This is a genomic window from Streptomyces sp. NPDC051104 (assembly GCF_040682835.1).
GTDB lineage: Bacteria > Actinomycetota > Actinomycetes > Streptomycetales > Streptomycetaceae > Streptomyces > Streptomyces cynarae.
Map to the genome: position 1 here is coordinate 1 of NZ_JBFBBS010000037.1, position 57,671 is coordinate 57,671.

Annotated in this window: 44 protein-coding genes and 2 pseudogenes (1 of these 46 running past the window's edge); 31 read left to right on the forward strand and 15 right to left on the reverse strand. The window is 68.3% G+C overall.

The window, feature by feature from the left end:
* Positions 1-882: 882 nt before the first annotated feature.
* The 3 genes and pseudogenes from AB0N14_RS32120 (at position 883) to AB0N14_RS32130 (ending at position 2,976) form a co-directional block, all read left to right on the forward strand.
* Positions 883-1,209: a hypothetical protein gene (locus AB0N14_RS32120; RefSeq protein WP_366029217.1), complete on the forward strand. Its 327-nt coding sequence runs from the start codon at positions 883-885 to the stop codon at positions 1,207-1,209.
* A 36-nt stretch (positions 1,210-1,245) separates the two neighbouring features.
* Positions 1,246-2,503 (forward strand): annotated as a pseudogene (locus tag AB0N14_RS32125) (IS256 family transposase).
* The gene (locus AB0N14_RS32130; protein WP_366029218.1) at positions 2,500-2,976 is read left to right on the forward strand and encodes a GNAT family N-acetyltransferase; all 477 of its coding nucleotides are present in this window, start codon (positions 2,500-2,502) and stop codon (positions 2,974-2,976) included. Before AB0N14_RS32125 ends, AB0N14_RS32130 begins: the two are co-directional and overlap by 4 nt.
* 41 nt (positions 2,977-3,017) lie before the next feature.
* On the opposite strand, the gene AB0N14_RS32135 is transcribed toward AB0N14_RS32130, so the two are convergent.
* Entirely contained in the window at positions 3,018-3,260 is a 243-nt protein-coding gene (locus tag AB0N14_RS32135; protein ID WP_366029219.1) for a hypothetical protein, read from the reverse strand.
* 215 nt (positions 3,261-3,475) lie between these two features.
* Here AB0N14_RS32135 and AB0N14_RS32140 point away from each other — a divergent pair, with 215 nt between their 5' ends.
* The 3 genes from AB0N14_RS32140 to AB0N14_RS32150 all read left to right on the forward strand — a co-directional run bounded on the left by AB0N14_RS32140 (position 3,476) and on the right by AB0N14_RS32150 (position 5,685).
* Entirely contained in the window at positions 3,476-4,339 is an 864-nt protein-coding gene (locus AB0N14_RS32140; RefSeq protein ID WP_366029220.1) for a restriction endonuclease, read from the forward strand.
* Between the two features lie 192 nt (positions 4,340-4,531).
* Positions 4,532-4,681, forward strand: a complete 150-nt coding sequence (locus tag AB0N14_RS32145) for a hypothetical protein (RefSeq protein ID WP_366029221.1) — start codon at positions 4,532-4,534, stop codon at positions 4,679-4,681.
* Between the two features lie 326 nt (positions 4,682-5,007).
* Positions 5,008-5,685, forward strand: coding sequence for a hypothetical protein (locus tag AB0N14_RS32150; RefSeq protein WP_366029222.1), 678 nt, complete (start codon positions 5,008-5,010; stop codon positions 5,683-5,685).
* Between the two features lie 453 nt (positions 5,686-6,138).
* Here the strand turns inward: AB0N14_RS32150 and AB0N14_RS32155 are convergent, their stop codons facing one another.
* The 3 genes from AB0N14_RS32155 to AB0N14_RS32165 form a co-directional block, all read right to left on the reverse strand.
* The gene (locus AB0N14_RS32155) at positions 6,139-6,612 is read right to left on the reverse strand and encodes a DUF6444 domain-containing protein (protein WP_366029224.1); all 474 of its coding nucleotides are present in this window, start codon (positions 6,610-6,612) and stop codon (positions 6,139-6,141) included.
* A 200-nt stretch (positions 6,613-6,812) separates the two neighbouring features.
* Complete coding sequence (locus AB0N14_RS32160; RefSeq protein WP_366029226.1) at positions 6,813-7,562, reverse strand: maleylpyruvate isomerase family mycothiol-dependent enzyme; 750 nt, start codon at positions 7,560-7,562, stop codon at positions 6,813-6,815.
* The gene (locus AB0N14_RS32165; RefSeq protein ID WP_366029227.1) at positions 7,559-8,599 is read right to left on the reverse strand and encodes an NAD-dependent epimerase/dehydratase family protein; all 1,041 of its coding nucleotides are present in this window, start codon (positions 8,597-8,599) and stop codon (positions 7,559-7,561) included. Before AB0N14_RS32165 ends, AB0N14_RS32160 begins: the two co-directional genes overlap by 4 nt.
* A 791-nt stretch (positions 8,600-9,390) precedes the next feature.
* Here AB0N14_RS32165 and AB0N14_RS32170 point away from each other — a divergent pair.
* Together AB0N14_RS32170 and AB0N14_RS32175 are read left to right on the forward strand one after the other, a co-directional pair.
* Positions 9,391-9,855, forward strand: coding sequence for an AraC family transcriptional regulator (locus AB0N14_RS32170; RefSeq protein WP_366029228.1), 465 nt, complete (start codon positions 9,391-9,393; stop codon positions 9,853-9,855).
* A gap of 432 nt (positions 9,856-10,287) precedes the next feature.
* Positions 10,288-11,181: an LLM class F420-dependent oxidoreductase gene (locus AB0N14_RS32175; protein ID WP_366029229.1), complete on the forward strand. Its 894-nt coding sequence runs from the start codon at positions 10,288-10,290 to the stop codon at positions 11,179-11,181.
* A gap of 252 nt (positions 11,182-11,433) precedes the next feature.
* Here the strand turns inward: AB0N14_RS32175 and AB0N14_RS32180 are convergent, their stop codons facing one another.
* A complete protein-coding gene (locus AB0N14_RS32180) occupies positions 11,434-12,318 on the reverse strand; it encodes a hypothetical protein (protein WP_366029230.1) in 885 nt (294 codons plus the stop codon).
* A 276-nt stretch (positions 12,319-12,594) separates the two neighbouring features.
* Here AB0N14_RS32180 and AB0N14_RS32185 point away from each other — a divergent pair, with 276 nt between their 5' ends.
* The 7 genes from AB0N14_RS32185 to AB0N14_RS32215 all read left to right on the forward strand — a co-directional run bounded on the left by AB0N14_RS32185 (position 12,595) and on the right by AB0N14_RS32215 (position 19,823).
* Entirely contained in the window at positions 12,595-13,893 is a 1,299-nt protein-coding gene (locus AB0N14_RS32185) for an AarF/UbiB family protein (RefSeq protein WP_366029231.1), read from the forward strand.
* 16 nt (positions 13,894-13,909) lie between these two features.
* The gene (locus AB0N14_RS32190; protein ID WP_366029232.1) at positions 13,910-14,536 is read left to right on the forward strand and encodes a peroxidase-related enzyme; all 627 of its coding nucleotides are present in this window, start codon (positions 13,910-13,912) and stop codon (positions 14,534-14,536) included.
* Between the two features lie 13 nt (positions 14,537-14,549).
* Positions 14,550-15,428, forward strand: a complete 879-nt coding sequence (locus AB0N14_RS32195; RefSeq protein ID WP_366029233.1) for an SDR family NAD(P)-dependent oxidoreductase — start codon at positions 14,550-14,552, stop codon at positions 15,426-15,428.
* 158 nt (positions 15,429-15,586) lie between these two features.
* On the forward strand, positions 15,587-16,843 hold the full coding sequence (locus AB0N14_RS32200; RefSeq protein ID WP_366029234.1) for a styrene monooxygenase/indole monooxygenase family protein: 1,257 nt from the start codon (positions 15,587-15,589) through the stop codon (positions 16,841-16,843).
* Between the two features lie 112 nt (positions 16,844-16,955).
* Positions 16,956-17,594, forward strand: a complete 639-nt coding sequence (locus AB0N14_RS32205) for a winged helix-turn-helix transcriptional regulator (RefSeq protein ID WP_366029235.1) — start codon at positions 16,956-16,958, stop codon at positions 17,592-17,594.
* A gap of 193 nt (positions 17,595-17,787) precedes the next feature.
* Positions 17,788-19,236, forward strand: coding sequence for an MFS transporter (locus AB0N14_RS32210; protein ID WP_366029236.1), 1,449 nt, complete (start codon positions 17,788-17,790; stop codon positions 19,234-19,236).
* Positions 19,237-19,406: 170 nt separating this feature from the next.
* Complete coding sequence (locus AB0N14_RS32215) at positions 19,407-19,823, forward strand: SgcJ/EcaC family oxidoreductase (RefSeq protein ID WP_366029237.1); 417 nt, start codon at positions 19,407-19,409, stop codon at positions 19,821-19,823.
* Positions 19,824-19,959: 136 nt separating this feature from the next.
* Here AB0N14_RS32215 and asnB read toward each other — a convergent pair whose 3' ends face one another.
* The 3 genes from asnB to AB0N14_RS32230 are packed head-to-tail and all read right to left on the reverse strand — an operon-like array spanning position 19,960 to position 24,238.
* Complete coding sequence (gene asnB, locus AB0N14_RS32220) at positions 19,960-21,798, reverse strand: asparagine synthase (glutamine-hydrolyzing) (RefSeq protein ID WP_366029238.1); 1,839 nt, start codon at positions 21,796-21,798, stop codon at positions 19,960-19,962.
* A gap of 46 nt (positions 21,799-21,844) precedes the next feature.
* The gene (locus AB0N14_RS32225) at positions 21,845-23,392 is read right to left on the reverse strand and encodes a GMC family oxidoreductase N-terminal domain-containing protein (RefSeq protein WP_366029239.1); all 1,548 of its coding nucleotides are present in this window, start codon (positions 23,390-23,392) and stop codon (positions 21,845-21,847) included.
* Between the two features lie 9 nt (positions 23,393-23,401).
* Positions 23,402-24,238, reverse strand: coding sequence for an SAM-dependent methyltransferase (locus AB0N14_RS32230; protein WP_366029240.1), 837 nt, complete (start codon positions 24,236-24,238; stop codon positions 23,402-23,404).
* 239 nt (positions 24,239-24,477) lie between these two features.
* Between AB0N14_RS32230 and AB0N14_RS32235 the strand changes: the two genes are divergently transcribed.
* A complete protein-coding gene (locus AB0N14_RS32235) occupies positions 24,478-26,022 on the forward strand; it encodes a GMC family oxidoreductase N-terminal domain-containing protein (RefSeq protein WP_366029241.1) in 1,545 nt (514 codons plus the stop codon).
* 65 nt (positions 26,023-26,087) lie between these two features.
* Here AB0N14_RS32235 and AB0N14_RS32240 read toward each other — a convergent pair whose 3' ends face one another.
* The 4 genes from AB0N14_RS32240 to AB0N14_RS32255 all read right to left on the reverse strand — a co-directional run bounded on the left by AB0N14_RS32240 (position 26,088) and on the right by AB0N14_RS32255 (position 30,484).
* Positions 26,088-27,389 (reverse strand): cytochrome P450, encoded by a 1,302-nt coding sequence (locus tag AB0N14_RS32240; protein ID WP_366029242.1) that lies wholly within the window; start codon positions 27,387-27,389, stop codon positions 26,088-26,090.
* Positions 27,390-27,451: 62 nt separating this feature from the next.
* Positions 27,452-28,435 (reverse strand): DUF1702 family protein, encoded by a 984-nt coding sequence (locus AB0N14_RS32245; RefSeq protein ID WP_366029243.1) that lies wholly within the window; start codon positions 28,433-28,435, stop codon positions 27,452-27,454.
* A 105-nt stretch (positions 28,436-28,540) separates the two neighbouring features.
* The gene (locus AB0N14_RS32250) at positions 28,541-29,311 is read right to left on the reverse strand and encodes a helix-turn-helix transcriptional regulator (RefSeq protein WP_366029264.1); all 771 of its coding nucleotides are present in this window, start codon (positions 29,309-29,311) and stop codon (positions 28,541-28,543) included.
* A 522-nt stretch (positions 29,312-29,833) separates the two neighbouring features.
* Positions 29,834-30,484 (reverse strand): TetR/AcrR family transcriptional regulator, encoded by a 651-nt coding sequence (locus tag AB0N14_RS32255; protein ID WP_366029244.1) that lies wholly within the window; start codon positions 30,482-30,484, stop codon positions 29,834-29,836.
* Positions 30,485-30,552: 68 nt separating this feature from the next.
* On the opposite strand from AB0N14_RS32255, the gene AB0N14_RS32260 reads away from it, so the two are divergent.
* A complete protein-coding gene (locus tag AB0N14_RS32260) occupies positions 30,553-31,893 on the forward strand; it encodes a carotenoid oxygenase family protein (RefSeq protein ID WP_366029245.1) in 1,341 nt (446 codons plus the stop codon).
* A gap of 107 nt (positions 31,894-32,000) precedes the next feature.
* Complete coding sequence (locus AB0N14_RS32265) at positions 32,001-33,629, forward strand: MFS transporter (protein WP_366029246.1); 1,629 nt, start codon at positions 32,001-32,003, stop codon at positions 33,627-33,629.
* A gap of 78 nt (positions 33,630-33,707) precedes the next feature.
* Here AB0N14_RS32265 and AB0N14_RS32270 read toward each other — a convergent pair whose 3' ends face one another.
* Entirely contained in the window at positions 33,708-34,670 is a 963-nt protein-coding gene (locus AB0N14_RS32270) for a hypothetical protein (RefSeq protein WP_366029247.1), read from the reverse strand.
* Positions 34,671-34,939: 269 nt separating this feature from the next.
* Here AB0N14_RS32270 and AB0N14_RS32275 point away from each other — a divergent pair, with 269 nt between their 5' ends.
* From AB0N14_RS32275 to AB0N14_RS32300, 6 genes are all read left to right on the forward strand, one after another.
* On the forward strand, positions 34,940-36,799 hold the full coding sequence (locus AB0N14_RS32275) for a tryptophan 7-halogenase (RefSeq protein WP_366029248.1): 1,860 nt from the start codon (positions 34,940-34,942) through the stop codon (positions 36,797-36,799).
* 152 nt (positions 36,800-36,951) lie between these two features.
* Positions 36,952-38,934: an ASPIC/UnbV domain-containing protein gene (locus tag AB0N14_RS32280; protein WP_366029249.1), complete on the forward strand. Its 1,983-nt coding sequence runs from the start codon at positions 36,952-36,954 to the stop codon at positions 38,932-38,934.
* Positions 38,931-39,953 carry an enediyne biosynthesis protein gene (locus AB0N14_RS32285; protein ID WP_366029250.1) on the forward strand — a complete coding sequence of 341 codons (1,023 nt, stop codon included), beginning with the start codon at positions 38,931-38,933 and terminating at the stop codon, positions 39,951-39,953. The genes AB0N14_RS32280 and AB0N14_RS32285 overlap by 4 nt, the downstream gene beginning before the upstream one ends.
* Positions 39,950-45,769, forward strand: a complete 5,820-nt coding sequence (locus AB0N14_RS32290) for a type I polyketide synthase (protein ID WP_366029251.1) — start codon at positions 39,950-39,952, stop codon at positions 45,767-45,769. Before AB0N14_RS32285 ends, AB0N14_RS32290 begins: the two co-directional genes overlap by 4 nt.
* Before the next feature lie 2 nt (positions 45,770-45,771).
* Entirely contained in the window at positions 45,772-46,248 is a 477-nt protein-coding gene (locus AB0N14_RS32295) for an acyl-CoA thioesterase (protein ID WP_366029265.1), read from the forward strand.
* Positions 46,241-46,831 (forward strand): flavin reductase family protein, encoded by a 591-nt coding sequence (locus tag AB0N14_RS32300; protein WP_366029252.1) that lies wholly within the window; start codon positions 46,241-46,243, stop codon positions 46,829-46,831. Before AB0N14_RS32295 ends, AB0N14_RS32300 begins: the two co-directional genes overlap by 8 nt.
* A 46-nt stretch (positions 46,832-46,877) precedes the next feature.
* On the opposite strand, the gene AB0N14_RS32305 is transcribed toward AB0N14_RS32300, so the two are convergent.
* Complete coding sequence (locus AB0N14_RS32305; RefSeq protein ID WP_366029253.1) at positions 46,878-47,888, reverse strand: NADPH:quinone oxidoreductase family protein; 1,011 nt, start codon at positions 47,886-47,888, stop codon at positions 46,878-46,880.
* A 223-nt stretch (positions 47,889-48,111) separates the two neighbouring features.
* Here AB0N14_RS32305 and AB0N14_RS32310 point away from each other — a divergent pair.
* Positions 48,112-49,320 (forward strand): annotated as a pseudogene (locus tag AB0N14_RS32310) (transposase).
* A 487-nt stretch (positions 49,321-49,807) separates the two neighbouring features.
* On the opposite strand, the gene AB0N14_RS32315 reads toward AB0N14_RS32310, so the two are convergent.
* Complete coding sequence (locus tag AB0N14_RS32315) at positions 49,808-51,145, reverse strand: cation:proton antiporter (RefSeq protein ID WP_366029254.1); 1,338 nt, start codon at positions 51,143-51,145, stop codon at positions 49,808-49,810.
* 817 nt (positions 51,146-51,962) lie between these two features.
* Here AB0N14_RS32315 and AB0N14_RS32320 point away from each other — a divergent pair.
* From AB0N14_RS32320 to AB0N14_RS32345, 6 genes are all read left to right on the forward strand, one after another.
* Positions 51,963-52,685, forward strand: coding sequence for an SDR family NAD(P)-dependent oxidoreductase (locus AB0N14_RS32320; RefSeq protein WP_366029255.1), 723 nt, complete (start codon positions 51,963-51,965; stop codon positions 52,683-52,685).
* Positions 52,686-53,466: 781 nt separating this feature from the next.
* A complete protein-coding gene (locus tag AB0N14_RS32325) occupies positions 53,467-55,041 on the forward strand; it encodes a PQQ-binding-like beta-propeller repeat protein (RefSeq protein WP_366029256.1) in 1,575 nt (524 codons plus the stop codon).
* Positions 55,042-55,520: 479 nt separating this feature from the next.
* Positions 55,521-56,147 carry a helix-turn-helix domain-containing protein gene (locus AB0N14_RS32330; RefSeq protein WP_366029257.1) on the forward strand — a complete coding sequence of 209 codons (627 nt, stop codon included), beginning with the start codon at positions 55,521-55,523 and terminating at the stop codon, positions 56,145-56,147.
* Positions 56,148-56,554: 407 nt separating this feature from the next.
* Positions 56,555-56,857 (forward strand): hypothetical protein, encoded by a 303-nt coding sequence (locus AB0N14_RS32335; RefSeq protein ID WP_366029258.1) that lies wholly within the window; start codon positions 56,555-56,557, stop codon positions 56,855-56,857.
* A 558-nt stretch (positions 56,858-57,415) separates the two neighbouring features.
* Positions 57,416-57,649 (forward strand): tyrosine-type recombinase/integrase, encoded by a 234-nt coding sequence (locus AB0N14_RS32340; RefSeq protein WP_366029266.1) that lies wholly within the window; start codon positions 57,416-57,418, stop codon positions 57,647-57,649.
* Positions 57,646-57,671, forward strand: the 5' portion of a protein-coding gene (locus AB0N14_RS32345) for a hypothetical protein (protein WP_366029259.1). 229 nt of this gene lie beyond the right edge of the window; 26 of the gene's 255 nt are visible here — the first part of the coding sequence; its start codon is at positions 57,646-57,648; the stop codon falls past the right edge of the window. The genes AB0N14_RS32340 and AB0N14_RS32345 overlap by 4 nt, the downstream gene beginning before the upstream one ends.

Sequence of the window (57,671 nt, forward strand, 5' to 3'; positions counted from 1 at the left end):
ACCCAGGCATACGCGGCACACCCCGAACGCTTCGCCCGCCGCCCCCAACCGCCCACGCTGCCCTCCGCCGTGTGGATCAACGAACCCCGGCCCGAGACAGAAGCTCAGAAACAGAACTCATAACCTCAAACTGTCTCATTTGACTTGACAGCTTCCGACGTGGGACGCGGCGATCGGGAGGATGGGCCAGAGCCGAGTGCCCGTCGAGGCGCATGGCGAGATCCCGTCACAATGTGTCGCTTACGCCTCTGACCGCCGTGCCTGCTGGCTCGTAGCGTCGGACCGGGAGCCGGCGACCGCCGGCTCCCGGCGGTGGGAGCCAGCTCGAATGACTCCCACCGCCGCGGTGTTCGGCTCGGAGTCACGCCTGCTCGGGGTGGTCGGTGCCGGTCTTCTCGCGCATCTTGTGCACGGCCTGCCGTGACATGCGGGCCCGTCCGGCGATGTCGGAGTCACCATGGCCCCCAGTCGATCGCGCGGGTGACCAGCTGCCGACGCTCGGAGAGGTACTTCTCCAGACGTGCGCATTCGGCGCCGACCACGGCGAGGCGGTCCCAGTCCTGCCCGCATCGACGTCCGTCGACACGAAAAGGTCCTCCCAGCTGCACTGATGCGACCACACGGATCCGGCGTCAGCGGCTTCTACGAACCTTCCCGACCCAGCACGTGTAGCGGCCATGACTTCATGGAAGCGCTGCGGAGAGCCACCGGCTCCCGATCTTCGTTTCTGGTGACAGAAAGAGTGCTGAATGAGCGCGTGTGACAAGTCGAATGCCTTGTTGGTGACAACCAGACTGCTTTGACGGCTCCACTTCGCCAGCTCACTCGGCTCCGCAGGTGACAACTCCTGAGCTTCGGCTCAGACAACGAAAGCGAGCACCCATGACTGACGACCGCCACGCCCACGACCAGGACCACGGTGAAGGCGCCATGTGCCCCAGCCATGAGCGCCTGCACCGCCTCCACGAGCGTGCCGGACACCTGCTGCGGCTCCACATGATCGGGCTGCTGGACGACACCGACCTGCCAGAAGCCGACGACGAAGTCATCCTCGACACCATCGCCGACAACCGGGGCTTCGGCTCCTGGCCCTACCAGGCGCTCGAGGCCTGGCTTTCCCAGGCCTTCCTCGCCCGGTCCGGCTGCTACGCCGATCCCGCCGTTCGGGCTACCGCCTTCCCGAGTGATCGACTGATGGTCATCGAGTAGGCCGGTGTTCGCAGCACCGGTCGGGAAGGCACGCCCGTGCTCAGCGTAGTCAACGACGACGGCACCACCGCCAGCGGCTCCTCCTTGATCGACGAGATCGTCCGTGATGGCGCGAGGCGGATGCTCGCAGCGGCCCTGGAAGCCGAAGTCAATTCCTACGTAGCCGAGTTGGCCGGCCAGCTGGACGAGACCCGGCGAGCGGCTCGTGGTCCGCAACGGCTACCACCAGCCCGGGAAGGTCACCACCGCGGCCGGGGTGGTCGAGGTGAAGGCCGCGCGGGTGAACGACCAGCGCGTTGACGAGGTCACGGGCGAGCGCAAGCGGTTCTCCTCCGCCATCCTGCCGCCGTGGTGCCGCAAATCCCCGAAGATCAGCGAGGTGCTGCCGCTGCTCTACCTGCACGGCCTGTCCTCGGGCGACTTCGTGCCCGCCCTGGAGCAGTTCCCCGGCAGCCCGGCCAGGGTCTCGCCCGCGACGGTCACCCGGCTCACCCAGCAGTGGCAGGCCGACCATACCGCGTTCATGGACCGCTACCTCGCGGAGGTCGACTATGTGTACATGTGGGCCGACGGCATCCACCTCAGCGTCCGCCTGGAGGAGGCCAAAGCCTGCGTCCTGGTGCTCATCGGGGTCCGCGCCGACGGCTCCAAGGAACTGGTCGCGCTCAAGGACGGCTACCGCGAGTCCGCCGAGTCGTGGGCCGACCTGATGCGCGACTGCGCCCGCCGGGGCATGCACGCCCCGGTCCTGGCGGTCGGCGACGGCGCCCTGGGCTTCTGGAAGGCCCTGGCCGAGGTGTTCCCCGAAACCCGCGAGCAGAGGTGCTGGGTTCACAAAACGGCCAATGTCCTCGACGCCATGCCGAAGTCCGCGCAGCCGGGCGCGAAGAAGGCCATCCAGGACATCTACAACGCCGAGGACCGCGACCACGCCGAGGCGGCGGTCAAGACGTTCGCCAAGCTCTACGGCGCGAAGTTCCCTAAGGCCGTCAAGAAGATCACCGACGACCAGGACCAACTGCGGGCGTTCTACGACTTCCCGGCCGAACACTGGATCCACCTGCGGACCACGAACCCCATCGAGTCGACCTTCTCCACCGTCCGGCTGCGGACCAAAGTCACCCGCGGCGCCGGCTCTCGCACCGCCGCCCTGGCCATGGTCTTCAAACTCGTCGAGTCCGCGCAGCAGCGGTGGCGGGCGGTGAACGCACCCCACCTCGTCGCCCTCGTCCGCGCCGGAGCCCGCTTCGAAGGCGGCCGACTGATCGAACGGCCCACGGAGCGAGCGGCATGACGGCCATCGGTCTGCGGCCGGCCACCTCCGCGGACAGCGAGTACTGCTTCCATCTGCACAAAGCCGCCATGGGTGCCTACGTCACGGCCGTCTGGGGCTGGGACGAACAGATCCAACGCGACTTCCACGCCCGCGTGTTCACCCCGGACCGATGGCAGATCATCACTGCCGACGGCGTCGATGCGGGCATGCTCCACGTCGAGCACCGGCCAACGGAGATCTACCTGGCGCGGATCGAGCTCCACCCCGACCACCAGGGGCGCGGCATCGGCAGCCAGCTCATCCGCAGCCTCCTGCACCAGGCCCGCCAGCAGGGCGGGGACTTCACCTTGGACGTCCTCGTCGTCAACCAGCGAGCCCAGGCCCTCTACCGGCGACTGGGCCTGCACGAAGTCACTCGTCACGGCGAGAACGACATCAAGATCAGGATGTCCACCAAGCCGCCTCAGCCTGGCCCGATCCACAGATCTTGACAATGACTCGGCCCGGGCAGTCTCCCAGGGCCCTACGGACATCAGCCAGGAAGGTCCAGGTCGGCCAGGGTGGCGCCGGAGGCCCAGCGCTGCAGCTGGCGGCCGCCGAGGAGGTGGACGCCGCCTTGGCGGCCGGCCCAGAGCACGTCTGTACGGCTGAAGCCGCCGAGGTGGACCACGACCCGGATCAGGCCGTCGGCGCCGGGACGGCCCGCCTCCCGCAGTGGAGCGGGCCCGCCCGCGCCCTCGCCCTCGTCCTCGTCCGTGGCGGCTTCGCTCGCCACCGGGCGGAACCCGACGTCGAGTTCACGGCCCCGGCGGTCCCGGGCGTACAGGCGCGGCCGCCCTCGCGGGCGGTCAGGTCGACCACGCGTCAGCCGTCGCGCCGCAGCATCCGCGCGGCCGCCACCGCCCGGCCGTGGTCATCGAGCAGGGCCAGCGCCGCCGCGGTGTAGTGGCCGCCGCGCTGGCGGACCACTGTCTGGCGCGGCGATACTTCATGGCTGTGACGAGCGAAAACACCCCGGCGGTCAGACCGCCGCAGCCTCCGGCCAGACGTCAGATCCAGTCCTGGCAGGAGGCCGAGCACAATGCCGCGGCCTGGATGCGCCACTGGGGGTACGAGGACGCCCGTGCCCAGCCCGGCGGTAGCGACGGCGGGGTCGACGTACGCTCGCGGCAGGCGCTGGGGCAGGTCAAGTACCAGGGGGCCGCGGTGGGGCGGCCCGAACTGCAGCGCCTGTTCGGGGCCCGTGGCCGGGCCATGGACAAGGACCTGCTCTTCTTCACGGGAAGCAGCTACGCCGCCACCGCGATCGAGTACGCCGCCGAGAACGGCATCGCGCTGTTCGGCTATGGCCTGGACGGCTCGATGACCGCGGTCAACGCCCCGGCCCGCCGTATCGCCGCGGCACCGGCTCCGACACCTCCCGCGACACCGGCACCGGTCTTCGCCCCCGCGCCACCCCTCGCCCCTGCCCGAGAGAGGCGACCTGGCACGGGGCGGATCGTGCTGGGTCTCGTCCTGACCGCCGTAGCGCTGTTCATCCCCGGCGGCGAGGGCTACGACCCCCGCCCGAACCGGACCCTGGTGACGCTGCTGATGCTCGTCGTCCCCGCGGTCCTGATCGCCTCGGGCATACGGGAGAAGTCCCGCCGCCGCTACTGGCCGACCGGCCTGGGCCTGCTCCTTCTGGACCTGCCGGTGGCCTGGCTCACCAACGCGCGGCTGTGGCGCGGAGACACCGCCGACGTCCTGGTGCCCGCGACGCTGACCGTGCTGTCCCTCACGGCCGCGACCCTGCTGATCCGCTGGAACACCCGCGGCACCGCCGCCGCACCCTCGGGCGAGCCGGCGACCTAGGCGTATTGATCACGAGCACCCAGGCACCCACGCACCGGCCTGGCGGCCAGTGCGTAAAAGAGGTACCAGTGGGCACCGTTCCTCTGCGGTGTCGCCGTGTCACGGAGCGGGGCGGTCATCGTTGGATGCCGCGTCACGGACGGATAGGACGACCTTCCGGGGAACACCAAGGGCGTGCTCCATCACTCCGCGATGACCCCGGGGCTGAAGAAATCCCTCGACACCGGTCAGGTCAGCGCGGGCGACCGGCTGTTTGTTGAGGTCACCTTGATCCGCCCTTCATACAAGAGACTTGGGCAGATGACGCTGAACGTCTGTGAGGCGCTTGCGTCGGAGGAGTAGTCGGTTGACACAGTGCGGCCAGACGCCGGATGCCAGGCGGCACGGTCGCCGCAGTAGGACGACGAGAACCGCATCCTCCTCGCCCGGGTCCCAGTCGGAGTCCTGGCCCTGGTAGACGTTCACGGTATCTGAACCCGAACCGTGCCCTGACCTGCTGCGATCCGCAGCACGAAGCCCCGAGGACCACCTCCGAGGCTTCTCCGTGCCCAACGGCCACCTTCCATCTGTCAGAAGTCGTACACGTCCGTGCTCCTTCGCGCCGCCCCCAGTCGGTAGGACGGAAGGCGGCTGGGGCAGCATCTGCTCAGTTGCTGCCCATGTGTGAGGTGCCGTCATGCAATCCGTCATCCGCCGCGTCGTCCGTGCTGCTCGCCGGACTCCTCCTGGCGGGCTGCTCGCCCAAAGCCCACAACGTCGGAGCCGGATCACTGGGCGGAACGCCAGCGTCCAAGGCGTCGGCCGCCGGCGCGGGCGGCGGCTTGGGGCAGACGATCGCGGTCGGGGCGGGCCCGCAGAAGACGTACACCGTCCAGCAGCAGCCACCGGCGGGCAGCTGCCACTACCGGACCGAGGGTGGGGAGCCGCTCCCGGATCCGAAGTGCACCCCCGGCGCGATCTCTCCGGCCGTCACGGAAGCGACCCTGAAGTCGACGATCTGCCGCAAGGGCGGCTACACCGGCGGCGTCCGCCGGCCTGTCTCGATTACGAGCCGGGAGAAGAAGCTGAACGCCGCCCCCTACGGCTACACCGGCCGCATGGGAGACGCAGAGTACGACCACCTGATCAGCCTTCAGCTGGGGGGCGACCCCAACGACGAGCGCAACCTGTGGGTTGAACCCGCCGACCCGGGCCACAACCCCGGCGGCGGCATCAACAACAAGAAGAACCCGGTGGAGACGAAGCTGCACACCGCGGTCTGCTCCGGTCGAACCACTCTCGCTGCGGCTCAGCAGGCCGTCGCCAGCGACTGGACCACCGCCGCGTCCAAGCTGGGCCTGAACTGACCAGCTCAGCCGGGCAATGCCAGCGCGGTCATCGGTGCCCGCTCCGGGACGCCGCCTGTCGGACTGGGCCGAACCCCAAGCGCGTCGAGGCCGCCGCTTCCTGAACAGACTGCGCGCCTGCGGGGGATATCGCACCGTGGACGCGAGCCTGGCCCGTCACTCCCCCCGTGGTGATGGGCCAGGCTTCGTTCAGCAGACGAGACGGGCAGGGAGGTGGTCTCGGTGCTGGCCGGGTCCCTGATCTTCAGACAACGGACCGGAGAAGACGACCTCCGATGGTCGGTGAGTTGTTCTCCGATCGGGTCGGATTGATGAGTTCTACCGTCCCGCCTGCGTGGAGAAGTGCATCGCCGCATACAGCTGCACGCACGGCGGCGAAGAAGACTGACCCGAGCCGCTCAGCGCCGCATCGTTGACGGGCCGCAGTCCTCAGCGGCCCGGCCTGGCCGGTATTCAAGCGACCGGCTGCCTGCCTGTTGTGCCCGGCGGTGAACGGGCGGTAAGCGTCCCTCTCATCTGACGGCGCTCGAAGCCGATGCTGTCGTCTTTGCCCAGCGTGCTCCCACAGCTGGTACAGGCCCCCGGGACATGGTCCTCGGTGACGTCGGGCGCGCAGACCATGGCAAGTCCCGACCCGCCCGCACCCGGCTGACGGCCCCGCTTACGACCGCTCTTGGGCGCCGGCTTCCTCTCCGGCCTGCCGAAGGTGTCGCTGGACGGGGGCATCGAGGAGTTGCCCGAGTTCCGGCCCAGCCGCCTTTCCAACTCCGCGACCCGCACCGTCAACCGCTCGTTGGCCGCCGCGAGCTCAGCCGACTGGGCCTCCGCGGCCTCGGCCCGCGCCTCCGCGGCCGTCACCTGCCGCTGGAGCAACCCGATCAACGCGAGGAGCTCCTCGCGCGACGCAGACTCCAACGCGGACGACATGACCACGGATCCTGCCCCACCCACCCGCCACCTGTCACATCGTCAGACGACGAACTCGATCGCGACCTTCTGAATGCTTACATGGGGGCGGCGTTGGGGGCGTGAGCGGCACCTCGCTGCATACCAGTGGCGAAGCAACCGGATTGCATACCAGTGGCGAAGCAACCGGATCTCGTGGGTCCCGGCGTCTTCTCTGCACGCTAGGAAACGACTCCTGTGCTCAATGACGGCGGCAGGAACCAAAGCCTTTGCTGCACCGCTCCCGCACTGCTCTCGATCTGTTGAGCCGGTGGAGTGAAGGGACCCCATGTGAAGGCGGGCAGCCAGGACTCGGGTGCCGTGCTCCAGGAAAGCCCGCGAATCTGGGGGAGTGTGCGTCTCCCGGTAAGGGAACGAAACACCTCCATGCTCTCTCCGCGCACAGTCGCGGCAGGGTCGCTCTCGCCGACGAGCCACGTATGGTCGGGCGTCTCGATGCGCAGCGCCGGGAGGTGGTGCGCGTTCACCGACATGGTGAAGCCCATCGTGGCAAGTTCCAGTGCGTCAGCGAAGGCGACATGGTCGCGAGGCACGGGGAGGCCCAGTGCGCCGTGGATGTCGAGCTCGTGAGAGAACGCATCCAGAAGCATCATGCCGCGGCGCAGCCAGGGGGTGCGCTCCAGTACCTCCGCCAGCACCCCGTCCAACTCCTCCCAGGCGGTGAGCAGGTGCACGAGAGGAGTGTTCGGCTGCGGAGCCAGAGGTCGATCGATGTCGCCGGACACTTCTGCGACGACCATCCGGCAGGTCTGGAGCAAGTGTGCGATCAGGTCCCGCACACTCCAGTCGGGACACGCGGGCACCGGCCATTCCGATACCTCGGGATGTGCTCGTGCCAGCCGAGTTACGTTCTCCTGGCAGGAGCGGTAAGCGAGGCTCCAGAAGGCCTCCGACTGCTGATTTGCCGTCATGTCGACGGCTCCTCGAGGACTCTGCTCGCAAGGCCGGCTTGGCGAGCAGACACATGTCCCGACTCGTACAGCCAGCGAACGCTGTCGGCCATGGTGTCGGAGATCGGCCGTGGGGCGATGCCATATGTGGATGCACTCGCGTCGACGGGCGTGGCGTGCGCACAGGTATAGACGGCGCCGTACTCAGCAGGGATGTGCCAGGGCCAGATTCGCTGCAGCAGGTCTGTGAGCATCCCGAACGGCAGTATCGAGCGAGCAGGCAGGAACTTCGCCGGGAGTGCCCGGCCGGTTGCCTGCCGAAGAGCCTCGACGTACTGACGGGTGGTCACATACCGGTTGGGGCCGAAGTGTCGCTCCCGCTCCCCGGCCGGTTTGGCGAGGAGGGCAGCAAGCAATTCGGCGGTGTCCCGAACGTCACCCATCGGGAAGCCGCCGCCTGGCCAGATGGGAAACAAGCCGCGCAGGGCATTCCGCAGCCGGGCGCTCTGGTCGCCCATATGCGGGTCGTGTGGTCCGAGCAGCGCCGGCGGGTAGGCGATCACCACTGGCGCTCCTTCTTCCTGGTGCAGGCGGGCGACTGCCTCGGCAACCGACTTGCTTGCGAGGTATGCCTCGCGTGGCATGCCGAGGGGGGAGTCTGCCCGGATCACGCTGCCTGCGGCGGGGTACATCGCGCCGACGGTGGACACATAGACGATCGGGTCAACCCCGGCGCGCACGGCGGAGCCCAACACGAGCTGCGTGCCACGCACATTGGTCCTCCGCATCTCGGCACGCCGCCTGCTGTCGAAGGAATACACCGATGCCGCATGAAGTACCGCATCCACCCCGTCCACTGCCTTGGCGACGGCGATCCTGTCGGTGACGTCGCCGACCACCACCTCCAGACTGGCCGGGGCGACCCCCAGCGGGCGCAGCGCCTGGTCCACTCCGGATGGGTCGCGGACCAGCAGTCGCACCCGTGCACCCGACCGGACAAGGGCCGCGACGGAGTGGGCGCCGACGAAGCAGGTGCCACCAGTTACGCAGATCAGCATCGATCACCCCTTCATGGAACCGAGCGCGGGTCGTGCTGGCGTCGGAACCGAGGACCGGCTGGCCCGAAGGCCGGCGCGCGCCAATCTCCAGTGGAACTACAGATTGCATCACAGACACGGTCTGTCTCTGCATCATGACAACCATGTGAGCCGATGCCTTCTCATTCCTTGCTGTGCTCAGGCGCCGCCCCGGACCGCCCACGGAGGTGGGCCACGAAAGAGAAGACAGCGCACTGGTGGAGCTACACATCGCGTTCGAAAGGTGTTCGGCGTGTCGCCGCATCCTCCGCTTCGTCCGGTATTGACCCTCGGATAAACCTGATCGTCGACGTCTTGGCGGCTTGCTGCTGCGCCGAAGGCAGAACGGCCGAAATTCGTTCCCTTCCTGAAAGGGCTCCCCAAGCGAACTGGCCAGTAGTCACGAAATGCCAGGATGGGAAATAGTGAGACTCCGGCTTCGGCCGTAAGTACCGGCTGCCCAGGGAACTCCATACCAGCCCTTCCACGCTTCCAAGTGATCACGGTGGACGGCAATATCGAAGGAGTCGTATCTCGATGAAGCGTGTAAGCTGCCGTTTAGGGAGGGGACTCGTCCTGGGGGGCCACAACCCGCGCTGCGGGTCAGGGCCTTCAGCGCATCCTGCCGAAGGCATGACCGCGATCTGTCGGCGTACGGCTTACGTCGAGTCGTCGAATGTGGCGCAACACGGAGCGCTTAGACAACGCCTCTCGATTGAGACTTCGAAAAAATGCCGGTCCAACTGAGCGAGCATCCAGAAGGGTCGTGCGTCATGTCAAGCGATTCCTCGTGGCTTGAATGCTTAAGGCAAGAGGAGGGGGGTCTGGACGAACGGCTGTTTGCATTCGCATCCCAAAACCAGATTGGCGAGCCGATCGAGCGAACGCTCGTGGTCATTTGTCAGTGTTACGGAGAGAAGCTTTCCCTCTCGTTTCTCGCGAAAATTGCCGGGTTGAGTAATTTTCATTTTTGTCGTGTATTTCAGCGCCAAGTGGGGATGTCTCCAATCAAATTTCTGGCCGTTGTGCGCATGTGGCGAGCCAAGTATCTGCTCGAGTCCACAACACTGAGTGTCGCTGAAATAACCCACCAGGTGGGGTATGGCAGCGTAACCACGTTCACCACCCGATTCTCGGCAATGTTCGGTGTCGCGCCTGGCCAACTCCGGCGACAACATACACGTAAGTTGCAACAGGCGACTGGATCCGCAGTCGTAGCATCGCAAGCGGAAATCTAGGCAATATCGACGAAGTCGTACTTCGATAAACCGGCTACGCTCCGATGCAGTGCAGAGATCAGCACCCAGAGGCATGAGCCGTGTGGAGGTGATGGCCGCGCATGCCAGATTCGCCCGACGCCCGACGCCCCGCCACACTGCGCGACGCGGCGACCAACGGTACGTACGACGACGTCCCGGCCGTGCTCAGCGACCGCTGAACGACACTCCGCAGCCCGTCGATTCACGGGCGACCGTGGCCTGCTGAGCTCGACTCGCTGACGGTCCGGCAGGTCGCGGGCCATGCCGCAGCAGCCGGCATACGAGGGTCTGGCGCTGACTGCTGTGCAGGACCACGTGATCGATGAACTGCGAGACGCAGTCATCGAACTGCAAGCAGAGAACGTGAGCTGAAATGGGAGGAAAATGATGAGTGCTGATATGCAAAGCGGTGTGCTTGTCACCACGCACGGGCTGACGCTCGACGGCGTGATCGGACAGGTCCGGGCGGCAGCGCAGGCGGGCGTGAGCACGGCGTGGCTGCCTCAGGTCTTCGGGGACGACGCGCTGACCACGCTGGCCGTCGCAGGCCGTGAGGTCCCGGACATCAAGCTGGGCACCGCCGTCGTGCCGACGTACCCTCGGCACCCACTGGCGCTGGCCGGACAGGCACTCACGGTGCAAAGCGCGACGGGTGGGCGGCTGACCTTAGCCGTCGGCCCCAGCCACCGCGCGACCATCGAAAGGGCCTACGGATACTCCTACGATCGGCCGGTGCAGCACGTACGCGAGTACCTCACGGCCCTGGCGCCCCTGCTGCGCGGCGAACCTGTCGAGTACCGCGGCGAGACGCTGACCGTCGCCGGCGCGGTCGACGTGCCCGCCGCCACGCCGCCGTCGCTGATGCTGGCCGCGCTCGGTCCGGCGATGCTGAGGCTGGCCGGAGAGATGACGGACGGCACAGTCACGCTCTTCACCGGGCCGCGCACCATCGCCAACCATGTGGTGCCGACGATTACCCGCGCCGCGAGCGAGGCCGGGCGTCCGGCGCCGCGCATCGTGGTCGGCCTGGCGGTCTGCGTGTCCGACGACGCCCCGGCGCGGCGCGAATTGCTGGGTGCCATCTACGCGGCCGTGGGCACCGGCGGCGAGCCGAGTTACCGGTCGATGCTCGACCGCGAGGGCGTCGCCACGGCGGTCGACGTCGCGATCATCGGCGACGAGACGACCGTGGAGCGAGAGCTGCGACGGTACGCCGACGCGGGTGCCACCGAGTTCATGACGACGCTCTTCGGAACCGAAGAGGAGAACGCGCGAACGTTGGAGCTCATCGCGTCGTTCGGCTGAGCGCGAGCTTCAGGACGGTGCCGATGACCACAACAGCGGGCGACAACGACGTCCTCGGTGGCGCGCGGCGGCTTGCTGAAGTCGGGCTGCTCGTTCTTGGCTGTGGGCAGCGCTGACCGCCCCGCGTTGCTGGGATGGCGACGGCGGGTGGTGGATCTGCTCCTCCGGCATACGGTTGGGGGTGGAGTTCCCCGCTCGACTCGTGCGGGCATCACCACCACCTGGTGTGTGGCCCCCGTATCTACGCTCGGCTCACGGGAGACGAACCTTGCGGAGGAAAGGGGCCAGAAGCCAGGGGCGCCGGCCCCAGACACGCAGCGAGCCGGTCAGTGCCGCTCTTACGCGGGGGACGCGGTGGAAGAGCACGAGGTTCAGGGTGGCGGGCTTGAAGTGAACGCGCACGTCGTTGTCGCGGCTCGGCTCTTCGATCCAGACGTCGCCGGTATCCAGAACCATCGTGACAGGTGATGTGTAGTCGGAGCGGAATTCCACTGCAATGCGCCCCTGGTGCACCCGCCTGTCGTCGTCCAGGAGGTGACCGGCACCGTTGCGGGCGATCTCGATGAGAAACAGCTCGAAGAACAGCGCCGCGTACTCGTCCGGAAGATGCCAGGGTAGGTCGACGGCGCGGGCGATGTCGCGACCGTGCAAGAGCAACTCGTTGGTCAGGTGGGCCACCAAGCCGGCCAGGGGGATTCGCGAGCCGCCGAGCCAACTCAGGGTCCGGGTGGGATCCGCGGCGGCGGTCAGACGCAGGATCTCGTCGATCGAGGTACGGAGTGTGCCCACGACTTTGCCGGGATCGCGTTCCGTGTAAGCGTGCAGGAGCGCCGAGTTGAGGCTGGTGCCGATGGTGTCGACGGTGGCGGTGGCGATGTGCTCGCGTATGCCCGGCATCGGCAGCGGCGCGTCATCGGACGCCACCGCCGCGGTGTTGAGCCAGGCGACGGCGGCGACGTGGGCCGCGGTGTCCATCACGCTCCAGTCGGCCGTCGCCATTGCCTGCGGATCCGCGGACTCGACCAATGCGCCGAAGCGGTCGACGACGTCCTTGACCGCGTCGCGCGCCGCATGCCACTTGTCGGGCGTGATCCTCGTCGCCCCGATGGCACGGTGTGCCTGATACCGCGTTCCCATCGCACTCCGACCTCTCCGGCCGCGTGAGGCCCGCCAGTTCGCGAGGTCGAGTGTGGCGTGGCGGCAGGCGTCGTGGTTCTTCGAGCGTGCCGCCCATGGTGTGCCGCGGCCGCAGGCGGACAGCCGATTCGGCCCGGTCCCGAACCGGACGACGGGGCACGCTCGGAGTAGTCGCCCACCTCATCGCACGCCGAGGATTTCTTACGTCGGCGATCAGGACAGGCGCGCTGGTTCGCGCGCCTTACATTGCCCATCGCGTTGGCGGGAGGGACAGGCATGGCGCAAGCAGCCGGATTTCTCGCGGAACTGCCCGGCACGGCGCTGCGCGCCGCCCGGGTCGGCGGCACCGTGTTCGGCTATGCCGTGGTCTCAGGGCCCACCGTACTCGCCGCGCGCCTGCGCCGACGGCAGTGGGCACACGCGGGCGAGCGTCTGTCGTCGCTGCTGACCTCGCTCGGGCCGTCGTACATCAAGATCGGCCAGTTGCTCAGCACGCGACGCGATCTCCTGCCGGAGCAGGTGTGCACGGAGTTGGGCCGGCTCTCAGATGCCACGCCTCCGCCTCGGCGGGACCGCCTCGAAGGTGTTCTGCGCCGCGCCTACAAGGGGCGGGCGTGGCCGTTCGCCGAATTCGATCCGACGCCGGTGGCCACCGGGAGCATCGCGACGATCCACCGCGCTGTCACCCTCGATGGCCGGCAGGTGGCGGTCAAGGTGCGGCGGCCGGGTATCGGCCGCGTGATGCGGCGGGACTTCCGGCTGACCGGGATGGCCATGGGCGCCATGCAACGGTTGCCGAAGCTGCGGTCGATGCCCTTCAAGGTCATGCACGCGCAGGTGGGCGGCGCGATCCTGCACCAGTTGGACTTCACGGCGGAGCGTGAGGCGCTCGGCGACCTGCGTACAAACCTGAGCGAGTTCGCCTGGGTTCGGATTCCGGCGCCGCTGCCTGATCTGTGCTCCGAGAACGTGCTGGTGATGGAGTACGTGGAAGGGCTGGCCCGTACGGCACCCGAGTCGCTGTCCGCGGACGCGCGCAAGGCCGCGGCGCGCCGGGTGATGTCGATGGTCTACGAGATGCTCTTCGTGGACGGACTGGTGCACTGCGATCTCCACCCGGGAAACCTCTACGTCAACAGCGACGGTTCCCTGGTCGTCCTCGACGCGGGTTTCGTGATCAAGCTCTCGGAGCAGGTACGCGCCTCCTTCGCAGACTTCTTCATCAACATGGCCATGGGCAATGGCCCGCTCTGCGCCGAGATCATCATCGAGAGCGCGGCCAGTATCGCCGAGGGTTGCGATCTCGACGGATTCCGAGCGAGTCTCACCGAACTCGTCACCGAGTCGACGGGAGCCAGGTCCAGTGAATTCAACCTGGCGAAGTTCGCCGGACGACTCTTCGATCTCCAACGGCGTTTCGGACTGTATCCGGTGCCCGAGTTCGCATTTCCGCTCCTCTCGCTTTTGGTGGTCGAGGGAATCGTGCAGGGCCTCGATCCGGAACTCGACTTCCAGGCGGAGGCGATGCCCGTACTCCGCCGCAGGAACATCCCACGTGCTTCGGTCGGCTCATGACAAGAAAGGTGTGCAGATGGATGTGAATTCCGGAGTCCGCGTCCCACTGATCGACGAGGCGGACGCGACAGGACGTCTGGCGGAACTCTACGAGCGCGCCAAGAAGGTCACCTCGCTGGACTTCGTGCCCGACATGTTCCGACTGGTCTCGTCCAAGCCGGAACTCCTCGAGACGATGCTCGCCGGTTACAACGGCGTCTTCAACCACGGGAACCTGCCCCGGCAGACCAGGGAGCTGATCTCCGCCTGGACGTCGAAGGTGAACCAGTGCCCCTACTGTGTCGGCACGCACAACTTCTTCCTGCAGGTCTTCGGCGGCACCGAGGAACTGGCCCACGCGATCGAGGCCGCGGACTCTCCCGACGACCTTCCCGTGGACGAGCGTACCCGCGTGCTGCTGCGGCTGGTGACCAAGCTCAGCCGCAGCGCCTACCGGATCACCGACGAGGACTGGCAGGTGGCGCTGGACGCCGGCTGGACCACCGACGACCTGCTCGAGGCGTTCTTCTGCGCGGCGCTGTTCAACTTCATCACACGCCTGGTGGACGGTCTCGGGCTCGGCACCACGGTCACCAGGAGCCGCATCTCCCAGCAGGAGCTGCCCGACGACTCCTCATCGGCCGCGCCCGCCGCGGGCGACTGAGACGGGGCCGACCATGAATCCGTCCCGCGCGGTTCTGATCACCGGGGTCTCCTCGCTGAGCGGGCTCTCCTCGGGTACCGGAAGGGCCCTCGCGTTGCGGCTGCACCGAGCAGGATGGCCGGTCTACGCGAGCGGCCGGAGCCTGGAGGGTCTCAAGGACCTGGCGCAGGAGGGCATCACCACCCTGCGGGTGGACGTCACCGACGAGGAGTCGATGATCGCGGCGGTCGACCGGATCACCGCCGAACACGGCGCGGTCGGCGTGCTGATCAACAATGCCGCCTACAGCCTGAACGGCACGATCGAGCAGACCCCCATGGAGGAGGTCCGCCGCCAGTTCGAGACGAACGTCTTCGGGCTCTCCCGCATGACGCAACTGGTCCTGCCGGGCATGCGGGAGCAGGGGGCGGGCCGCATCGTCCTCATGTCTTCGATCTTCGGGCTCTTCGCGACCCCGGGACGCGGATACTACGAGGCCACCAAGCACGCGCTCGAGGCGATCGGCGACTCGCTGCGGCTGGAGGTGCGCCGCTTCGGCATCAAGGTCGTGATCATCGAGCCCTCGCCCATCCTCGGCGCGTTCGTCCCCACCACCGTAGGCGACCTCGGACTCGCCCCCGGTTCCACCGACAACGATCCGTACGGCGATTTCTGGGAGCGCTTCGTCGTCTGGCACGGCGCCTACCGGGAAGTCGAGCATCCCAAGGGCCGCGGTCGTCTCTCGCTGCGCGCCGGCGATGTCGCCGCCCTCGTCGAAAAGGCGATCACCGTGCGCCATCCGCGGATCCGCTACCGCCTCGGCATACCGGTACGGCTGCTGCGGCCGCAGCGCGTGATCTTCGGGGAGCGGGCCTGGGAGAAGTTCGTCCGCACGTTCTTTCCCACGCCGTAGCCCTCCGCCCGCCGCAGTGTCGAATTCTCATTCGAGCGCCGTGGCCTTCTGGGCAAAGCGAGAGAAGGCCGAGGCGCTTTCAGTGAGGACAGTTGAATATGCGCGGTTCGTCAACAACCGAATTCACACGTCACCGCGAGAAGAGAGGGTAGCTCGGGATGCGCAAAATTCTGATCGTCGGCGCCGGGCAGTCTGGGCTGCAACTCGCGCTCGGGCTCCAGCAGCACGGCTACGACGTCACCGTGATGTCGGCGCGTACAGCCGACGAGATAGAGCACGGCAACATCATGTCGTCGCAGTTCCAGTTCGACAGCACGCTCAGATTCGAGCGCGATCTCGGCATCTACTTCTGGGACGGAAAGGCGCCGCGAACCCCCTTCACCCGCTTCATGGTGGGCGCTGACGGTGCCACTCCGGTCGTCGACTGGACCAGCCCGCTGAAGAAGCCGGGCGCCGACGTCGACCAGCGGGTCAAGATGTCCCGGTGGCTGCGGCTGTTCACGGAAAACGGCGGCAATCTGGTCATCCATGGCGCCACCGCCGCGGATCTCGACACCTGGGCGGGCAAGTACGACCTCGTCATCGTTGCCGCCGGCAAGGACGGACTGGCCGAGGTGTTCGAGCGCGACGCGTCCCGATCGCCTTTCACCGCCCCGCAGCGGATGCTCTCGGTCGTCTACGTCAACGGCTACCAGCCAGACCCGGCCGCCCCCGGCGACCACACGGTCGAGTTCCACATGCTGCCGGGCAAGGGCGAGATGATCGTCATGCCCGCGCTCACCGTTTCGGGCCCCTGCCACATCCTGTTCTTCGAGGCCATCCCCGGCGGGCCGCTGGACGTGTTCGGCGACATCCAGTCGCCCCAGCAGCACCTGGAGCGCTTCGTCGAGCTGCTCGAACTGCACGTGCCGTGGGCGCGCGAGCAGTACACCAAGCTGGAGCTCACCGACACGGGCGCCTCGCTGCGCGGCGGGTTCGCCCCCGTCGTCCGTCATCCGGTCGCGACGCTGCCGTCCGGCGGCCTCGTCCTGGGCATGGGGGACGTCATCGTCGCCAACGACCCCATCACGGGTCAGGGGTCGAACATGGCCGCCAAGTTCGCCTCCGTCTACCTCGACGCCATCCTGGAACGTGGAGGCCAGCCGTTCGACGGTGCGTTCATGCAGCACACCTTCGAGACGTTCTGGACGCTGCACGGGCGCGCGACCACCGAGTGGACGAACATCATGCTCCAGCCACCGCCCCCGCACATGCTCGAGCTCCTGGGGGCCGCAAGCCAATTCACCGCGATCGCGCACCGCTACACCGAGGCCTTCGACGACCCCAACGACTTCCTGGAATGGTTCACCGACCCCGACAAGGCCGCCGCCTACCTCGCCGAGGTCGTCGGCGCCGCGGCCGGATCAGGCCACTGAAACCCGGGCATCATGGCGGCACGGGCGGCAGAAGCCGTGGCCGGCGGGTATCCCGTGCCGCCCGCCTGGGCACCCCTAGGCGCTAAACCGTAACGGAGTTATGGTAAAAAGCATGGAAAAGAAGCGCAGTTACAACGAAGGCTGTCCCGTCTCCCACGCGCTGGATCTCGTGGGGGAACGCTGGGCCCTTCTGGTGGTGCGCGAGCTGCTGCTCGGGGCGAAGCGCTTCCGCGACCTGAGGGACGGCCTCTGCGGCGCCAGCTCGAACATCCTGACGATGCGCCTTCGCGATCTGGAAGAGATCGGTGTGGTGCGCAAATACCGCGCCGGTGCCCCGGTGAGCGGCCCGGTGTACGAGCTGACCGACTGGGGCCGGTCCCTGGAGCCCGTACTGTTCGCGCTGGGCGACTGGGCGGTCGGCTCACCCTACTGGGACCGGCATGCCCCGTCGACCGTGGACTCGCTCCTGCTGTCGCTGCGCTCCCAGGCCATGTTCGTCTTCGCCACTGGCGCGCTGGTGGCCGGCACCTGCGACATGCGCATCGACGCCGATCACTACACGCTCCGTTTCGGCGACGCCGGCCTGGACATCACCCGCGCCGCCGCCTACGAGCCCGACGCAACCGTCCAGCTCGACGCCCACACCCTCAAGATGCTGATCACCGGTGACGAAACGCTTGACGATGCCGTCGGCGCCGGGCGTGTCGCGCTCCGCGGAGACGAGCGGTTGATCAGGTCCCTGATCAAGTAGTGACACGTGCGGGTCTCCCTGCCGGCCGGCAGGTGAAGCTTCACACCCGCATACCGCCGTTCGAGTGAACAGGTTGTGCGCATTCCGCGGCACCCCTAGGCTTGCGGTGCAAAATTTGAAGTAATCACTTCAAGATCTGGAGTGACAGCTATCGCCGCAGGCTGCAGAGCCTCCGGGGAGGAGTGAGCGCACCATGCAATCCGCCGAATCCGGGGCACCTGCACCCCACAAGGGCTGGACACTGGCCCTCAGCTCGGTGGGCGTCTTCATGGCCGCCCTGGACGCCCTCGTCGTCACCACCGCCCTGCCGGTGCTGCGCACCAGCCTCAACGCGAACGTCGGCGACCTCGAGTGGACCATCAACGCCTACGTCCTCACCTTCGCCTGCCTCCTGCTGCCCGCAGCCGCCCTCGCCGACCGCTTCGGGCGCCGCCGCGCATTCGCGGTCGGCCTCGTCATCTTCGCGGCGGCCTCGGCGATGGCGGCCCTCGCCCCGAGCGTGGGCGTGCTGATCGCCGCCCGCGCCGGCGAGGGGCTGGGCGCGGCCGTCATCATGCCCATCTCGCTCACACTGATCAGCGACGCCTTCCCGGTCGAGAAGCGGGGCGCGGCCATCGGCATGTGGGGCGCCGTCTCAGGCTTCGCGGTCGCGATCGGCCCGGTCATCGGTGGTGCCGTCGTCGACGGGCTCAGCTGGCACTGGATCTTCTGGTTCAACGTCCCCATCGGCGTGGTGGCCGGCCTGCTCTCACTGCTGCGGCTCACAGAGAGCTACGGACCGCGCCAGCCTCTCGACCTGTACGGTCTGGCCCTGGCCTGCGCCGGCTTCTTCCTTCTGGCCTGGGGGCTGGCTCGGGTCAGCAGCGTGGGGTGGGCCAGCTCGCAGGTCGTCGTCTCGCTGATCGCCGGAGCGGCCGTGGTGGCAGTGTTCCTCGTGGTCGAGGGACGCAGGCGAGCGCCGATGGTACGTCTTGACCTGTTCCGCAACCGCGCCTTCAACGCGGCGAGCTGGGTCACCTTTTTCATGTACGCCGGACTCTTCGGCGCGCTGTTCTTGATGTCGCAGTTCCTCCAATCCGGGCTCGGCGACAGCCCGCTCAAGGCGGGCCTGCACCTGCTCGCCTGGACGGCCGTGTCCATGTTCATCGCCCCCGTCGTCGGCCCCCTGGCCGACAAGTACGGCAACCGTCCGTTCATGGCCCTGGGCATGGCCCTGCAGGCGATCGGATTCGGATGGGTCGCCCTGGTCGCCAAGCCCGGCATCGGCTTCGGCGGGGTCATCGCAGGGCTGCTCGTCGCCGGAGTCGGCATCGGCATCGTCTTCCCCACCGTCGCGAACGGGGTGATGACCTCGGTGGGTCCGGACGAAACCGGCATCGCCTCGGGTACCAGCGCGACGCTGCGCGAACTGGGCGGCGTCTTCGGAGTGGCGTTCACCGCAAGCGTCTTCGCCCACGCCGGCAACTACACATCTCACCAGACCTTCATCACCAACTTCAGCCATGCGCTGGGGTTGTGCGCGGTGCTCTCGGCGGTCGGCATCTTCGCATCGCTGGCGTACCCGACGCACCGCGCCCCCGCCTATGCCCCCGCCCCGGCGGTGCAACCTGCCGAAACGGCTGTTCCGTTGGTCAGCGACTGATCCACCGAGAAAGGAGACGAGGCCCGCGCTTCCTGCACCGGCGACGCACATCCTCTTCCCACCCATCGCCGGTGCGCACGACCCTGTTCCCTGCATGAACCCGCCACCGGTTCCCGTTGAGCCGGCGACCGTGGTGATCCGAAACATACGAACGAAACGAGGTAAGGATCTTGACTACCGAAGCCCAGAAGCAGGAAGAGGCGGCCATCCTCGACGTCGTCAAGGGCGTCTACCAGGCCTGGAACAACGCTGACCCGGACGCGTTCGTCGCCGAGTACTTCGACGACGCCAGCGCCATCCTGCCCGGCTCGTACCTGAAGTCGCGCCAGGAGATCCACGATGCCATGGCGTTCTCGTTCAGCGGGCCTCTGAAGGGCACGCGGACATCCGACAATGTGCTCGACGTCCGTTTCCTGAACGACGAGGCAGCCGTGGTCATCAGCGAGACCGGCGTCCTGATTCCCGGAGAGACCCAGGCTCCGCCCGAGCGGACGGTATACGCGACCTGGGTGCTCGCCAAGAAGGACGGCAAGTGGCAGCTTGCGGCCTACAGCAACAGCCCCTCGGTCGCGCCCGGCCGGTCGTAACCGGGCTGCCATGACCGTGCCCCGTCCCGGTCGCCGGGACGGGGCACAGCAGCGTTTTCCGGCGGATCGCTTGAGCCTGTGCTCGCGTGTGGCCTCCGGAAATCGCCATGAACCATCGGACAGGCGAACCAAACGCTCACTTGGCAAGCTTGAGCTCAGGGTGATAGACGTCCAGCCACACAGCGAGGTCGAGAGCCCGCTCCAGCCCCAGCCGCGTCAGCCGGTCCATCACGGACGGGTCGCGCTGTGTCGCAGCCTCGAGCCAGCCCCGGTCCACCAACTCGAACACTTCATGACCTGGGCGCGTCAGCAATTCCTTGCCCTGGTGCTGGAGCTCCCGGCTGTAAAAGGGGTCCTGAGTCGACGGATAGGGGCTCTTCGGCCGCCAAGCGACTGACTCCGGCAGCATCCCCTTGGCCGCTCCGCGCAGCAGACTCTTCTCCCTGCCGTCGTACGTCTTCAACGACCAGGGCGCGTTGTAGACGTATTCGACGAGCCGGTGGTCGCAGAACGGCACCCGGACCTCCAGCCCGACCGCCATGCTCATGCGGTCCTTGCGGTCGAGCAGGTACTGCATGAACCGGGTGAGGTGCAGATAGATCATGACCCGCATGCGGTACTCGAAGTCGTCTTCGGAGTCGAGCCGCTCGACTTCCCCGACGGCGCTGTCGTACCGGTCCAGCCGGTACTCCTCGAGTTTCAGCTGCGACACCAGTTGCGGGTCCAGCCCGGTGGCGTCCTTGTCGAACGGCCCCACGCTGACGGCGATCCATGGAAACACGCGTGCGCTCTGGATGGTAGGGATGTGCATGTGTTTGTACCCGCCGAACAGTTCGTCCGCCGACTCGCCGGACAGGGCGACAGTCGACTTCTCACGTATCGCCTTGAACAGCAGGTACAGCGAGAAATCCATGTCACCGACGCCCATCGGGACGTCGCGGGCGATGAGCGCGGCCTTGCGGACGGCGGGGTCGGCCAGCGTCTTCGGGTCCAGCACGATGTCCGTGTGCTCCGAGCCGACATGCTCGGCGACGTCGCGGATGAACGGGGTGTCCGGGGTGTCGCGCAGGTCGTCCGGCTTGAAGTTCTCGGCCTGGCCCATGAAGTCGACCGCGAACGTCGGCACCCGCTCGCCGGCGAGATGAGCCGCGGCCAGGGCGGTGAGCGTGCCGGAGTCCAGCCCGCCGGACAGCAGCAGGCAGCGTGGTACGTCGGCGACGAGTTGCCGTCGCACGGTGTCGTCCAGCAGTTCACGAACCCGCCCGACGGAGGTGTCCAGGTCGTCGGTGTGCGGCCGGGTCTCCAACCGCCAATAGGTGCGCTCTCGCAGGCCGGCGGCATCGACGGTGACGACTGTGCCGGGTCGGACTTGTTGTACGTCGGCCCAGATCGCGTGGCCCGGAGTGAACGCGTAGGAAAGCGCCTCGCGCAGCCCGTCCGCGTCCACGACCCGTTTGGCCAGAGGATTGGCCAGGATGGCCTTCTGCTCCGAACCGAAGAGAACGCCGTCGGGCGTCCGGTAGTAGAAGAGCGGCTTGATCCCCATCCGGTCGCGGATCATCACCAGTTTCTGCTCCCGCGCGTCCCAGATGGCGAACGCGTACATCCCGTTGAGTCGGTCGGCCACCGCCGCCCCCCAGCGCAGGTACCCGCGCAAGACCACCTCTGTGTCGCTGGAGGTGGTGAAACGCTCTCCACGCTGGGCCAACTCCTTGCGCAGTTCGACGAAGTTGTAGACCTCGCCGCTGTAGACGAGCGTCACATCGCCGCGTTCGGTGCGCACGGTCATCGGCTGGGCCCCGCCGACCAGATCGATCACGGCCAGCCTCCGGTGGCCGAGGGCGGCGTGCCGGTCGATCCACGTGCCGCAGGCGTCGGGACCCCGACACGCCATGGTCTCGGTCATCGCATCCAGGACTGTCTGCTCGTGCGCGAGGTCGCCGCCGAACGAGACCCAGCCGGTGATTCCGCACATCTGCCTGCCTCCTGTGGCCATCAAACAGGTTCGGTCTCGTGTCGATTCACGCGGCACCGCGCAACAGGGCGGCCGCCCGTTCGCCGATCATGACGACGGTCAGGTGCGTGTTGGCGCAGACCATGCTGGGCATGACGGACGCGTCCACGACATGGAGGTTTTCCACCCCGTGGACCGCGCATCGCTGATCGACAACTGCCCGCGGGTCGCCGGCCGGCCCCATACGCACCGTCCCGACCGGGTTGTAGGCGCTGTCGACGGCCCTCTCGATGTACTCGCGCAGGGCCTCGTCGTCGTCCATGACGCGCTGATCCAGGGCGACCAACTGCTCGCCCTTGTCGAAGATCTTGGGCGAACTCGCCAGCTCCCAGCAGCCCCTGACACCTTCCGCCAGCAGGCGGTAGTCGCGCTCATCGGAGAGGTAGCCCAGGTCGACGCGGGGAGCCGCATACGGGTCGGACGCAGCGAGGGTGACCCGGCCGCGCGAGTGTTGCCGACGCAGCACGACCATCACGCCGAACACCGCCCTGGCCCCCGCGACCTTCCGCAGTTCGGGGAAGTGGAGCGTGAGATCGAAACGGTTGACCATCGCGTAGTACTGGTCGTTGAACCGGCTGTCGGTCGTGCGGGTCACGATCTGCCCGGTCGACTTCCCCTCGTTCTCGTAGCCCGGCTTCGGCGTCATGAACACGCCGATGCGGGGCTGATCGGTCAGCCCCGCACCGACGCCGGCCAGATCCACCCGCACCGGTACTTCCAGCGCGCGCAGGTCCTCCGCGGGCCCGATCCCCGAGCGCAGCAGGATCGCCGGCGAGGCGACCGCTCCAGCCGACAGAATCACCCGCCGTGCGCGGATCGTCTCGAACGGACCGCCGTCCGCGGACAGAACCACACCCGCCGCGCGATCACCCTCGAACACGACCCGGTCGACGAGGGCACGAGACAGGATGGAAAGGTTCTCCCGGGCGCTCGCCGGCCACAGATACGACATCGCCGTCGACACACGGACCCGAGGATCGCGCCGATTCGACGGGATCGGTCCGACGCCGGTCGACTCGGGGTGATTGTGGTCCTCGGCCCACGGGTGGCCGGCGGCGAGACAGACCTCGAGGAACGACTGCTGAACCTCCGTCAATTCCTCGGAGCGCCACCGCCGGACGGGCACCGGGCCGCGGCGCCCGTGGACCTCACGGTCGCCGAAGTCCAGATCCTCCTCGAGCGCGCGGAAGACCGGGAGCACGTGTTCCCAGCTCCACAACGGGTTGCCGTTGTCCGCCCACTCGTCGTAATCCTGCGGGGTGCCCCTGATCGCGACCGTGTTGCCCACGGCCGAGGAGCCGCCGGTGACCTTCCCGAGCGGAAACATGACACGGCGGTTGCGCGTGAGCTGCGTGGTGAACCCCCAGCTGTGCTTCACGAGCGACATGGCGTTGGCGTCCAGCAGGTCGTCAGGGGCCGCCGCCTGCGTGGCGTAGTGCCGTCCGGCCTCGACCAGCAGCACGCGCCGGCCAGGGTCCTCGCTCAGACGGGCGGCCAGCACGGCGCCGGCACTGCCCGCCCCCACGACGATGTCGTCATACTTCTGTGCCGACATGCGCGCCCCTCACCGCTTGCGGGCGAGGCCGCACCACATGGGCAGCGGCTGGGGACCGGAGGCGTCCTGCGGCGGCCGCCAGAGCTGCGTCTCCACCACCCCGGGCGGTATGACGTCCAGACCGTCGAAGAACCGCTCGACCTCGGAACGGGTCCGGCGAACCACGGAATCGCCCGTCTGCTTGTCCATCTCCGTGAGCATCGCGTTCAGTGCCGTGTCCCCGTCGTCCTTCGCGAAGTGGGAGAGCGCGAGATAGCTGCCGGAGGGGACGGCGGCGAGCAGGTCGGCCAGAATCCGCTCGGGCCCGTCGGCGTCGTCGACGAAGTGGAGCACGCCGAACAGGATGAGCCCGACGGGCTGGGAGAAGTCGAGCGTCGCGGCGGCCCGGCGCAGGATGTCCTGCGGGTCGCGGAAGTCCGCATCGAGGAAGACAGTGTCGGGATCGGAAGCGAGCAGGTACTGCCCGTGGGCCGCGACGGACGGCTCGTTGTCCACGTAGACGACGCGGCAGCCGGGCGCCACCACGCGCGCGGCCTCGTGCGTGTTGCCCATGGTCGGCAGCCCGGTGGCCAGGTCGAGGAACTGCCGTATCCGGCACTCGCCCGCGAGATGTCCGACGATGCGCCCCAGAGCGTCGCGTGCTGCGTGCAGGTCGACGCGCACGCCCTCGACACCGCCGGGGTCCCCCGGCCAGTTGACGAACGCGTTGTCGCCGACGGCGCGGTCCGACGCGAAGTTCGCGGTCCCGCCGAGCAAGTAGTCCATGATCCGAGCCGTGTTGGGGATCATGGCGTTCACGCCGACCGGCGCCTCCTCGAGACTCGTCATCGATGAGTTGTCTGACATGCGGCAGCCTCCTTCGCGCCGCGGCACCGGAGCTCGCGGCATCCACGACACCAGCGTGACGCCGCGGGCGCGCCAGGGCTTCTCACTCCGTGCCCGGCACGCGCCGGGCAACGCCGGAGTAGTCCGCCGCGTCCGCCGAGGCAACGCTTGACGAGAGGGACCCACAACTCCGCTGCGTCCTGGCGACGTGTGCCTGTGTCACGTCGCGCTTCCGCAGCCCATGTCAGCGAGGGTGATGTATGACGGCTCAATACGATGACATTGTCGTCGGCGCCGGCTCGGCCGGCGCTGTGCTCGCCGCGCGACTGAGTGAGGACGCGTCGCGCCGTGTACTTCTCCTCGAGGCCGGGCCCGACTACCTGACGCCGCAGGAGACACCCCCCGACATCCGCACGGGCAACGCGATGTCCTTCCACGACCACGACTGGCAGTTCAAGGCGGACATCCACGACGGGCGCCGGATCCGCTACCCGCGCGGCAAAGTGACCGGCGGCTCGTCGGCCGTCGGCGCCACGGTCGCCCTGCGCGGTGTCCCCGGCGACTACGACGAGTGGGCGCAAGCCGGGAACCCGTCATGGTCCTGGCAGGAAGTGCTCCCGTACTTCCGGCGCTTGGAGGACGATCTCGACTTCGGCGGCGAATACCACGGCCAGGGCGGCCCGTACCCGATCCGCCGCTGGCGCCCGGAGGAACTGGTGCCCGGTCAGGTCGCCTTCGTCGAAGCCTGCCTCGAGGCGGGCTTCCCCGAGGCCAAAGACCACAACCACCCTGAGGCAACCGGCGTCGGCCCCATCCCGTCGAACCGGCGCGACGGACTGCCCCGGGTCACCACGGCGATGGCCTACCTGACTCCGGCGCGGGAGCGCCCCAACCTGGACATCAGGCCCCACACGGTCGTCGACCGGATCGTGTTCGAGGGGGCACGCGCGGTCGGCGTGACGGCGTCCGTGGCCGGCGGCACGTACGAGACGATCAGCGCCCGACGCGTGATCCTGGCGGCCGGCGCCGTGGCGTCGCCGACGATCCTCATGCGATCCGGCATCGGCCCCGCCGCCGACCTGCGACGGCTCGGCATCGACAGCCGCGCCGACCTGCCGGGCGTCGGCGCCAACCTCGTGGACCACCAGCGCACCGGCGCGTTCCTCGTGCCGCGCCCCGATGCCTGCGACCCGTCGGGCCCGTTCCTGCAGCAGATCCTCCGCACCACCGCGCCGGGCTCCGACGAGACGAACGACTTGCAGTACTACATGGTGAACCACTTCGACCTGACGCACTTTCCCGAGCTGCAGATGCTCTCGGGAACCACGATGATCATGGGCGTCATGGTCGTGTCGCAGCGCCCGCGCTCCCGCGGCACGCTCGTGCTGGCCTCCACGGACCCGCTGGCACCGCCACGGATCGAGCTGAACTTCCTCGCCGACGACGGCCGAGAGCTCGACCTGCTCGTGGAGGGCGTGCGCACCTCCTGGCGCCTGGCCAACCATCCGGGCATCCGTGGCCTGGCGCAGGGCTCCGTCATCCTGCGTGAGGCGGTGATCGAGAACGACGACATGATCCGGCAGTACGTCAGGACGAGCGTCGACAGCGCTTACCACCCGGTCGGGACGGTACGGATGGGGCCGCAGGAGGATCCCTCGGCCGTCGTGGACGAGCGGTGCGCAGTGCACGGGCTGGAGTCCCTCTACGTCTGCGACGCCTCGGTGATGCCCAACACGGTGCGGGCGAACACGAACCTCACCTCCATCATGATCGGTGAGCGGACGGCCGACTGGCTGCGCGCGTAGCCGGCCGACACGAACCGGCCGGGGCAGCTCAGCCGCCCCGGCCGGTTCCTTGTCCGTCACGCCCGTCAGGTCACCTGGCGCACCCTCATCGGCAGGCCGCCGCGGATCCGCAGGGTCAGCATCGCCTCGCCGGCCACCTTGTATCCGGGTATCTTCGTCAGACGCAGATCGCGTGCCACCGTGGCGAGTACGACGGTGGCCTCCATCATGCCGAGGCTGTTTCCGACGCAGAACCGCGGTCCCGCGCCGAACGGGATGTAGGAGTAACGGTTCCTGCCCGCCGACGCGGCCGGGGTGAATCGCTCCGGGTCAAAGCGCGTGGGCGCCGCCCAGAACGCCGGGTGCCGGTGGAGCAGATAGGGGCAGAGCAGCACGTCGGCGCCGGCGGCGACAGGGAAACCGCCGATCTCGTCGGCCGCGCGGGCGATGCGCGGTAGCAGCCAGACCGGAGGATAGAGGCGGATGACCTCATTGAGGACCTGCGTCGTGTAGGTGAGCCTGTGCAGGCTCTCGGCGGTCAGCGGCCCGCGTCCGAACACCTCGACAGCCTCATCGTGCAGCCGCTCCCACACCTGCGGGTGCTCGTCGAGCAGGTGGAACGCCCAACTGAGCGTGCTGGCGGTGGTCTCGTGCCCGGCGAGCAGCAAAGTGACCAGCTCGTCGCGCATGCGGATCCGTCCGACACGCTGGTCGGGTTCGTGGCGGAACGACTCGATCAGCCGCGAGACGATGTCGTCGCCGGCGGGCTTGACGGCACGATCGGCGGCCAACCGGTCGACGATGCGCTGCAGGTCCCGCCGGGCGCGCCGGAAGCGCGTCTGCAGAGGCAGCGGGAGCCACAGCGGCACCGTGCCCAGCGTGATGGCATCGAACATCGCCTGGTTCTGGACGGCCTCGAACGAGTCGCCGAGCGACTCGAAGGCGCCGAGGTCGGCGTCGATCAGCGTGCGCCCGAGCACGCCCAGAGTGAGCGCGGTCATCTCCTCACGTACGTCCACCGGACCCACACCGACCTGGGCGCGAAGCCGCGCCGTCAGCCGCTCGGCCTCGTCGCTGACGGCGGCGAGCTGAAGGGTGATCCGTTTCGGCTGGAATACCGGCTGGATGGTCTTGCGCTGCCTGCGCCAGAGTTCACCGTCGCTGGTGAGCAGACCGTCCCCGAGGGCACGCCGGGCGTGGATCATGCCGAGGCCTTTGGTGTAGTTCTCGGCATGGTCGGCCAGAACGTGCTTGGCGTGGTCGGGGTGGTTGAAGAAGTAGAGCGTTTTGGGGCCCAGCGGCAGGCGGACCGCGTCGCCGTATTCGGCAGCTGCCCACGCCATGACGTCGAGACGGCTCCGCACCATCCTGACCAGGACGGGGAGCATGGAGGTGCGTGGCGGCCCGGGCATCCGCCGGCGGGCCCGTGTGACCGGAGAACTCGTGGTGGTCACGGAACGGCCCGCCGGAGTTCGGCGAGCCCCGAGGTGATGCGTCGCCGCCAGAGTTCATAGGAGGGGACGTCGGAGCCGCCGACAGCCTCGCCGCGGCTCCTGTCGGCCAGCTCGGCCGCCTGTGCCGGCGTGATGCCGCAGAGCATGCTGGTCGCCAGCCTGGTGTGGGCCGTCACGAGATCGGTCTGGAACCGTGCGGTCGCGGCGAACACGGCGCCCTGCGCGACCTGCGGCAGGTGGTTTCCGGCGCGTCGCATGAAGGCCCGCAGCTCATCCCCGTCCAGTGCGCCCGCGTAGGTTGCCGCCAGGCCGGCACCGCTGTAGAGGTCGGGCCGCCGACTCTCGTCGAACGCGTCTATCAGGTCGGTTGCCCTGTCGGGGTCGGCTCCGCCGACGAACCAGATCGCCCGTCCGATGCCATGGTCGATCACACGGCTCGCGTACGGGGCCGGGCCACCAGCGGGCCAGGGGAAGTTCGACTCCTGATATTGCCTGTGCACGTACTGGTCGGTGTGAAAGTAGGCCTGGTGGAAGCCGTACCCGTCGAGAACGAGCCAGCGCAACAGCGGATCCGCCGCGGCGGCGGACGCCTTCGCCCAGCGGAACCGCGGCAACCGGGCCATGGCCCAGCCCACCCCGACGTACACCATGTACACGTGCTCCTTGGCCCGGCCTTCCAGGAACCGGCTCACGTTGCGGCCTCCGAACGGGAGGCCGTCGCGTATGGCGAAGCCCATGCCGGCACCTTCGTAGGCGAAACCGCGGAACTGCCACGGCAGCTCCTCAAGACGTGCCTCGGCGTCCTCCGGCCGGCGCGCCTCGGCGGCGTACGCGTACCCGGTGAGGAAGGTCTCGCCTATCGTTTCCAGCATCTCCCGTGCGGCAGCGCTCTTCACGTGGAAGCCGCGCACCGAAAGGTTCGCCTCCGACGTGCTCGGCGTCAGAATCCGGCGCCTGAGCGCTCGCCAACCACTGGCCATGCTTCTCTCCTTTCGGCGGGTCGCCTGTTACTCGGGCACCTGAGTGGGATCGTGTCAACCCGCGGGTCGGCTCGCCTACTCTCTGCTTGCCGAGATGACGGTGCGTCAGAGGGACGCGAACTCCGGGGCCCGCCGTGGCGTTGGATTGGCCTCGGGGAGGTGCCGGTTGTCCAGCTCCGGCAGCGCCAGCAGGATCGGCAGATCGGTCCTGTCCACCGTGCGCATCGGGATCCGGAGATCGACATCGTGGCCGGCGCGCATGACGACGGGCTTGCCCGCGCCCACCAAGAGGGGATGGCGCGCCCACGGGCGTGGATCGACGTCGGCCCAGCGCACCGCCACGGCGGCCGCGCGGACGTACCACTCACCGACGGGCACTGCACTGAGTCGGTATGTCAGCACTCGGCATGCGTCGGTGGGGCTTTCGAGGATGTCGCAGGAGACCGGCATCCCCTCGACGATGGGACTGTTGAACGCGCCGACATAGACGCGTAACGGGGTGCTGGTCGGTGGCAGCACCACCGTGCCGTGCACCGTGCCGGTCCGGCGGTCCATGTCCCTCCCGGAGCGCGGGAGCTGTGGCAGGCCGCTGTGGGACAGCGACCGGAAGCGGGTCGGTGATGCGCCGACACTGCGAGTGAAGCGGGTGGTGAACGTACCCAGGCTGTTGTAGCCCACCTGATACGCGATGTCGGTCACGCTCAGCGACGTCTCCAGCAGGAGATTTTTCGCGCTGTACAGGCGGATCGCCGTCAGGAAGCGCCCGGGCGAGGTACCGGTGACGTTGCGGAAGACCCGCGAGAAGTAGAACTTGCTCAGGACTGCGGTGTTGGCGATCTCATCTAAGGACAAGGGCTCACTGTAGTGATCCCACATCGTCGTTATCGCACGTTCCACCGCTAGTCTCGATACCTCCACAGGACCCCCCGTTGTCTGGTGCGGCTAGCCCATGATCGGCTGCTGAATCGCTTCGTCAGCCTCTGAGATGCGGTTAGATGATGCACATGTTCCCATCTCGCCCACTTCTTTGAAGTTGCCTGTATCGAATTTGCACCTGGCAGTTTCCTCGTGATTCCTGTGAATCAAATGGGCCAACGGGTCCTGTGTGACGGCTGGGGGCACTGGCTCGGACCAGCAGTCACGGTACGACGAACTGACCTTGACGGTGAATCGCCGGGGACGTCTATGGGGCCGCCACCCAATTCGATCACCGTAAATGGCAAGCGCCGAGTAAATTCCGAATCACTTGGCGCAGCCCCATCCGCGTCGGCAAGAACCCGATCGGGGTGGCGGTGTCTCGGGACGGGCGCCGGATCTACGGGGCCAACTGCGACTCGAACTCGGTGGGTGGTCCCTTGTCGAGGAGTCGCTCGCCAACTCCTGGGCTGTGCACACCCTTCACTTCTGACGCGCGCGGGCGATATCCATCGCCGCCGCCGCCTTGTCACCGTTGTCGCCGGCACCGACCAGCATGCTGCACACCAACGTCCGGAAGCAGGTGTCGGCGTCGTAGGGCTCGACGAGGTATCCGCCAAGTTCCAGCGTGACGAGCCCGTGGACCCCGATCCACATCTGATGGGCCACGCGCGCCGGGTCGTCGGTACGGAACCGGCCCGCCTTCATGCATCTGGTCACGGCGCCCACCAGTGTCTCCAGTGTGTAGCGGCCGTGCTGTCGTTCGTCGTCCGAGAGCGCGAAGCCGCCGAGGCTCGCTCCGCCGAACATGACCGAGTACAGGTACTGATGCTCCATCGCGTTGGCCCGGTACGCGTATCCGAGTGTCGCGACGTCGGCGACGGGGTCATCGGTCTGCGCGACCTCGGCCATCCGGTCGTTCAGGCGCCGGAAGCCCTCATGGACCATTGCCCTGACCAGGTCGTCCATACCGCCGAAGTGGGTGTACACCGCGGTGGTGGACGTGCCCACGGCGGCGGCGAGCCGCCGGGTGGACAGTGCGTTCGGACCCTCCTCCCGCAGGATGCGCGCTGCGGTCAGGATCAGATTCGCGCTCACTTCAGGGTCGGCTTGTCGAGGGCTCACTCTTGACATGATCGCACAGGCAGCCGAACATGACAATGTTACGTAACGCTGATATGTGACGGAGTGACGGAGGCGGGATGGGCGGCGCACCGTATATCCAGGCAGGCGGCTACCGACCGGTCTCCCACGAGGCCACCGTGTTCCAGCCGGATGTGGTGGGGCAACTGCCGCCCGAGCTGAACGGCACCTTCACCCGCATCGGACCCAACCCCCTGGGTGCCCCCGACGCGCGCCGCCACGCGTTCGAAGGGGCACCCATGGTGCACGCCATCCGTATCCAGGACGGACGCGCGCAGTGGTATCGCAACAGGTGGCTGCGGACGGACCGGGTCTGTGCCCATCTGGGAGAACTGCCTGCGCCGGGACCCCGGCACGGCCTGTCCGACGATGCCGGGGGCAACCTCGTCCAGCACGCGGGCTTCATCCTCGCGCTCGGCGACGGGGGAGTGCTGCCGGTCCAGATCGGCACCGACCTGGCCACCGCGGCCCGCGTCGACTTCGACGGAACGCTCACGGCCGGGTTCTCCGCCCACCCAGAGATCGATCCGCTCACCGGGGAGATGTTCGCGGCCGCCTACTACCACGAGCCGCCGTACGTCCAGTACCACGTCATCGGCGCGGACGGCAGGGTACGCAGAACGCTGCCGATCGCGGTGAAGAGCCCACCGATGATGCACGCCTTCTCGTTGACCGAACGCTACGCGGTCTTCTACGACCTCCCGGTCGCCTACGACCCGGCCGCAGCAGCCGGCGGCTCGCGCGTCCCGTACAGGTGGCGCACGGATCACGAGTCCAGGATCGGCGTGCTGCCACGCGAGGCCACAGCACCCGATGTGCTCTGGATGGATGTCGATCCCTGCTACGTCTTCCATCCGCTCAACGCCTACGAAAGCGCGAACCGGATCATCATCCACCTCGTCCGCCACCCGCGGGTCTTCGACCGCCAGCCGCTGCGGCCGGGCGAGACGGCCCCCACACTCTGGCGGTGGACGATCGACCCGCGCAGCGGCACGGTCGTAGAAAAGCAACTCGAAGAGCACGCCGAGGAGTTCCCCAGGATCGACGACCGCTACAAGGGCTCGTACAACCGGTACGGCTTCGCCGTCGCCATGTCGCCGTGCGGGAGCGGAGGCTACCTCGCCGGCCCCGGCCTCCTCCGCCACGACCTGGCCCTCGGCCGTACGGACACCCACGAGTTCGGCCCGGGACGGGAGACCGGCGAAGCGGTCTTCGTGCCGCGCAGCCACGACGCCGCCGAGGCGGACGGCTGGCTGCTGAGCCTCGTCTACGACGCGGCGGACGACCGCAGTGAACTGGTGGTTCTGGACACCGCCGACTTCACCGGAGAGCCGACAGCCGTCGTGCGGCTGCCGCTGCGCGTGCCGCACGGTCTCCACGCGACGTGGATCGCAGCCTGACCGACCCCGCGGCTGCTCTTTCGCGATCGGGCCAATTTGGAAGAAGGCGCGCGCCGCCGCCGTCCCTAGTCTCGTCCGGAGTGTTCGACTGGACGAGAGGAATGCTCATGGCGCTGAGGGGTCTCGGTCGTGCCCGGGGGGAGTTCGAGCACCCGGCAGCGTTCTGGTTCGGCGTGCTCGCGTCCACCGCGGGCGTCGCGCTGCATCTGCCGATGTACTTCGACGCGCGCGACATGCACTACAGCATGTCCGGGATGCACCCGGACGCCGCCATGATCACAGGAATGGCGCTCATCCTGGTCGGACTGGCCGCGGCGCTGTACGGCGTGCTGCCCGCGCGCGGAAGCGAGATCAAGAAGTCGGCGCAGCGCATCCGTGTCACAGCCATCGACGACGCCCCCATACGGGGTCAGCACATCGCCCTGCTCATCGTCCTCGCCATCGCGATCACGATCGACGTCATGAAGCCGGCGACACTGTCGTTCGTCGCGCCCGGTGTCGCCCAGGAGTACGGACTGAAATCCCCGGCCAACCCGCACGGGCATATCCCCGTCTCGTGGCTCCCGCTCATGGGGATCAGCGGAACGGTCGTCGGCTCCTGGATCTGGGGCTGGCTGGGCGACCGCATCGGGCGGCGCTCCTCGATCCTGCTCGCTGGAATCCTCTTCATCACCACCTCCATCTGCGGAGCGATGCCCGGCTTCTACTGGAACCTGCTGATGTGCTTCCTGATGGGGCTCGGCGTCGGCGGCATGCTCCCGATCGCGTTCGCGCTGATGGCCGAGACGATCCCCGCACGCCACCGCGGCTGGCTGATGGTGCTCATCGGCGGCGACATCGCCGGCGCCTACGTGGCCACGAGCTGGCTGGCCGGATGGCTCACCCCGACCTACAGCTGGCGCATCCTGTGGCTCATCGGCCTGCCCACGGGACTGCTGTTCATCGCGCTGAACCACTGGATCCCGGAATCACCCCGCTATCTGATCGCCCGAGGCCGGGGAGAGGAAGCCGGCGCGATCATGGCCAGGTACGGCGCCGCGGTGCAGGAGGTCTCGACCGACGCCGAGGGCGCCGGAGGGCCGGTCCGCAACAGCGACCAGCGACTCCTGCGGCGCCCGTTCGTCGGTCCCACTCTCGCGATCACGGTCCTCGCCCTCGGCACCGGCCTCGTGACCTACGGCTTCCAGCTCTGGGTGCCGACCAACCTGCAGCACCTCGGGTTCTCGGCGGTGAAATCGGACTATGTCGTGCGCAACGCGGCGCTGCTCGGCCTCCCCTTCACCGTGCTGGTGGCCATGGCGTACGGGTGGTGGGGAAGCCGCAGGACGATCGTCGCGCTCTCGGTCGCGTCAGCGCTGGCGCTGGGCGGCTTCGTGGTGGCCGGCAACTCACTTGTGCACCACCGCCTCGTGCTCTCGCTGCTGCTCGTCGTGCCTCTCTCCGCCATCAGTTCGGTGGCGGCGGTCGTCTCCGCATACGCCGCCGAGGTCTACCCCACGGTGCTGCGCTCGCGAGGTTCGGGCCTCGCGGCCGGCATGACCAAACTGGGCGGGGTGCTGATCATCGCGATCGTCGTCGCGGCCACGAGCATTCCCTCGATCGCCGTGACCGCGGTCATCGGCGCGGTGCCGCTGCTCCTGGCGGCCGTCCTCTTCCTGTGGATCGGCCCCGAGACCAAGCGTCGCAAACTGGAGGAGATCAGCGGCGAGTTGCTGGTCACCGCAGAAGCCGCCTAGTACATCTCGCCTCGAACAGAACGGCCCGGCGCCTGATGGCGCCGGGCCGTTGTGCGTGCCATGTGCGTGCCGACGTTCTCAGTGCCAGGGCGCCGTCGGAAACCAGATGTAGCCCAGCAGGTGCAGCAATCGCACATCCCAGTACAGGACCGCAAACACACCGGCGACCAGGAAACCCGAGGCCGTCAGCGCACTGACCCGGGCCGGGTTCGCCGCGAGCCAGCGCCCGGCCCGCCCACGCAGGACGATCGAGATCAGCACGACGATCAGCGACATCACGACGATGTTCCCGAGCGACTGGAGCGCGAACGCGGCCGCCCCGTACAGCGGGTTGTGGCGCTGCGCGGCACTGCGGAACATCGCGCCGAACAACGGGTACGGCCGCCCGATCAAGAAAGCGCCGATGAGCATACCCATGAGGATCAGCGGCGCGTTGCGGAAACGCCGGGAGACCGCGGCGAGCGGGTCCGGCACGATTCCCGCGGCCGCCAGCCCGAGCACGATCATGACGAGACCGATGACGCCGAAGTCGATCATTGCCTGGATGATCCGCGGCGAGAGACCGGGGGAGCGGGTGGTGGAGAACTGCGGCATGTGGGTGCCGAAAACTCCGACCATCGCGCCGTAGAGGGCCGAGAGCGGCAGCATGCCGGCGGCCAGCCAGCCGATCGGCCGTGCGATACGGGCCACGGACTCCCGACGCGACAACGCGGATTCGCCGACCAGGGGACCCACCGCACCCAGCACCATCACGTTGCACGCGGTGAAGGACCCTGCCAGACCCGAGACGAAGGCGAAGAGCACGCCCGACGCGATGCCGGCGATGGGGGTCGTCAGTGCGTTGTGCCCGAGCATGGCGTCCGCGCTCTTGAAACCGATCTGGTCGTCGGCCAGTTTCGGGGACCACGCGTACGCCAGCAGGAATCCGAGCATGAAACCGACCACGACCACAAGGGTTCGGCGCCGCGGAAACAGTCCGTTGACGAACATGGATGTCCCGGGCCGGGAAATCGCTGGTGGATCGGTGACGACGTTGGTCATAGATATCCTCCTGGAATGGCGATACGGCCGCACGACACGGTCGTCAGTCGCGAGTCTCAGACCCCATTCGCCATTCCGCTTCTTCGATCTTGCCCTCAATCGGCTTTGCGTAGATCGGCATCTTCAGGATTGCGCTTTTCGGCGCCGGCCACCTTTGGTAACGGCAAGGGGAGAGAAGCCCCGACGCAGGTCGGGCAGCCATCCTGGAGACGGCGAGCAGGCGCTCCCACGGATACTCATCCACGGACAACCGCGATTATGGGGAACCCATGGGCACTCAGCGATATGAAGTGGCAATCCTCGGGTCGGGAATCGGCGGCTCGATGCTCGCGTGCATCCTCGCCCGGCACGGGGTTTCGACGCTCCTGCTCGAAGGGGCGAGTCATCCGAGGTTCACCATCGGCGAGTCGTTGATTCCGGAGACCGGCCTGCGCCTGCGCATCGTCGCCGACAAATACGGCGTTCCGGAGATCGGGTGGATCGGCACGTTCCACAAGCTGCGCAGGCACGTGAGCAGCAATTGCGGAGTGAAGCGCTCGTTCGGCTTCATGTACCATCGCGCGGGCGAGGAGAACCGACCCGAAGAGATCAACCAGTTCGGGACGCTGACGCCGCCCGTCGGCCCCGACTCGCATCTGTTCCGCCAGGACACCGATGCCTACCTCGCCGCCCTCTCGGTCAAGTACGGCGCGACGTTCCACTCCCAGACGCGCATCTCCGACATCGCCTTCGGGGACGACGAGGTCACACTGCGCGCGGCCTCCGGCGAGACGTACCACGCCAAGCTCCTCATCGATGCCTCAGGCATGCGGTCGATGGTCTCCGACCAGCTCGGCATGCGCGACGAGGTGCCACGCTTCCGCACCGACACCCGCACCATCTACACCCACATGATGGGAGTCAAGAGCGCTGATCTGCTGTTGGACCCCAAGGGCCGACGCAATCTGATCTCACCGCTCGGTCAGTCCACCATGCACCACGTCTTCGACGGCGGCTGGATGTGGGTCATCCCCTTCAGCAACCACCGCGACGCGACCAACCCGCTGACCAGCGTGGGCCTGATGCTCGACCGGCGCAAGCACCCCGAGCCGCACGGGACGCCGGAAGAGGAGTTCCGCCGGATCATCTCCGCCTACCCGACGGTCGCGCGGCACTTCGCCGAGGCGCGAGCCGCACGCCCATGGATCCGGTCCGGCCGCATCCAGTACTCCTCGCCCCATCTGATCGCGCCCCGCCTCATCCAGCTCCCCCACGCGGCCGCGTTCATCGACCCCCTCTACTCCAGCGGCATGTCGGTGCTCATCGCCGCGGTCGACATGATCGCCGAGTCGCTGCTCAAGGCCGTCGCGGAGAACGACTACGCGACCGAGCGGTTCAAGTCCATGGAGGATGTGGTCAACCGCGGCTTCGACCACTACGACACGGTCGTGTCCGGGTCCTTCGACTCGTTCGCCAGCTACGACACCTGGAACGCATGGAACCGCAACTGGGTGATGGGGAGCCTGCTGGGCACGTTCGGCCCACTCTCGCTGCTGATGCACTACCACAAGACGAAGGACCGCTCGTACCTCGAGAAGACCACGGAGCCGAGCCGCATGGGCGTGCTCGGCAGCCATCTGCCGGGCGTCGTCGACATGGCCCAGGCCTCACGCGCCTACATGGACGCCGCACTGGCAGGCGAGATCACCTATGAAGAAGCGAGCGAGCGCATCTTCGCCCGGTTCCGCTCGATCGACTTCCTGCCGCCCTACATGGGCTTCGGCGACCCCAAGAAGACCGCCACAGCGACGTTCACCCTGCTCCCCGGTGCCCGCCACGTCACGTGGTACCGGATGCACGGCGACCCGGTGTACCGGGACAACTGCACCTTCCCACTGATGACGTACGCACGCGACGGTGCGGCCTTCGTGCTCGACGAGACGCGCGACGCATGGCGGCGCAGCTTCTCCGCCCTGCGCGACGTCTTCTTCGCGCACAACAGCGACTGGCGGCACATCGCGCCGGCGCTCGCTGCGCACCGAGAGCTCGTGACGCCGATCGCGGCGACCGAGCCCTTCGCGCACGAACTGGCCGAATTCGACGGCGTCCAGGCCCCCAGGAGCGCGGCCTCGCCGACCGGGGCCGGCTGAGCGGGCCGCACCGAGGCGTGGGGCCGCGTGTGACGGAGTAAGCCCCACGCCCCGCTCCATCCGCTTGCGTGGTGTTCGGGCCGCGCGTGCGGCCGCCCATCCGAAGAGACGCCCCCGCACCTTCATGACCGTTGTTTCGAGAGGAGATCGCCGTGAGGCTGAGGAAGCGTCTTCGTCGGCTGGTGCCGGGGGTGCTGGCCGTCGTGGTCGCCACATCGCTGTTCTTCGGAGCGGACAGCGCGGTCAGCGTGTCCGGTGGTACGCAGATCGCCGCGAAGTACAAGTTCAAGGAACTGCCCATCGCGCTGCCACCTGGTTACAACAACCAGCGCATGAACACGATCCGGAAGGTCAACCCGGCCTACCAGAAGATCCGCTCCTGGATCTCGGCGGTCGGCGCCGGCGTCGCCATCAACGACGTCACCGGCCACGGGCGCGCGGACGGCACGTGCCTCGTCGACACCCGAACCAACAAGGTGATCGTGACACACACGCCCACCGCGCCGGTGGCCGACCGGTTCACGCCGTTCACCCTCAACCCGGCACCGCTGCCGTACGACGACACTATGGCGCCGACCGGCTGCGCGGCAGGCGACTTCACGGGCGACGGCCGCATGGGCTTCCTCGTGACGTACTGGGGACGGACCCCGATCCTGTTCCTGCCGAAGTCGACCGTCACGACGCCCTCGCCGAGCGCGTACGTGCCGCAGGAGCTCGTGCCCTCGCAGTGGCCCGACGGCAAGTACCACGGACCGCGCTGGAACACCGACGCCGTGTACATCGCGGATCTCGACGGCAGCGGACACCCCTCGATCATCGTCGGCAACTACTTCCCCGACTCGGACGTGCTGGACCCGCACGGCCTGAAGAACGTCGCGATGACCAACAGCCTCTCGTCCGGCAACAACGCCGGCGGCGACCACGTGCTGCGCTGGAACAGCGCGACCTCGGGCCCCCACCCGGCCGCCCACTACGTCGAGGAGAAGGGCGCGATCCCGTTCCAGATCTCGACCGGCTGGACGCTTGCGATCTCCGGGGCCGACCTCAGCGGCGACGGCCTGCCGGAGGCTTACATCGCCAACGACTTCGGCCACGGCCACCTGCTGTACAACCAGTCGACCCCGGGCCACATCAAGTTCACCGAGGCCAAAGGCCGGCGTACGGGGACGACCCCCAAGTCGTTCGTGGTCGGAAACGGGTCCTTCAAGGGCATGGGCGTCGACTTCGCCGACCTGAACAGCAATGGCAGCTTCGACTTCTTCGTCAGCAACATCAACGTCGCCTGGGGCCTGCAGGAGAGCAACCTGCTCTTCATCAACCACGCCGCGAACAACGCCGACATGGCGAAGCAGCTCAGCAACGGCGTCGCCCCGTTCGAGCAGGAGGCCCAGCAGCACGGCCTGGCCTGGACCGGCTGGTGCTGGGACGTCAAGGCGGGTGACTTCCTCAACCAGGGCGAGCAGGACGTCATCCAGACCGACGGCTTCGTCAAGGGCACCCACAACCGGTGGAACTGGCTGCAGGAGGCGGCCACCGAGAACGACGACCTGCTGAGCAACCCGGCCATGTGGCCCAACTTCCAGCCCGGCGACGACGTCTCCGGCCACGAGGCCCTCGCCTTCTACGCCAAGAACTCCAACGGCACCTACGTCAACGTCAGCTCCAAGCTGGGCCTCGCGGTGCCGACCCCGACCCGGGCCGTCGCCACCGGCGACACCACCGGCACCGGCACCCTGGACTTCGCCGTGGCCCGGCAGTGGGGACCGCCGGCGTTCTACGCCAACCAGGCGCCGGACCGCGGCAACTCGCTCGAGCTCAAGCTCTACCGCCCGTCCACCGACCCGGCCCACACCGGCAAGGGCCTGGAGGCGATCGGCGCGCCCGCGTACGGCGCCACAGTCCAGATCACCACACCGCAGGGCACCCAGATCTCCCAGCTCGACGGCGGCGGCGGCCATGTCGGTTTCCGCAGCTTCGACGTCCACTTCGGGATCGGTTCCTACAGCGGCCCCGTGTCCGCCCACATCCAGTGGCGTGACGTCGACGGAGGCCTCCACCAGCAGACGCTGGAGCTCAAGCCCGGCGTCCACACCCTCATGCTCACCGGCACCGCCCAGGAGGTTTCGAGCCGATGACCGCCGTCGCGCACCCCTCTCAGGCCGACACCGCTCCGCCGAGCGCCACCGCCAAGCCCCCCAAGCCGAAGCCCGATCCGCGGTATCTCGCGCTGCGCAACTTCGCCATGTCGATCACTGTCTTCAACGTGTTCGGCTACACCTTGCTCGGCTTCGAACAGCCCTACCTGTGGCCGGTCTTCGCCCTGCTGACGGGGTACACGACCGAGATCACCTTCGAACTGATCAGCGCGTGGGCGTACCAGCGGCGGCCACGGTTCCTCGACGGGGGACCGCGCGGCCTGTACGAGTTCCTGCTGCCGTCGCACATCACGGCCCTCGCCGTCAACATGCTGCTCTACGCCAACAACCAGATCCTGCCGGTCCTCTTCGGTGTGTTCGTCGGCGTCGCCGGCAAGCACGCGTTCCAGGCGCCCATCAACGGGCGGATGCGGCACTTCATGAACCCGTCCAACTTCGGCATCACGATGACTCTGGTCTGCTTCGGCTGGGTCAGCATCGCGCCGCCCTATGAATTCACCGAGAACGCGAACACGTTCTTCCGGATCATGATCGCGCTCATCATCGCCACGGCCGGCACCGTCCTCAACACCATGCTCACGCGCAAGGTGCCGCTGATCGTCGGCTGGATGGGCGGCTATGCCATCCAGGCCTTCGTACGGCACGGCATCTGGGACGTCTCGCTGTTCTCCGCGCTCGGCTCGATGACCGGGGTCGCGTTCGTGCTCTTCACCAACTACATGATCACCGACCCGGGCACGACGCCGATGAAGGGGCGCGCCCAGTTCATGTTCGGCGGCTCGGTCGCGTTCGTGTACGGGGCCCTGATGCAACTCAACGTCACCTACACCCTCTTCATCGCCCTCGTGATCGTCTGCGGCGCACGCGGCCTCGGCTGGTGGGGTGCGTCCTTCATCCAGCGCCTACGCTCCCGGCGCACACCCGACGCCACGGCGATGAGCGAACGAGCCCCGGCCCGACTGCCGGAAACGACCGATGTGGAGGCGATAGGGGCATGAGCGGTCACCGGATAGCCGTGGTCGGCGTCGCCTGCCGCTACCCCGACGCGGACTCGACCGAGCAGCTCTGGCAGAACGTCCTGGCCGGCCGGCGGGCGTTCCGCCGGCTCCCGGACGAGCGCATGAACCTCGACGACTACTACTCGCCCGACCCGGCGGCGCCCGACCGCTTCTACAGTCGCAAGGCCGCCGTCCTCGAGGGGTTCGAGTTCGACCGCGTCGGCTACCGGGTCGCGGGCAGCACCTTCCGGTCCACGGACATGACCCACTGGCTGGCCCTGGACACCGCGGCGCGCGCTCTGCGGGACGCGGGGTTCCCCGGCGGCGAAGGGCTGCCGCGGTCGGCCACCGGCGTCGTGATCGGCAACACCCTGACCGGCGAGTTCAGCCGCGCCAACCTCATGCGGCTGCGCTGGCCGTACGTGCGCCGCACGGTCGGCGCCGCCCTGCGCGAGCAGGGCTGGGACGACGCCGCACTCGGCACCTTCCTGGCCGGGCTCGAGACGCGCTACAAGAGCGCCTTCCCGCCGATCGACGAGGACACCCTGGCCGGCGGCCTCGCCAACACCATCGCCGGACGCGTCTGCAACCACTTCGACCTCCACGGCGGCGGCTTCACCGTCGACGGCGCCTGCTCCTCCTCGCTGCTGTCGGTGGCGACCGCGGCCAACGCCCTGGCCAACGGCCAGCTCGAGGTGGCCATCGCGGGCGGCGTGGACCTGAGCATCGACCCGTTCGAGGTCATCGGCTTCGCCAAGACCGGCGCCCTCGCAACCGGCGAGATGCGCGTGTACGACCGCGGCTCCAACGGATTCTGGCCCGGCGAGGGCTGCGGCATGCTCGTGCTCATGCGCGACGAGGACGCGGTCGCGCAAGGCCTGCACCGCTACGCCGTGCTCGCCGGCTGGGGCTACTCCTCCGACGGCAAGGGCGGCATCACCCGGCCCGAGGCCGACGGCCACCGGCTCGCGCTGCAGCGCGCCTACGAGGCCGCCGGGTACGGCATCGAGACCGTCGCCTACCTGGAGGGCCACGGCACCGGCACCGCCGTCGGCGACGCCACCGAACTGCGGGCGTTCAGCGCGGCACGCCGCGCCGCCGACCCCGCGGCGCCGGCTGCCGCAATCAGCACCATCAAGGGAAACATCGGCCACACCAAGGCGGCCGCCGGCGTCGCCGGCCTCATCAAAGCGATCCTCGCCGTGCACCACGAGGTCATCCCCCCGGCTACCGGCCACGTCGACCCCCACCCGGAGCTGACGGGGGAGCGGCCCGCGCTGCGGGTGCCGCTCCAGCCGGAGCCGTGGCCGGCCGGCGCCCCCGTCCGCTCCGGCGTCTCCTCCATGGGGTTCGGAGGCATCAACGCACACGTCGTCGTGGAGCACGCCGACAGCGCCCCGGACTCCGGGCTCGGCCCGAAGGTCGAGGCACTGGCGCGCTCCCGGCAGGACGTCGAACTGCTCCTGGTCGACGCGGAGACCCTCTCCGCGCTGCGCGGCCGGATCGCGCAGCTGGCCGAGCTCTGCGGCAGGCTCTCCTTCGCCGAACTCGGAGACCTCGCCGCCACACTCGAGCGCGAGCTGGGCGACCGTCCGCTCCGCGCCGCGATCGTGGCCGGCGATCCCGAGGAGGCAGGACAGCGCTGCGCCACGCTGCTGACGATGCTCGACAACGGGGCCCGATCCGTCCTCGACGTCGCGCACGGTGTCTTCCTGGGCACCTCCGCGCGGTCGCCGCGGATCGGATTCCTCTTTCCCGGGCAAGGCGCCGGCCGACGCGGAGACGGCGGAGCACTGCGGCGGCGGTTCGCCGACGTCGACGAGCTCTACCGCACCCTGCCGCTTCCCCCCGGCGCCGACCTGGTCGCGACCGAGAACGCCCAGCCGAGGATCGTCACCTCGTCCGTCGCGGGCCTGCGCGTGCTGGCCCGGCTCGGCATCGAGGCCGTCACGGCCGCGGGCCACAGCCTCGGCGAGTTGACCGCACTCCACTGGGCGGGCGCGATGGACGAGGCCGGCCTGCTCCGCACGGCCGCGGCGCGCGGCCGCATCATGGCGCAGGCAAGCGACGGCGGCGGCACCATGGCGAGCATCGTCGCGCCGCCGCAGGCGGTCGTCCCCCTGCTCACCGGGGAGCCGGTCGTGATCGCCGGCTACAACAGCCCCCAGCAAACGGTCGTCAGCGGACCGGCCGCCGCCGTCAAACATGTCTGCGAACGCGCCGCCGGCCAGGGCTTCTCGGCGAGCGTGATCCCGGTCTCGCACGCGTTCCACTCCAAGGCCGTCGCCCCGGCGGCCACCGCGTTCCACGACCACCTGCGCGGCGAGTGCTTCGCACCGCTCGCCCGGACCATGGTCTCCACAGTCACCGGCGCCGCCCTGCCCACCGAAACCCATGTGCCCGAACTGCTGACCCGTCAGGTACTGGACCCGGTGCGCTTCACCGAGGCCGTCCAGACGATGGCCGAAGACGTCGACCTCTTCATCGAAGTCGGACCCGGCAGAATCCTGCGAAGCCTGGCCGCAGACATCGCCCCCGGGATACCCGCGGTGTCGCTGGAGGCCGACAGCATGTCGCTCTCCGGCCTCCTGCACGCGGTGGGCGTCGCGTACGCGCTCGGCGCGCCCGTCCGCCATGATGTCCTCTTCCGCGACCGCTTCACGCGGCCCTTCCCACTCGACAAGAAGCTGCGTTTCCTGGCCAGCCCCTGCGAATCGGCGCCCGAGAACGACCTTCCGGCTCTCGTGACGCCAGAGGCGATGCAGGCTTCCGGTCCGCAGGCTCCCGCGGCGCTGACAGCGCAGGAGGGCGGCGACACGCTGGACATTCTGCGGCGACTCGCCGCCGAGCGAGCCGAGCTGCCCCTCGAGGCGGTCAGCGCGCAGAGCAATCCCATCGACGAACTCCACCTCAGCTCGATCACCGTCGGACACATCGTCACCCAGGCCTCCCGGGAACTCGGACTGACCGCGCCACTGGCAACCTCGGCATTCGCGACCTCGACGCTGGCGCAACTGGCCGAGATGCTCGACGAACTGGGCGAGACCGCGCACGCCGGAGACGAGCACGCCACGATCGACATCACCGGCGCGGGCCCCTGGGTACGCGCGTTCTCCGTCGAACTCCTACCTGCCCAACCCGGCCCGGCGGTCACTGCCCCGGCCGACGGCGACTGGCAGCTGTTCGCCACCGACAACCACCCACTCGCGCCTGCGCTCCACACCGCGCTGCGACGGGCCGGGCTCGGCGGCGGGGTACTGCTCTGCCTGCCGTGCGACTGCGACGAGAGTCACGTGCCGATGATGCTCGCCGCCGCGCGCGCCGCCCTCTCACCCGGCGCACCGGGTCGTTTCGTCATCGTCGGCGACCGGCGCAGCGCAGCCGGACTCGCCAAGACGCTCCACCTGGAGGCCCCCACCATCGCCACGACCCTGGTCACCCTGCCCCTGGCGGCGCCGGTGCCGGCCGAGCGCGTCGCGCAGATCGTCGCCGACATCGCCGCGACCACCGGCTTCAGCGAGACCGTCTACGACGAAGCCGGCGTGCGCCACGTGCCGTTGCTCCGCCCGCTGGGACGGCGCGAATCCGACGGGCAGCCCGCCCTCGGCGCGCAGGACGTGCTGCTCGTGACCGGCGGCGGCAAGGGCATCACCGCCGAGTGCGCGCTCGACCTGGCGCGTACCACCGGCGCGGCGATCGCGCTCATGGGCCGCTCCGACCCGGATTCCGACCAGGAGCTCGCGGCGAACCTGGCGCGCATGGACGCCGCGAGCGTGACCCACCGGTACGTGCGCGCCGACATCACCTCCGCCGACCAGGTCAAGGCAGCCGTCGAGGAGGTTCGCCGCACGCTGGGGCCGGTGACGGCGATCCTGCACGGCGCCGGCCGCAACGTGCCGCACGCGCTCGCCAACCTCGACGAGTCCTCCTTCCGGCGCACGCTCGCAACGAAGATCACGGGGCTGGAGACCGTGCTCGCCGCCACGGACCCGGCCACCCTCCGGCTCCTGGTCACCTTCGGCAGCATCATCGGCCGAGCCGGACTGCGCGGTGAAGCGGACTACGCCACGGCCAACGACTGGCTCACCGACCTCACCCACCGGATCCGGGACGAGTATCCCAACTGCCGCTGTCTCGCACTGGAGTGGTCGGTCTGGTCGGGCACCGGCATGGGCGAGCGCCTCGGCGTGCTGGAGGCGCTGATGCGCGAGGGCATCCGTCCCATCCCGTCCGATGAAGGCGTCGCCGTCCTCCGAAGCCTGCTCGCCGACCCGCATGCGCCCACCTCGGTCGTGGTCATGAGCCGTGCCGAGGGTCTGCCCACCATCGCACTCGAGCCGCGCGAGCTGCCGCTGCTGCGCTTCGTCGACCGGCCCCGCGTGCACTATCCCGGCGTCGAGCTCGTCGTCGACGCGGACCTCTCCGCCGACGACGACCTCTACCTGGCCGACCATCTGCTCGACGGCGATCTGCTCTTCCCGGCGGTGTTCGGTATGGAGGCCATGGCCCAGGCGGCCACGGCACTGACCGGCATCCCCGGGCCACCCGTGCTCGAGGACGTCGAATTCCTTCGTCCCGTCGTCGTCCCCGTCGACGGCAAGACCACGATCAGGATCGCTGCACTCGTCACCGAGGAGGGCACCGTGCAGGCGGTGATCCGCAGCGACGAAACCGCCTTCCAGGCCGATCACTTCCGGGCGACCCTCCGCTTCGACGTACCGACGCCGAAGGACACCGTGCCCACGCATCCCACCGGGATCCGGGTCCCGCTGTCGCCCAAGGAGGATCTCTACGGTCCGGTGCTCTTCCAGGGCGACCGCTTCCAGCGGCTCCTGGGCTACCGCGACCTGGCCGCGAAGCACTGCATTGCCGACGTCTCCAACACGGCGACCAAGCCATGGTTCGGCGGGTTCCTGCCCTCCGACCTCCTCCTCGCCGACCCGGGTACGCGCGACACGCTCATGCACGCGATCCAGTGCTGCGTACCCGACGCCACCCTGCTGCCCGCCGCCATAGAGCGCCTCCACCTCGCCGATCCGGCCCGCGTACGCATGCTCGATCACGTCACGCTGCACGCCACCGAACGCTCCCGCGACGGCGACACGTACGTGTACGACCTCGACGTCCGCGACCCGGCGGGCGCGCTCGTCGAACGCTGGGAGGGGCTGCGACTCCAGGCCGTCCGCAAGCGCGATGGCGCGGGACCGTGGACGCCGGTGCTGCTCGGCCCCTACCTCGAACGCCGGTCCGCGACAGCGCTGCCGGACACACTCCACATGGCCGTCTGGCCCGACGACGGCGAAGCCGCCGCCGACGTGGCCGACCGGCGCACGAGGACCGTACGGGCCCTCGGCCTTGCGCTGGGCCGCGAGCTGTCCCTCAGCTACCGTCCGGACGGCAGGCCTGAGGCCGACGGAGGGATCGAGGTCTCCTCCTCGCACGGCGCGGGCGTGACCTTCGCCGTGGCCGCGCAGCGAGCCGTCGGCTGTGACGTCGAGGAAGCCAGGGAGCGATCGGCACAGGAGTGGGCCGACCTGCTCGGCGCGGAGGGATACGCCTTGGCCAAGCTCATCGCCGGCGAACGCGGCGAGGACCTGTCGATCGCCGCGACCCGCGTGTGGGGCGCGCAGGAGTGTCTACGCAAGACCGGCCACGCGCGCGCCGGGCTGGCCGAGGCCTCCGGGCCGAAGGCGGACCAGTGGGTCGTACTGCGCTCGGGTGCCGCCCGGATCGCGACGTTCCCCACGACGCTGCGCGGCCGCGTCGCACCCGTGGTCTTCACGATGCTGACGGAGTCGAAGGAGAGCGGCGAATGACCATACGACCGTACTACGAATACCGGCATCTCGTCGGGTTCGAGGAGACCAACCTCGTCGGCAACGTCTACTACGTCAATTACCTGAGCTGGCAAGGGCGATGCCGCGAGATGTTCCTGCGGGAGCATGCGCCCGACGTGCTCGAGGAGATCCGCGACGATCTCAAGCTGTTCACACTGAAGTGCGAGTGCGAGTTCCTCGCGGAGATCACCGCGTTCGACGAGCTGTCGATCAGGATGCGCCTGGAGGACCTGACGCAGACTCAGATCGGTTTCGCCTTCGACTACGTGCGGCTGCGCGACGGGCTCGAGGACCTGGTCGCCCGGGGACGGCAACGGGTCGCGTGCATGCGCGGTCCCAACGCCGACACCCGTCCGGCCAAGGTGCCCGCCGCGCTGCGCAAGGCGCTGGAACCCTACAGCGTGGCCGCACCCGCGGGCCGGCCGCGCGTGCTCGCCGACATCACGAGCGGTGACTGACGCCATGGCCCACACCGACCAGGCATCCGCCGCGGGAGTCGCGACACCGGCCGAACGCGAACCGACGGACGGGCTGGACCGGACCACCGAGCTCGATCGAAACGGCATGCGCCGCGTCCTCGGCCGGTTCACCACCGGCGTCACCGTGGTGACGACCGGCGGTGCCAAGCCCCACGGCATGACCGCGAACTCCTTCACATCGGTGTCGCTGAGCCCTCCGCTCGTGCTGATCTGCGTGCTCCGGGAAGCGGCTATGCACGAGGCCGTCCTCGACCGCAAATCCTTCGCGATATCGGTGCTTTCCGCGCAACAGGAGGATCTGGCCCGCTACTTCGCCGATCGCCGCCGCCCTCGCGGCGTCCAACAGTTCGCCCCCATCGAATGGTCACCCGGCCGTTTCACCGGATCTCCCATCGTGGGGGGCGCCCTGTCCTGGCTGGAGTGCTCCCTCACGGCCACCTACGAAGGAGGCGATCACTCCATCTTCGTCGGCGAAGTCCTCGATATGGGACTCCAGGACGAGGAGGACGCCCTGCTGTTCTACAACGGCGGCTTCCACGATCTGCATCCCAAGGAGGCATGAGACGCGCGGCCTGAAGAACACACAGCACCGCTGAGGTCTGACCCGGTCAAGGCAGCAGGGCCAGCTTGCCGGTGGTGGCGCGAGCCTCCAGTTCCGCCAGCGCCTTCGGCCCGTCGCCGAGATCGTAGACAGTGGGCCGGCCAGGGGCGAGCACACCGGCGGCGATCAGCGCGAACAGCTCGCCCATCACCTCGCCGAACATCTGCGGCGCAGACTGGATCAGCACCCCGAGGTTCAGGCCGATCACATGCACCTGATGCCGGTAGACCAGATCCCAGTTGCTCAACTCCGCTTCGCCGGCGGGCAGGCCGATCACCACCACTCGGCCGATGACCCGTTTGGCCGCGGCCAGGCTGGCGTGGAAAGTGGCCCCGCCAACCGACTCCAGCACCAGATCGACGCCCTCGCCGCCGGTCAACGCCAGGACCTCGGCGGCGAGATCGGGGCCGCGTGAGTCGAGGACGTGATCGATGCCCAGCGCACGCACCGTCTCGTGCTTGTTCGGCGAGGCAGTGGCGATCACCGTCGCACCGTAGTGCCTGGCCATCTTCACCGCGGCCTGGCCGGTCCCGCCGGCGGCGGCGTGGATCAGCACGACCTGCCCCGCGGCGATGCCGCCCAGCGGCTTGAGCGCGGCGAGGGCGGTGGGCCAGTTCACGACCATCCCCAGTGCCTGCTCGTCGGCCCAGCCCGCCGGCACCCGAACCGCAGCAGCCGCGGGCAGCACCATGTACTCGGCGAAGGCACCGTAGCCGACGCCGACGACGTGGGTGCCGGGTTCCACCCCGGTCACTCCGTCGCCCACCGTGGTGATCACGCCGGCGGCCTCGAAGCCCGCCAGGTACGGTGGCGGCGGGCCGTTGTGGAAAGTGCCGCGGCCCTGCGAGATGTCGGCGAAGTTGACGCCCGCGGCGGTGACGCGGATCAGGACCTCGCCCGGGCCGGGCGCCGGTACCGGTGCGTCGGTGATCAGGCGGAGGCCCTGCGGGCCGTCGAGCGACGTCTGTTGCAAAGCTCGCATGGTGGGGGGAACGCTCATCGGAATCGGCTTCCTCATTCAGGGATCCTGAGCAGGAAGCGGACATTACTACGCATCCTCGACAAGTTCCGGGAAGTCCTCACTGATGTCACCGGTCTCATCGGAATCTCCTTGCGTGGAAACCCCGTCCTTCAGGGCGGGGAAGAAACGCATCCTCGGAGCGGAGCCGCGCAGCGGCGGAGATCGCTCCGCCACCCCAGCAATGAGCGTCGCTCACACGGTAGCTGATACGATGTGAGGCATGACGCAGCAGGTCAAGCGGGCTTTCAAGTACCGCTTCTACCGCACCGACGAGCAGGCAGCCGAGCTGTCCCGCACGTTCGGCTGCGTCCGTCTCGTCTTACAAGGCGCTGGAGGAACGCACTCGCGCTTGGTATGGCGAGCAGCGCCGGATCTCCTACGTGCAGTCGTCGGCCGCGCTGACAGAGTGGAAGAAGACCGAGGAACTCGCGTTCCTGTCCGAGGTGTCCTCCGTCCCGCTCCAGCAGGCGCTCAGGCATCTCCAGACGGCGTTCGGGAACTTCTTCGCCAAGCGCGCGAAGTACCCGCGCTTCAAGTCGCGGAAGAAGTCCCGTGCTTCGGCGGAGTACACCCGCAGCGCCTTCACGTGGCGCGACGGCCGTCTGACGCTGGCGAAGATGTCCGAGCCGTTGGATATCCGTTGGTCGCGTCCGCTGCCCGAGGGGGCGGTACCGACGACGGTGACCGTCTCCCGTGACAGTGCCGGGCGCTGGTTCGTGTCGATGCTGTGCGACGACTACATCGCTCCGGCTCCGGCCACCGCGAACGCGGTCGGTATCGACGCGGGCATAACCAGCCTCGTGACCCTGTCCACCGGGGAGAAGGTCGCAAACCCCCGGCATGAGCGCCGAGACCGCGCCCGCCTCGCGAAGGCGCAGCGGGAGCTGTCGCGGAAGGCGAAGGGCTCCGCGAACCGGGAGCAGGCTCGCAAGCGGGTCGCGAAGATCCACGCGCGGATCGCCGACCGGCGCCGCGACTTCCTGCACAAGCTGTCGACTCGTCTCGTCCGTGAGAACCAAACGGTCGTGATCGAGGACCTCACCGTCCGCAACCTGCTGAAGAACGGCAAGCTCGCGCGCGCCATCTCCGACGCGTCGTGGACGCAACTCCGGTCGATGCTGGAGTACAAGTACGCCTGGTACAGGCGTGAACTCGTCGCGATCGACCGCTGGTTCCCCAGCTCGAAGCTGTGCGGGGCCTGCGGCACGGTCCGCGAGAAGTTGCCGTTGAACGTCCGCGAGTGGACGTGCGACTGCGGAGCCGTGCATGACCGCGACGTGAACGCGGCGCGCAACATCCTGGCCGCCGGGCTGGCGGCGTCTGCCTGCGGAGACGGCGTAAGACCTCAACGGGAGTCCTCCCGGACGGGGGGCGGTCGTCGGTGAAGCAGGAACCCCAGCGGGTGACCGCTGGAATCCCCCGCCTTTAGGCGGGGGAGGAAGTCAAGCACGTCTCTTGCGAGAACGGCGACGACTGCGTCGTTCGCCTGGCCGATTGCCGGTGGGTCGTGCTTCGAGCTGCCGGCCTTGCTGATCCGCGAGTGAGCAGCACGGCCTCCCCGGCCCAGGTCCCGTGCGGCCCCGGAAGGGGCTCCTGCGTGTCGCTCGGATGGCTCCGATGCCGGTTGGCGCCGCGACGTCGACCATGGGGAGCGCGGCGCGGGCGTCGTTGATGAACAGACTGGCCGGCCTCGGACAGGGCCGAGATCAGGCGCAGTGGTGCGAGATGCCCAGGTCCCTCGTCGGCCTGGACGCGTACGGCCCGCTCGCATGCGGGGAACAAGGCCTCGTGCAGCCTTCTACCTGATCGTGGCCATGGACAGGTCTGCAGCCGCCGACAGCCCACTGATGCACGCGCGGGCACGCTTCTCCTCCCGCGGTGGCTTGAACGTCGTGTCAGGTCCGGCTGGTCGAGCTTCAGGCAGCCTCGGAGCCAGGGTTGGCACTGGAGTGAGGGCCGCGGAAGACAGCCAGCGCTCGCCCCCGCTCCGCCTCCTCCTCGGTCGGCAGAATGCGGGACATTGCACGACGCAGGATCGGCGGTGCCATCAGCGAAGTGGTGATCGCCACCAGGATCACGATGGTGTACGTGGTCGTATCGAGGACGCCGACGCGCAGACCGACCGTGGCCACGACGATCTGGATGACTCCGCGGGCGTTCATCCCACCCGCGAGGGCCAGTGCCTCCCACCTGGTCAACTTGCTGGCCAGCGCGCCCAGATACGCTCCGGCGAACTTGCCGGCCACCGCGATCAACAGCGCGACGACCGAGGTGAGCAGCGGGACCGTACGGGTGAGGATGGTCAGGTCCACCCGGAGCCCGGCGGTGGCGAAAAACAGGGGCGCGAACACCGACACCACCACTGCCCGCAACGGCGCCAGTCGGCTGAGGTCCGCGGTGTTCGCCGAACCGATCAGCAAGCCGCCGAGGAACGCGCCGAACGCCGCCTCGAAGCCCATGGCCTGGGTAGCGGCCGCGCTCAGCACGATGACCAGGACGGCGGTCGCGATGGTCGGCCCGTTCTCGGGCGACCGCTGGCACCGCCCGAAAACACCACGTACGAGTGGACGGGCGACGGTCGCGGTCACCAGGACGGCGATCGCGAGCAGGACCACCGAGGACACCACCGTCCCACCATGCACGCCTGACGTGGCCATCGCGGAGACGATCGACAGCAGCAACCATCCGGCCACGTCATCGACCACGCCCGCTGCCATGGTCAACTGCCCGATATTCCGGTGCAGCAGATTCATGTCCGACAGCGTCTTCGCGATGACCGGTAGGGCACTCACGCACATCGCCACACCGACGAAAAGTGCGAAGGCCTCCCGATTCATCGAGCCGGTCAGCAGCGAACGCGGGGCTACCAGACCTGCGACGACTCCGGCGGCCAGCGGGATCACCAGTCCAGCAAAACCGACCCGGAGCGCGACGGTGCCCTTGCGCCGCACGAGGCCGAAATCCACCTCGATGCCGGTGACGCCGACGAACAACACCACACCTATCTGGCCGATCGCGTCGAGGAGATGGAACTGCGCGGCAGTTCGGGGAAGCAACCACGCGGACACGTCCGGCGCGAGATGGCCGAGCACCGTCGGTCCGAAGAACACCCCGGCGCACAGTTCGCCAACGACGGCCGGCATCCCGAAGCGGTGGGCCAGCCGGCCGAGTAGCAGCGCGGCCGAGAGCAGCAGGCCGACCTGCAGGAGGAAGACAAGCAGTGCATGCGCGGCGATCGACGGGGGTGGGGCCACGGTGGTCTCCCTACGCGGCGGAGTTCGAAGGAGGGTTGGCACTCGTGCCGGGACCGTGGCCGCCCGCGGCGTGCCCATGGCAGGTCCCCACCCACCAGCCTGGAGTCCAGCGTGCAGGCTCGCTTCTCACTGCGTGCCCGACTTGATCAGGGCGGTGGCGCCGACGCGCATGACAGCCACCGCAGTTGTCCAACGACGACTGAAGCCGAGTGTGCTGGGCTGCGCAGTTGTAGTCGGCGTTCGCGCGGGTGGCGGGGCGGTTCGGTCGAGCAGATCGGCGATGGCGGCTGCGGGACCACATCCGCGGTCTGCTGGCGCCGGTAGGCCGGTAGGCCGGTAGGCCGGTAGGCCGGTAGGCCGGTAGGCCGGCTGGCAGCTGGCGGAGTATACAGGCCACCGCGATCCTGCTGAGCCGCCGGAACCGGCGGTGAGCTGCGCCCAGCGTCCAGCGCGGCGCCCGGACGGGATGCCGGCCGGGGATGCCACATGGGTGACACGCGCCGCGCGGCACCCACGGCCGCGGTCAGAGGTCATCGACCGGGTTCCCGTGCACTATTCAACTGTGTGCGGCCTGCCGGGATGGTCGTCCGGCGTTCCCGCGCGGTGTGCGCACATTCTTTGTCGATTGGACACGATCTACCTTGACCCACGCCAGAACGCCATGGGACGATTTATTCGTCGTTCGACAAACAAATTTGGTCCGGTCATACAGAACTCGCCTGCACAGCCATGTCGGCGAGCGGGTGCAGGACCAGGGGGCCCTCAGGTCAGGCTGCCCACCACCGCACGCCACAGCACGTGACAGGAGAGAAGAACAATGAGCATCGAAGGCAAGACCGTCTTAGTGACAGGGGCCAATCGCGGCATCGGAAAGGCGCTGGCCGCCGAGGCCCTCGCGCGGGGTGCCGCGCGGGTCTACGCCGGCACCCGCCAACCCCTGACTCCCACCGACGCGCGGGTGACGCCCCTGACGCTGGACATCACCGACGCCGCACAGATCCAGGCGGCCGCCGAACAGGTCGAGTCACTCGACATCCTCATCAACAACGCGGGCATCATGCTGCCCGACGTCCCGTTCGACCCCGCCGTGCTCGAACGCCACATGGCGGTCAACTTCCACGGCACCCACGCCGTGACCCAGGCCTTCCAGCCCGCCCTGGTCCGCTCCGGCGGTACCGTCATCACCATCAACTCGGCGGCCGCGCTCTCGCCCCTGCCGCCCTTCGCGTCCTACTCGATCTCGAAGTCGGCCCTGTTCTCCCTGACCAGGACGATGCGGGCGTTCCTGGCCGGGCAGGGCGTCAGTGTCCACGCGGTCCTGGCCGGCCCCATCGACACCGACATGACGCGCCAACTCCCCATCCCGAAGTCGTCCCCGGAATCCGCCGCCCAGGCCATCTTCGACGCGGTGGACAAGGGGGAGGAGGACATCTTCCCCGACGCCACGATGGCGCCCATGACCGACATGTGGCGCAACGGCCCGGACAAGCTCCTCGAGCGCCAGTTCGCCGAACTCGCGCAGGGAGCGCCCCCGGCGTGAGCTGGGCGACACCTGCACGGGGAGGCAGAGAGTCGTAACACCCGGACCGCCCCACCCTTGGGGCGGTCCGCCCATCCCGGGCAAGTACGGGCACCAACCGATGGATTCTCCCGCGGGGTGCCTCTGCCCGCCGGGCTGTGCCGGGCACGGAGCTAGCAGGAGCACCGGCGGCCCGGTTGCGACGTTCCGGTCACCGGACGGCGCCATCGCGGTGAGTGGCCACTGCCGGCCGACGAGCCGCTCGGCCATTTCTCGAAGCAACCATCGCCTCGGCTGAGGCGATCGCGACGATGTGCGCTGTTCCCGACCGTGGGGGAAGGACGCGCCCTCTGCGTCTTGACGCCACTACGCGCTGGGAACGCAGGCCTGGGCTGCGTGTCCTCCCGCGCCTCACCCAGCCCCCGACACCGACCGGTCAACCGCCGAACTCCGGCGCGCACCGCGTCTTCGGCACGCGCCATCGGCACCACCCGCAACTGCTCCTTCAGCCGAGCCCGCGTTCACACCACCTCAGCCCGCTCGGCAAGCTCCATCGGTTCTGCCGCGCCGCAGCACCAGCCCACGCGGTCCACGTGCGCGGCGGCCGCCTGTAGTGGCTGGAACCGCATGACCGCTCCCACTCCTGCACCTCACCAGCGACGGCATCTGCCGAGACCACAACGATCAACTCAGCAAAACGGGATGGAACATGAGACGCAGACCCGCATCGGCGACGAGAAGGAACGACACGCGACCACGGTGGTGGCGCCGTCGAACTGGGGTCTTCCTCGCGGTCCTGGCCTTGGCGGCAGCGACGGTGTACGGACTCCCGAAGACCAGCGCCAACGCGGCCACCGCGGTGACAGAGGCTCAAGACTGGCCGATGTTCGGCCAAAACCCCAACAACACGGCGAACGCCCCGGTCGATCAGAACAGCCAGGTGACGACGACCAGCGCCGGCACCCTTGCCAAGAAGTGGACGTTCACGACCGGCGGCGACGTGTCGGCGCGTGCCGCCGTGGCCAAAGGCTCCGTGTACTTTCCCGACTGGTCCGGGCACCTGTACGCGGTCAAGGCCGACAGCGGCCGGCTCATCTGGTCCCGGGACATCCTGACGGACTACCTGCCGGGCGTTTTCACCGATCCGCCCGCCAAGGTGGTCTCCCGCACCTCGCCCTACGTCGACCCGAGCACCAACACGATGTACATCGGCACCCAGCAGGGCGCCTGGCTCCTCGCCATCGACATCACCACCGGTGCCCTCCGTTGGAAGACCCAACTCGACAGCCACCCATACGCGATCGACACCACGTCACCGATCGTCTACCAGGGCGTGCTCTACGCCGGTGTCTCCTCGACCGAAGAGAACGCGGCCGACAATCCCAGCTACCCCTGCTGCAGCTTCCGCGGCAGCGTGGTCGCGCTGAACGCGAGCACGGGAGCCCTGAAGTGGAAGACCTTCACGGTGCCGACGGGATACACCGGTGGCGCCGTCTGGAGCAGCACCATCGTCCCGGACCCGGCCAGGGGTGTCGTGTACACCACCACCGGCAACAACTACAGTACGCCGACTGCGCCTGCGTACACGTCCTGCATCAGCAGCGGCGGCACCCAGGAATCGTGCCTGTCCCCGGACGACCATTTCGACTCGATCGTCGCGCTGCATATGACGGACGGGTCGGTCGCGTGGTCACAACGCCTGTCCGACGGTGACGACTGGAATCTCGCGTGCCTGTCCGGCACCCCCGGACCGAACTGCCCTCAGCCGACAGGCTCCGACTACGACTTCGGCAGCGGCGTCAACCTTTTCACCATCCAAACGGCCAGCGGCCCCAAAACCGTCCTCGGGGCCGGGCAAAAGAGCGGCGTCTATGCCGCCTTCGACCCCGACCGCAAGGGTGCGGTCCTGTGGGCCACCCAGGTTGGGCCAGGCGGGCCACTCGGCGGGATCCAGTGGGGTTCCGCTACAGACGGCAAACGGATCTACGTAGCCATTTCCGACTACCAGGGCCAGCCCTACACCCTCCAGCCATCGGGTCAGACAACCAGTCACGGCTCATGGGGTGCACTGGACCCGGCGACCGGGAAAATCCTCTGGCAGACCCCGGACCCGGGCGGCGCCTCGGATCAGGGGCCGCTGGCCGTGACCAACGGCGTCGTCTTCGCCCCCTCGGCGGCCGGTGCCGGCAACAACATGTTCGCGCTCAACGCCGCCACCGGCACCGTCATCTGGAGCTTCGCCTCCGGCGGATCTGTGCTCGCGGGAGCCGCGATCGCCGACGGCACCGTCTTCTGGGGTTCCGGCTACAGCAAACTCCCCGGACTCACCGGCAACAACAAGTTGTACGCGTTCCAGACGTGTGCCGGGCAGTCTTGACCGCGTCAGCCCGTCGAGACCTCCGCGCGGCCGCCGGCGCCATCACACCACCGGGGAAGCCCATGGAGACAATCGCCCCCCTCGGGCCGGTCACCTGGCACTCGGCTGACAACGACGCCCGCCGCACGAGCGGCTCCCGACGTAAGTGACGAAGGCGGCTCCAGGTCCGCAGGCGCCCATGCGCCGGCACCCGGAGCCGCCCTCCGCAGTCTTTGACCAGGTCGCCAGTCCAACGTTTCAGCGGAGACCCGGATCAGGCCCTCTCCCGGGCCTGGGCTCGGTACTGGCGCGTCGGCGATCAGACGCAGGTCCTGCGGGCCGTTCAGCGACGTCTGACGCAGCGCACGCATGGTCGTGGGAATGCCCATGATGGTCGCCTCCGTTTTTGTTTGTCGAACGACCAACCACGTGCTCAATCGCCTCCGAAGCAGGTCGAGGTAAACTTGATCGAACGATAAACAAGAGGAAAAGGCATTCTGATGGCCACTCGCGGCAGGCCGCGCACATTCGACCCGGACACCGCCCTGCGCCAGGCCCTGGTCCTGTTCTGGGAACGGGGCTATGAGGGGACGTCGCTCAACGACCTGGCCGCGGCCACGGGTATCGCCTCGGCTAGCATCTACGCCTGCTTCGGAAGCAAGGAGAACCTGTTCCGCCAGGTCATGGCGCTCTACGGCACGACCTCGGGCGAGCCGCCCCGGCGCGCGCTGCGCGAACAGCCGACCGCGCGCGCCGCGATCGAGGCCATGCTGCGTGCCACCGCCGATGAGATCACCCGTCCGGACGCGCCGACCGGCTGCATGCTCATCCTGGCCGCGCTCATGGGCCCGGTGGAGAACCAGGGGGTTCGGGAGTTCCTCGCCGACCTGCGGCGCAACATCTACGCCACCATCAAGGACCGGCTCGCCCGCGGAATCACCGACGGAGACCTCACCGCGCCCCCCACCAGCCTTGACGCCATCGCGCGCTACTACACCACCGTGGTCGCGGGCCTGTCCGTCCAGGCCCGCGATGGCGCCACCCGCGCCGAGCTGGAAGAGGTCATCACCTGCGCGACCGCCGCGTGGGACACCCTCGTCGCCGCCCGGCTGCACGTCAGCGTGTGACTGGGCGATGGGGTGGCAGTGGGTGGGCGTCAGCCAGTTCGGGGAGTGTCCTGGATGAATGACGCGTCGCTGAGATGACAGAAGAAGTCCAGCCCGCGGTCTTCGCCCAGCTGGCCACGACGTGCACCCGTCGGCCGCTCCCTGCAGCACCAGCAGGCCCATCAGGCCCTCGCGATCTGGCACCTTTACCGACCACGGCCTGTCTGCCCTGATGGTCCCATCAGTGCGACCCTCCTGGTGCGTCGTAGATGTATTTACCGATCACCTGGTGATGCTCCGTCTTGTACATGATGTGCGGAGATGGGGCCGTGATGCGAAGTCGGATGGTGCTGGGAGACCTGCGGGTCCAACAGATGCCCAGGGCAGGTTGCGGCCGCTCGTACACGATCGTTTGGCCGGACGGGTCCGTGGACGAGGAAGCCGACGACTACCTGCGGACCCACGAGGGCAGCGGCAGCCAGAAGACGTACGCGTACTACCTGGTGGACCACCTGCGGTGGCGGCTGCGTGAACAGCTCACGACCGCGTCGGTGACGCTGCAGGATCTCAAGCGGTACATGGGGGGCGGTCGGGGCGAGAGTCCCGTTGCCCTACGGCCAGCCGTGGCGCGTGGCGCCGAAGAAGCCGTACGGCGCCTCGGGCCTGGAGGTCGCGGCGGCGTGCCTGAAGGGCTTCTACTTGCACCAGTGCGCGGCCGGGGTGGACCCTGACCTGGCCTTGGGGCTGAAGGTTCAGAGGCTTCCGACCCATGCGGACCGCGACCGATCCCTGCTGGGGCACGTGATGACGTCGGTGTCGGTCAATCCGCTGGCGCCGCGGCACAGCCGGCGCCGCCGCCATCCGAAGATGCTGCCCGACGGGGCACGCCCGGAACTGCTGACTGCGGTGAACACCGCGCGCGACGTCATGGTGGTGACCTGGCTGTCCGACACCATGCTGCGGATCGGCGGGCTGACGGGGCTGCATCTGGTCGATCTGCACCTGCGCGATGATGCCGCTTGCGGTGAGTGCCCGCGCCCTCACGTGCATGTGTGTCACCGGCCCGGCAACGTGAACCAGGCTGCGGCGAAACGGAAGCCGGACTGGCAGCTGGCCGATGGCGTGATCACCGGCGGGGAGATCTACCGGGTCAGCTCGGCCATGATCAGCAGTTACTTCGAGTACATGACGACCGAGTACGCCAAGTACGCCACCGGGCACGGCATGTTGCTGATCCAGCTGTCCGGGCCGCGCCTGGGCGAGCCGTGGACCGCGGACGCCGCGCGGGGATGCTGCGGCGTGCCGGCAACAGGGCCGAGCTTCCGGGCAGGATCAAACCGCATGCCTTCCGCCACACCACGACCGCCAAGGTCATGGATGCGTCCGGCAACGACCCGATGGTGGCCAAGGAGGCCGGGAACTGGTCCTCCGCACGGATGGTGGATGAGGTCTACGGGCATCCCGATCAGCACTCCCCGGAGTTCATCGCAGCTTTGCAGACGGTCTGGGGTGAGCAGGCATGACCGCGCTCGCGCTGGCGCCGGC

What these genes read in the sequence shown, in the direction of transcription:
- AB0N14_RS32140 (WP_366029220.1), top strand. Translation starts at nt 3,476, where the DNA reads ATGGCTGTGACGAGCGAAAACACCCCGGCGGTCAGACCGCCGCAGCCT.
- AB0N14_RS32155 (WP_366029224.1), bottom strand. Translation starts at nt 6,612, where the DNA reads ATGTCGTCCGCGTTGGAGTCTGCGTCGCGCGAGGAGCTCCTCGCGTTG.
- AB0N14_RS32130 (WP_366029218.1), top strand. Translation starts at nt 2,500, where the DNA reads ATGACGGCCATCGGTCTGCGGCCGGCCACCTCCGCGGACAGCGAGTAC.
- AB0N14_RS32225 (WP_366029239.1), bottom strand. Translation starts at nt 23,392, where the DNA reads ATGTCGGCACAGAAGTATGACGACATCGTCGTGGGGGCGGGCAGTGCC.
- AB0N14_RS32285 (WP_366029250.1), top strand. Translation starts at nt 38,931, where the DNA reads ATGACCGCCGTCGCGCACCCCTCTCAGGCCGACACCGCTCCGCCGAGC.
- AB0N14_RS32265 (WP_366029246.1), top strand. Translation starts at nt 32,001, where the DNA reads ATGGCGCTGAGGGGTCTCGGTCGTGCCCGGGGGGAGTTCGAGCACCCG.
- AB0N14_RS32200 (WP_366029234.1), top strand. Translation starts at nt 15,587, where the DNA reads ATGCGCAAAATTCTGATCGTCGGCGCCGGGCAGTCTGGGCTGCAACTC.
- AB0N14_RS32235 (WP_366029241.1), top strand. Translation starts at nt 24,478, where the DNA reads ATGACGGCTCAATACGATGACATTGTCGTCGGCGCCGGCTCGGCCGGC.
- asnB (WP_366029238.1), bottom strand. Translation starts at nt 21,798, where the DNA reads ATGTGCGGAATCACCGGCTGGGTCTCGTTCGGCGGCGACCTCGCGCAC.
- AB0N14_RS32120 (WP_366029217.1), top strand. Translation starts at nt 883, where the DNA reads ATGACTGACGACCGCCACGCCCACGACCAGGACCACGGTGAAGGCGCC.
- AB0N14_RS32340 (WP_366029266.1), top strand. Translation starts at nt 57,416, where the DNA reads ATGCTGCGGCGTGCCGGCAACAGGGCCGAGCTTCCGGGCAGGATCAAA.
- AB0N14_RS32270 (WP_366029247.1), bottom strand. Translation starts at nt 34,670, where the DNA reads ATGACCAACGTCGTCACCGATCCACCAGCGATTTCCCGGCCCGGGACA.
- AB0N14_RS32230 (WP_366029240.1), bottom strand. Translation starts at nt 24,238, where the DNA reads ATGTCAGACAACTCATCGATGACGAGTCTCGAGGAGGCGCCGGTCGGC.
- AB0N14_RS32245 (WP_366029243.1), bottom strand. Translation starts at nt 28,435, where the DNA reads ATGGCCAGTGGTTGGCGAGCGCTCAGGCGCCGGATTCTGACGCCGAGC.
- AB0N14_RS32145 (WP_366029221.1), top strand. Translation starts at nt 4,532, where the DNA reads ATGACCCCGGGGCTGAAGAAATCCCTCGACACCGGTCAGGTCAGCGCG.
- AB0N14_RS32205 (WP_366029235.1), top strand. Translation starts at nt 16,956, where the DNA reads ATGGAAAAGAAGCGCAGTTACAACGAAGGCTGTCCCGTCTCCCACGCG.
- AB0N14_RS32165 (WP_366029227.1), bottom strand. Translation starts at nt 8,599, where the DNA reads ATGCTGATCTGCGTAACTGGTGGCACCTGCTTCGTCGGCGCCCACTCC.
- AB0N14_RS32180 (WP_366029230.1), bottom strand. Translation starts at nt 12,318, where the DNA reads ATGGGAACGCGGTATCAGGCACACCGTGCCATCGGGGCGACGAGGATC.
- AB0N14_RS32260 (WP_366029245.1), top strand. Translation starts at nt 30,553, where the DNA reads ATGGGCGGCGCACCGTATATCCAGGCAGGCGGCTACCGACCGGTCTCC.
- AB0N14_RS32210 (WP_366029236.1), top strand. Translation starts at nt 17,788, where the DNA reads ATGCAATCCGCCGAATCCGGGGCACCTGCACCCCACAAGGGCTGGACA.
- AB0N14_RS32290 (WP_366029251.1), top strand. Translation starts at nt 39,950, where the DNA reads ATGAGCGGTCACCGGATAGCCGTGGTCGGCGTCGCCTGCCGCTACCCC.
- AB0N14_RS32275 (WP_366029248.1), top strand. Translation starts at nt 34,940, where the DNA reads ATGGGCACTCAGCGATATGAAGTGGCAATCCTCGGGTCGGGAATCGGC.
- AB0N14_RS32195 (WP_366029233.1), top strand. Translation starts at nt 14,550, where the DNA reads ATGAATCCGTCCCGCGCGGTTCTGATCACCGGGGTCTCCTCGCTGAGC.
- AB0N14_RS32190 (WP_366029232.1), top strand. Translation starts at nt 13,910, where the DNA reads ATGGATGTGAATTCCGGAGTCCGCGTCCCACTGATCGACGAGGCGGAC.
- AB0N14_RS32305 (WP_366029253.1), bottom strand. Translation starts at nt 47,888, where the DNA reads ATGAGGAAGCCGATTCCGATGAGCGTTCCCCCCACCATGCGAGCTTTG.
- AB0N14_RS32160 (WP_366029226.1), bottom strand. Translation starts at nt 7,562, where the DNA reads ATGACGGCAAATCAGCAGTCGGAGGCCTTCTGGAGCCTCGCTTACCGC.
- AB0N14_RS32320 (WP_366029255.1), top strand. Translation starts at nt 51,963, where the DNA reads ATGAGCATCGAAGGCAAGACCGTCTTAGTGACAGGGGCCAATCGCGGC.
- AB0N14_RS32255 (WP_366029244.1), bottom strand. Translation starts at nt 30,484, where the DNA reads ATGTCAAGAGTGAGCCCTCGACAAGCCGACCCTGAAGTGAGCGCGAAT.
- AB0N14_RS32250 (WP_366029264.1), bottom strand. Translation starts at nt 29,311, where the DNA reads ATGTGGGATCACTACAGTGAGCCCTTGTCCTTAGATGAGATCGCCAAC.
- AB0N14_RS32240 (WP_366029242.1), bottom strand. Translation starts at nt 27,389, where the DNA reads ATGCTCCCCGTCCTGGTCAGGATGGTGCGGAGCCGTCTCGACGTCATG.
- AB0N14_RS32170 (WP_366029228.1), top strand. Translation starts at nt 9,391, where the DNA reads ATGTCAAGCGATTCCTCGTGGCTTGAATGCTTAAGGCAAGAGGAGGGG.
- AB0N14_RS32185 (WP_366029231.1), top strand. Translation starts at nt 12,595, where the DNA reads ATGGCGCAAGCAGCCGGATTTCTCGCGGAACTGCCCGGCACGGCGCTG.
- AB0N14_RS32330 (WP_366029257.1), top strand. Translation starts at nt 55,521, where the DNA reads ATGGCCACTCGCGGCAGGCCGCGCACATTCGACCCGGACACCGCCCTG.